We start from the raw sequence: 55,549 nt of genomic DNA on the forward strand, positions 1-55,549 counted from the left end.
GAGTCTGAAAAATAGCGGTTATAGGTCTCCCAATAGGCTTGTGACGCCAGTTCAGCGTTGACACCCAGGCCGGGCAGCTCAACCATTTCTGACAGTTGGAATCGACCGGGCACATAGCCGTGAAAACTCCATGCGGCGTCCGCCACACCATCTTCCACCATTGAAAAATAGGTGCTTTGATCTCCCAGATTATACTCTAGCTTTACCTTGACCCGGCCTTCCGTTGCCTCCTCCACCCAACTGGCCCATGTCGGCAGAACTACACTGTTCTGAACATGGCCAGGAGGACCCGCGGTTGCAAAGTGAAGTGTGACCGGCTCTGCCATGACCGGCAGGCAGATGGAACAGGCAAGCAGTGCAATCTTGGTGCGTTTGAATGTCAGCATAGGTGCATCCTTTTTATTGTTATCTCGTGATGAAATTGCTGGAATCAGGCGATACATTGGCTCAATGGAATGTTGATATCCTCCGCTTTTGGGATGTCGATTTGGGTTTCTGTCATGATCATTTTCTTGGCTTGCAAAAAGTCCGCCGGTCGATTGATTGCATCGCATGCAACCAGTCGGCCCTGTTTGAGATAAAGCCAGCTGCGCGCCTGAGTATCTTGACCACGCGCGATCAGCTGGTCGTAATCCGGATTCAGACCTGCAATTTGTAGGCGTGCTTCGTACTGCGTTGACCAGAACCAGGGCACAGCTGGCTCGGGTATTGGTTGCCCGGTCAGCTGTGCCAGGATGGTCTGAGCGTGGGCGCTGGTGTTTTGAACCGACTCCAACCGCAGGTTACGGTTGTAAAGGGGGCTGAACTGAACAGCACAGTCACCGCCAGCATGGATGGCGGGGTCAGAGGTGCGACAGCATTGATCGATCACAATGCCGTTGTCACATTCAAGGCCTGCCTGCTGCGCAAGTGAAACCTCCGGGACTACCCCGATTCCCACTACAACCTGATCCGCGGCCAACACTTCCCCATTTGTCAGACGTACCGCCTCAATCGCTTGCTGGCCCATAAAGTTCTCCACACCGACACCCGTGCGGATATCAACGCCATGATTCTGATGCAGCTGCATGAAACACTCGGACACCTCAGGAGCTACCACGCGTCCAAGAATTCGCTCGCCGGCTTCCAGAACCGTCACGGCCATGCTGTTTTGACGTGCGGCAGCCGCTATCTCCAACCCGATAAAGCCGCCACCGATCACGGCCAGGCGTTTGCCGGGCTGCAGTGCACCGCGCAACTGTCTGGCGTCAAACAATGTCTTGAGGTAATGAATACCTGCCAGCTCATGACCGGGGATATCCAGCCGACGCGGCGTTGTCCCTGTAGCCAGAACCAGTTGGTCGTATGGTACGAGATGGCCGTTGGCCACCACGGTTTTCTGCTGTCGATCAATTTCACTGACTCGGGTATTGAGTTGACAGGTGAAGCGCGGATCTTTCCAGACGTGTTGTGCAACCAGTGCCAGTCCCTCCTCTGTCAGTTCACCCTTGAGGTATTCCTTGGACAGGACCGGGCGATTGCAGGGCAACGAGTCTTCTGCACTGAGCAGTGTCACTCGACCGTCAAAACCCTGCCTGTACAGTCCCGTAATCAAGGCGGCAGCCAGATGCCCACCGCCCACAATAACCAGATGTTGCATGCCGACTCTCCCGAAAGTTAAGGCTCAACATTCAGCCGGCACAATGCGCAGGCTAAGGCCATCCATCTCTTGGCTCAGCCGCAGTTGGCAGCTCAGGCGTGAGCCTGATGTACGCTCATCCAGTGCGTCCAGCAGTGCTTCTTCTTCCGGCTGGGCTGTACCCAACAAGGGTTGCCAGTCGCTCTCCAGTACGATGTGACAGGTACCGCAGGCACAGCAGCCGCCACAGACGCCTTCAACTCCCGAGGATTGATCCCGCAGCAGTTCCATCAGGCTGCTGCCGGGATCGGCCTGCAACCGCTGCTGATGGCCGTTGGCATCGATTACATGGATTTGGATGCTCATGTTTACACCTCTACTGCTGTATTGATGGCAGGCTGTGACTGAACTGCCCCTGGTGCGGAGTGCTGACTGCGTTCAGCCTCGGCACGGCGCTTGAGGTAACGACGCATGGCTACGCTGGCAATATCGGACTTTACTGAAATTTCAAAGAACTCATCTTCACGTGACATATTGCTGAGCAGTTCTTCCATCGCTTCCAGCCCCACAATGTCTTCATGGAAGGCAGCCATGAGTTGTTGGTGCATGAAGTCGGTGATGCTGTCGTCCTCGGGGGCAAAATTGCGCCCATGAACAACGAAGTAATGGGTAGAAGTCGCGGTCTCGGGCGTGGGAATATGGGCCGTCTTGATACGGGTATCGGGTCGCTCAGACTCAGGCAGGGCGATGTCATAAAACTGAGCATGCACGATATGCAGTGCCGGTGACACGAAATCTGATGTGGTGATCCGTGCCGCATCCCGTCCTTCAAGGCCGGTGGGCTTGGCCCAAACCGGTGGCAACCGTGTGGGTACCACGTAGCGCTTGAGGATAAAACGATCTTCGCTGATTTCGGTATCAAACTCGGCGGCGGCATAGTCGGGTGTACCGAAGGTGTTGGCATGCAGGAAGCTCAGATGGGTCAGATCAAGCAGGTTTTCATGCAGGTACACGTAGCTGGCCTTAAGAGGCATGTAGTCGCAGGAGGTGATCCAACCCTGGTCCAGCATCGGCATGGCGGGAATCTGTTTCGGATCAGCTTGATCAGGCTCACCCATCCAGATCCAGACAACGGGTCCCTGCTCGACAAGTGGATAGCTGCGGATCGAGATACCGGCGCAGTTGCACTGTGATGGCACCTCGACACAGCTGCCGCTGGCATCATAGCGCAGACCATGATATCCACAGACAATGGTGTCACCTTCAAGACTGCTGCGTGATAGAGGGAAGGAGCGATGGCCGCAACGGTTATCCAGCGCCACGGGTTCGCCGTTTTCCTGACGGTACAAAACCAGCTGACGACCCAGAATGGTGCGAGCCTTAAGTTCCCGCCCAATCTCATGACCAAGGGCGGCCACATACCACTCGTTGAAGATGAACGGGGTTTGTCGATTGGCCAGTGTCTTGCCAGCGGCCTGAGCTGCTCGCTGTACTTTGGTAAGAGCCATAAGGCATCCCTCCGAGTTTTTATTCTTGTTTAAACGTGGTTTCAGGCTACTCGGGCGGGGAGGGCCCGGCACTCACAGGATCTTGTGAGCTGTACTCGAAATTGTGGCAACTGCATGTAATACTCGGATCAAGGTGTCCGCCAGAGATACCATGCATAACAAGAACAGGGCCCTGGAGGTCTGACAATGAACCCGACAACCGTACAACACAGCCTGGCTAGCCTTGTGGGTGAGATTGGCCGTCAGGGATTTGAACACCGCCTGATGCAGTGCATGCATGAACTGACCGGTGCCGACCATTGTGTTCTGATCAGTTATGATGCCAGCCGTACAGCGCCCATAACGCTGTTTTCATCTGGAGCCATCGATCAGCCACTGGCACAGGAATGCCGCCGCCTGTACGACGAGGTCTATTACGAGCGCGACCCGAACCGGGCCTTATTGGATGCCGGTGCACATGAACCCTCAACACAACTTCTCACGCTACGCCCGGAAGAGTTGAGTGACCCGGAGTATCGTCGTACCCTGATTGAGCGCTGTGGCATCCGTGAAAAACTGGCGTTTATAGGCCATGGCCGCGAGCAAGCTTATTGCCTGAACCTGTACCGGCTCAAATCGCGCCAGCGTAAAGGTCTACTGATGGGAGCTCTACAGGACAACACGGCACTGATAGCCGCCACACTGGAGCGTCATATCAGTCTTTCGACGGAGGCCCAGGTCAGATTTGATCTGCCGTGGGTTAGAGCACGGCTGTCGCGCAGCTGCGGTGATCGCTTAACCCAGAGAGAGATGGATGTGGCCTGCAGAATAGTGTTGGGCTATAGCTCTGAAGCCATTGGACTGGATTTGGGCGTGAGCGTAAATACAGTGCTCTCACACCGCAAGAACCTCTATGAAAAGCTGGGTATTGGAACGCAGAATCAACTGTTTGCCATTGTGACCGAAGGGCGCTGTGCTTGGGTATGAGCTTGCCTGGTACACGATGTAATCACAGTCTGTTTTAGCTGGGTTTACACGCCTGATGTGTGTTTGAAGTGTAGGCGTATTTTGGCTCACTTATACTCAACCGCGACGACCTCCAGCCAGAGTTCATCCTGATCAACCCGCTCGATGGTCACGTCATCGCCCACCTGTTTCTTGAGCAGCTGCCGTGCCAGTGGTGCATCAATGCTGATATAACCTTTGGCCGGGTCGATTTCATCTGCGCCGACAATACGGTAGCGACGCGTGTTGTCATCCTCATCGGCCAACGTGACCCAGGCGCCGAAGAAAATTCGGCTGGTGTCGTCAGGGGCGCGATCCACCACCTTGATGTGTTCCAGCCGCTTCGACAGGTAGCGGACGCGACGGTCGATCTCGCGCAGCTGTTTCTTGCCGTAGATGTATTCAGCGTTTTCGGAACGGTCACCCTGGGCCGCAGCCTCTTTTACGGCCTGCGTAACCTCGGGGCGTTTGACCTTCCACAAGTATTTCAGCTCGTTATTGAGATGCTCGTAGCCCTCCAGCGTGATGTAGGGCGAGCTTTTGGGTTGTGCCGGACGCCAGCGTGACATGTTTTTTCCCTGATATTGAAGAAAAGGTAAAGGATTACAGTCGCTTGCCGATAATACCAGCTCAGGCGGAGGCATGATGCAGACAGATCCTATCCAGACACGAATTGAGAACTATACGGCCTCACTGCCACAGGCAGTGCAGTCGCCCAATGGTGCCCAGTTTGCGTTTCTGCTCAGTCTGATTGCATCCAACCAGGAAATCTATCGCCCGCAGGCATCGGCTCAGCCCGGCAGCGGCTTCGAGTTGCCTCCGGCAGCGCCGTTGAGCTATCCCGATCTGAATGAGCTGCACACGCCGGAAGTGGTGTCGCGGCTTAATCATTCCATCAATGATCATATTCCCGGCGACTACGCCTATCTGGTGAGCCGGCTGGACACCCAGGCCCGGACACCCCGTGCGCAGGCACTGCGGTCAGACCGTTTTGAGCAAGTCGCCCTGTATGCCGCCAGTGAACTGGCCGGTACCATCGAGACCGCACGCCATACCTTGACCGCAACGGCCTGACAGGCCAAGCGCAATATGTTTTCCTAGTCGGTTTGTGTCTGCAAGGATCATAACCCATGTCGGAAAAATCACAGTCGCGGGCCATGCTGCTTGGACTCAGTGCCGTTTTGCTCTGGTCCACGGTGGCGACGGCGTTCAAGCTCTCGTTACAGGTCATGACGCCGTTGCAGCTGCTGGCCTGGTCCGGCCTGTTCTCCACATTGGTACTGGCAGCCTGCGTAAGCTGGCAGAAGCGCTGGCCTGAGTTGCTGCAGCAGTGGCGCAAGCGTCCCGGTCTCTATCTGCTGCTGGGGACACTGAATCCGGCACTGTACTATCTGGTGCTGTTTAAGGCCTATGATCTATTGCCGGCGCAACAAGCTCAGGCCCTGAACTACACCTGGGCGCTGACCCTGTCACTGCTGGCTGTGCCGCTACTGAAGCAGAAGCTGCAGCGTTTAGATCTGCTGGCCATGACACTGGGATACTTTGGCGCACTGGTGATCGCGACCCGAGGGCAGCTGTTGGCACTTCAGTTTGACAGTACGCTCGGAGTGGCGCTGGCATTGGGCAGCACTCTGATCTGGGCACTGTACTGGATTCTCAATGCGCGGGCCGAGAGTTCTCCTGCGGTCAGCTTGTTGCTCTGCTTTCTCTGCGGAACGCCGCTGGTATGGGGCTTGATGCTGTGGCAAGGCGAAGTGCAGTGGCCCGGCACTCAGGGCATTCTCGGGGCGCTTTGGGTCGGGGTGTTCGAGATGGGGCTGACGTTCATGCTCTGGCTGGGCGCACTGCGTGCCGCGACTCATGTCAGCCGTGTGTCCAACCTGATATTCCTGTCGCCCTTTCTGTCGCTGGTGTTTATCTACTTGCTGTTACACGAGCCTATTGCCCCGGCAACCTTCATTGGCCTGGGGCTGATCGTTACGGCAGTGGTGGTGCAGCAGCGCGCCCGGCGTTCAGAGCCAGCGCCAACGCCGGAACAGGATTAACAGGCCGCCAACCAGCAGGCCCAGCAACAGCAGGAAAATCAGGAAGGCATAATCGTTATCGGCACCTGGAATACCGCCCACGTTGATCCCCAGCAACCCGGTGAGAAAGCCCAGAGGCAGGAAGACGGCTGAGATGATCGACAGTACGTACATGCGCTGGTTGAGCTGTTCGCCCTGCTGGCTGGCCAGCTCTTCTTGTGCCATGGCGGCACGCTCACGAATGATGTCCAGATCCTCGATGTGGCGCAGCAGCTGATCACTGATTTCACGCAGTTCCAGCTTCATTTCAGTGGTAAACCAGCTCAGGCGTTCGCTGAGCATCTGGTTGAAGGCGTCCCGCTGCGGGGCAAAGTAACGCCGCAGGGTAACGGTCTGGCGGCGCAGACTGCGCACGGCCTGGCGCATCTCGCTGCCGGGTTGGGTCAGCAGGTCCAGCTCAAGGTCTGACAGTTGCTCTTCAAGTTCTTCAACCGTCACTCCCATCCGCTCCACCAGCAGTTCGCTGAGGCGAATGACCAACTCGGCGCTGCTGCGAGGGCCCTCCCCCTGCTCGAACAGCGCCAGCAGCTTAGCGACGGACATCAAACGGCGTTTGCGGGTTGATACCACCAGTCGCGCCCCGACGCAGAGGCGAATCGAAACCATATCTTCGGGATCGGCCCCCGGGTTGGTATTTACACCGCGCAGCGCGAGCAGAAGGTGTTCATCCAGAATGGCGGCGCGGGGGCGGGTGTTTTCGGCCAGCAGGGCGTCGATGGCCAGCTCCGGCAGGCCACTGTCCTGTTCCAGCCACTGGCGCGTGGAGTCGAGGGTGTAGTCCAGATGCAACCAGAGAATGCCATCTTCCGGTTGCCAACGTTCCAGCTCCTCGAAGGAAAGAGAACGGGCACCGCCCTGTCCATCGAGGATCAGTGCGTGCAGTGTTTCGCGGGCGGGTGTCATGGCTGTTTTCCTGTCAGTCGGTGCGCCAGGTAATTTTGTCTATTTCGCCCCCTTCGATTTTCCACCATTCGTCCGGGTCGTCACCATCCTGCCATCCAGAAACGATGCAACGAACCTGGGTGTCCAGTGCGGCGGCGACTTCATGGGCACAGTCAACGTCACGTATCCAGGGGGTGGCATCGGAGCGGAACCAGACGCTGATCCAGGCTTTGCCAACCGCCTTTTCATGGATCATGACCGGAATGCGCTGACCGCTGAAAATGGCTGTGAGTGAGTGCGTGCCGCCGACACTGTTGTGTGATTCAACATTGTCGGCCCGATCGCGCAGCCACTGCAGTATCTGTTCCAGGGAACGGTTCTTGATATAGATCTCAATGTCAGGGTGGCGGATCTCGGTGCTGCTCATCGTCGTCGTCCAGAATGTGCCAGATGCGCAGAACGCTCAGGCTTAGGTAACCAATAAGGGCGAGTATGCTGCCAGCGATGGTTAGGATCAAGCCGGCCAGTGCCAGCAATTCTGCCTTGAGCCCGGGTGGCAGGCTGTATTGGGCCATGCTGATGCCACCGACGCCACAAAAGAACAGCCCGGCTCCACTGAGCAGCAGGCGTAGGTTGCCTCGGGGGTTCTGTGCCTGCTGGCGAAGCCAGTCCTTGAGTCGGCTCATCGCTTGCGTAACAGGCTCAGTCTGAAATCGGCCTGTTCGGTCAGGGCGGAGCAGGCGGCAATGCGCTCACGGGCGGCGCTGTTCAGGCGCTGGCCGTGTGGTGTCATCGCCAGCAGGTCCTGCACCGCCTCGGCGTTGTCGAGCCTGAACTCGAACGCCAGCCTTTCCAGTGCGACGGGCTCGAATTGTTGCGCCAGTGCCTGCTCAGGGCTGAAGCCCGAACTGTCACGAACTTGTTCATAGATCAAACCGCGCAGGGCACGCAGGTGCTCAGGGCCGGGGTAGACCACCAACATGAGACCACCCGGTTTGAGAACACGAGCGGTGGGTTCAGGCAGCAGGCGGCCGAAGATCAGACTGGCCATGTCGACCGATTCATCGGCCAGCGGGATATCCGCGCCAGTGGCGACCATCCAGAGAATATCGGGGTTGCGTCGGCTGGCGGTGCGTACCGCCGGTTTGGAAATATCCAGCCCGGCCACGTTCAGTTTCAACTGGCGCTGCAGCTGATCGGTGTACCAGCCCTCGCCACAACCAAGATCCAGAAGTTTTCCGGCCTGAGTTGTCTGCACATAAGGCTGCAGCAGATCAATAATGGCCTGTGCCAGCGGGGTATAGTGCCCCGCCTGCAGGAAGCGCTGTCGTGCCTGCACCATGTCGGCACTGTCGCCCGGCTCCTTGCTGCGTTTGCGCTGCGGCAGCAGTAAATTCCAGTACCCCTGACGGGCGCGGTCAAAGCTGTGGTTGTGTTCACAGCCAAGCCGTTGCTCCAGCTGTTGCAGGGGCGACTTGCATACCGGGCAGATCAGCGCAAATGTACTCATGCCTGAACCAGCAGCCGAGCCAGAATGTTTTCGTACAAGTGCGACAGATCATCCAGATCGCTGGCCCGTACACGCTCGTTGATCTTGTGGATGGTGGCGTTGCAGGGCCCCAACTCCAGTACCTGAGCCCCGGTGGGTGCAATAAAACGACCATCAGAGGTGCCACCGGAGGTGGACAGCTCGGTTTCGTAACCCATTACAGAGCGGATTGCCTCCCGTGCCGCATCCACCAGACTGCCGGCCGCCGTCAGGAAAGGATTGCCGGACAGAATCCAGTCGATATCCCACTCAAGGCCATGCTGGTCGAGGATCTCGCGCACACGCACCTTCAGTTCATCGGCGGTCACTTCAGTGGAGAAGCGGAAGTTGAAAGCAATATCCACATGGCCGGGAACCACGTTGGTGGCACCGGTGCCGGCATTGATATTTGAGATCTGGAAACTGGTGGGCGGGAAGAATTCATTGCCTTCGTCCCAAACGGTGGCCGCCAGTTCAGCCAGTGCCGGAGCGGCTTCGTGGATCGGATTACGCACAAGATGCGGGTAGGCCACATGGCCCTGAATGCCACGTACCTTCAACGTGCCGCTGAGTGAACCGCGGCGACCGTTTTTGATCACATCACCCACTTTTTCCGTGCTGGAAGGCTCGCCGACGATGCACCAGTCGATCTTCTCGTTGCGTGCTTCCAGATGATCGATCACGCGGGTGGTACCGTTAATGAAGGGGCCTTCTTCGTCGCTGGTGATCAGCAGGGCGATGGAGCCCTGATGGTCCGGGTGGTTGGCGACAAAGCGCTCCACGGCGGTAACAAAGGCGGCCAGGCTGCCTTTCATGTCCGCCGCGCCACGACCGCAGAGATAACCTTCCTCGATGCGTGGCTCGAAGGGCGGAAACTGCCACTGCTCTTCGGGGCCGGAGGGCACCACATCGGTATGCCCGGCAAAGCAGAACAGAGGGCCTGAATCACCACGGCGTGCCCAGAGGTTGGTCACCTCTTCAAACGGCAGGCGCTCGATACGAAAGCCGAGTTTTTCCAGCCGGCTGATCATCAGTTCCTGACAGCCATCATCCTCGGGGGTGACGGAGCGGCGGCTGATCAGCTCCATGGCCAGATCCAGCGTAGGGGAGGTCGAAGTCATGTTGAATCCTGCGGCTTGAAAACAATAAAACCCCGTACACCATCGGGTGAACGGGGTCGGTCAGCGCTGTTACGCTCAGTTGTGCTTGTGCAGCTCGGCGTTCAGCTCGATGGCGCTCTTGTTGGTTTTCACCTCGATGCGACCATTCTGCGAGTTGCGGCGGAACAGCAGGTCCGGGGTGCCGGCCAGTTCGCCAGCCTTGACTACGCCCACTTCCTGGTTGTGCTCGTCCAGCAGGGTGACCTTGGAACCACCGGTAACGTACAGTCCTGCTTCAATGGTGCAACGATCACCCAGCGGCAGGCCGAGACCGGCGTTGGCGCCCAGCAGGCAGTTCTCACCCACAGAGATCACCACGTTGTTGCCACCGGACAGCGTGCCCATGGTGGACGCGCCGCCACCGATATCGGAGCCGTTGCCCACGACAACACCAGCGGAGATGCGGCCTTCAACCATGCTCACGCCCAGGGTGCCGGCGTTGAAGTTGATGAAACCTTCATGCATCACGGTGGTGCCTTCGCCCACGTGGGCGCCCAGACGGATACGTGATGCGTCACCGATGCGAATGCCGGCCGGTACCGCGTAGTTGGCCATTTTCGGGAACTTGTCGACGGAGAATACGTCCAGCACCTTGCCCTGAGCACGAGCCGAGAGCTGACGGCGCGGCAGGTCGTCCAGTGCAACGGCGCCTTCATTGGTCCAGGCCACATTCGGCAGCAGCGGAAACATGCCGCTCAGGTCGATGCCGTGCGGCTTGACCAGACGGTGCGACAACAGCGACAGCTTCAGGTACACCTCGGCGGTGGTCTGCGGCGCAGCGTCGGTTTCCAGGATGCAGAGGACCAGCGGCTGCTGGGTGCCTTCCAGGATCTCAACCACTTCAGCCTGAGCTTCGGCGTCCACGGACAGGAAGGCCGCTTCCAGTGCCTTCAGCTGGGAGGCGTTCAGTTCGATGGTCTGGTTGCCGCCCTCGTAACCCACCTTGTCGGCCACGGCGGCAATCAGCGTGTCATCCGCGTTCAGCAGCGGTGCGTTGTAGTACACCTCCAGCCAGTCGCCGGCAGACGATTTTGTACCTACACCCAAACCAAATGCGAAATTCGCCATTGTTTACTCCGTTGTTCGATTCATCAAAAAGGGAGGCACTGTTCAGTCGAACAGGGCCGCGTAATCGGTGTCTTTAAAGCCGACTTCAACCCGACCGTCGTCCAGTTCCAGCACCGGGCGCTTGATCAGAGTCGGCTGTTCGACCATCAATGCCTGCAATGCGGTGGCATCAGTGGTGGTCTTGATCTCATCTGGCAGCTGGCGCCAGGTGGTGCCGCGCTTGTTCAGCACCTTGTCCAGTCCGACCCTGTTGCACCAATGCTCGACCTTGTCGGCTTCAAGGCCTTGTTTGCGGAAGTCGTGAAATTCAAATGCAACACCACGGGCTTCCAGCCATTTGCGCGCCTTGCGCACGGTGTCGCAGTTGCTGATGCCGTACAGCGTGGTCACGGGCAACTCCTTACAGGGATTCAATATAGCGGCGAATGCGTTCGGCCGCTTCAACACACTCGGATACCGTTGCCACCAGTGCCATGCGCACAAAACCGGACCCCGGCAGCACGTCGTCCACTTCGCGGGACAGGTAGCGGCCCGGCAGCACGGTCAGATTCTGCTGTGCGAATAGACCCTTGGCAAATTCATCATCCGCCATCGGGGTGGGTGCCCAGAGATAGAAGCTGGCATCGGACTGTTTCACATCCATCACCGGCTGCAGTACGCGCAGCACCGCATCGAACTTATGTCGATACTGGCAGCGGTTTTCGTATACGTGGCCTTCGTCATTCCAGGCGGCGATGGAGGCCAGCTGGTGCTGAACCGGCATGGAGCAGCCGTGGTAGGTACGATAGAGCAGGAAAGGTTCCAGCAGGCTGGCATCACCGGCGATAAAACCGGAGCGCATGCCGGGCAGGTTGGAGCGCTTGGAGAGGCTGTGGAACACGATGCAGCGGGCATAGTCGTTCCGGCCCAGCTCGGCACAGGCCTGCAGTAATCCGGCCGGCTTGTTGTTCTCGTCCGGGTACAGCTCGGAATAGCACTCATCCGAGCAGATGATGAAGTCATGTTCATCGGCCAGGGCGATCAGCTTTTTCAGGGTCTCGACACTGTGCACGGCCCCGGTTGGGTTACCCGGTGAGCAGACAAACAGCAGCTGGGTTCGCTGCCAGATATCCGCTGGAACGGCATCATAATCGGGGATAAAGCCGTTTTCGGCCAGGCAGTTGAGGTAGTAAGGTTCGGCCCCGGACAGATAGGTGGCCCCTTCATAGATCTGATAGAAGGGGTTAGGGGACATGACCAGAGCACCGGGCTTGCGCTCGACCGCCGCCTGAGTGAAAGCAAAGATCGCTTCACGGGTACCGTTGACCGGCAGAATGTTGCGCTCAGGGTCCATGCTGTCGGTCTGCAGACCGAAGCGGCGTTCGCACCAGCTCGCCATCGCCTGACGCAGTTCCGGCATCCCCTTGGTGGTCGGGTAGGTGGAAACACCGCTGAGGTTTTCCGCCAGTACATCGGTTACGAAGGGCGGAGCCGGATGTTTGGGCTCTCCAATGCCGAGCGAGATGTGCTCAAGGCTTTTGGGGGGCTGAACACCGGCCTTGAGGACGGCCAGTTTCTCAAACGGGTAGGGCTGCAGTCGGTCGAGATCGCGGTTCATGCAAGTTTCCTGTCATACCCTGCAAAGTGCAGGGTTTTAGGCCAGATTTCAGGCGCAAAAGTATAGCGGAAGCGGCCTATTCGATGCCAGTTAAGCGCAGCGGATCGAGCAGACCTTCCACCTCTTCGCGCTCAAGGTCGGTCTGTTCCACGACCACGTCAACGATGGGTCGACCTTCGGTATAGGCCTGTTTGGCAAGGGTGGCCGCCTGCTCATAGCCCAGAACCGGGTTGAGTGCCGTGACCAGAACCGGGTTGCGCGACAGGGCCGCCTCGATATTGTTGCTGTTGACCGTAAAGCCTTCGATCGCCTTGTCGGCCAGTGTGACGGCAGCGTTGGCGACCAGCATCTCGCTCTGCAACAGGTTGTAGGCAATCAGCGGCAGCATGGTATTGAGCTGAAAGTTGCCGTGCTGGCCACAAATGCTGATGCTGACATCGTTGCCACACACCTGAGCGGCGGCCATCATGACTGCTTCGGAGATCACCGGGTTGACCTTGCCGGGCATGATGGAAGAGCCAGGTTGCAGGGCAGGCAGGGCGATTTCGCCAAGACCTGCCAGTGGGCCGGAGTTCATCCAGCGCAGATCATTGGCAATTTTCATCAATGCCGTGGCGCAGGTCTTGAGCTGGCCGGACAGCTCAACTGCCGTATCCTGACAGGCCTGAGCCGTAAAGTGGTTCTGTGCAGGCTGCAGGGTCAAGCCGGTACGAATGCTGAGCTGACGGCAGAACAGGCGTGAGAAGGCGCGCGGGGCATTGACCCCGGTACCCACCGCCGTTCCGCCTTGAGCCACCTGCAACAGTCGCGGGCGCACGCTTTCCAGTCGTGCGATGCAGTCCTGTATCTGTGTCAGCCAGCCTGATACCTCCTGATCCATGCGGATAGGCATGGCATCCATCAGATGGGTACGACCGGTCTTGACGATCTGGGACAGCTCAGAGCGCTTGCGCGTCAGAATGCCGACCAGATGGCGCAGTGCCGGGATCAGGCTGTTTTCCAGCTGCAGCAGTGCGCTGACATGAATGCAGGTGGGGATCACATCGTTCGAGCTTTGGCTCATGTTGATGTGATCATTCGGGTGCAGCTCAAGGCCAGTGCGCTGCTTGATCAGCGCACTGAGCACTTCGTTCATGTTCATGTTGCTGCTGGTGCCGGAGCCGGTCTGGAATACGTCCACCGGGAATTGGTCGAGATGTTCACCAGCGATCAGCTGGTCGGCTGCGTCAACAATGGCATCTGCCTGCTCTTTTTCCAGCAGGCCCAGCTCCGCATTGGCACGTGCGCAGGCTGCCTTGATCTGGGCCAGCGTTGTGATGAACGAAGCCGGCAGGCACAGATCACTGATTTGAAAGTTATCCACAGCCCGTTGGGTCTGTGCGGCGTACAGGGCATCACGGGGTACCTGTACCTCACCCATGCTGTCATGCTCGGTGCGAAATTCCGGATTCATGCTTGGCTCCCTGTGCGTTTTTAAATGGTCCCGAACCGGGTGTTGTACAATCAGTTTATACACAATCCGGGGCGGATGCGCATAGCGTCAAATACCGTTTGATGGGTGCAGGATCACCCCGGAGTGCAAAGTATCGGTGTTTGGATAATATGGGGTAGACTCTCGTTCCGTTCATCTGTTCCCTGCTTCAAGAGTGATCACCCATGAGTTTGCTTACTCGCTGGCCGCGCGACCAGCTCTGCCTCAGTGTTGAAGAACGTCGTCATGCCGTGCAGGCGGTGGAGCAGGCGTTCGCTGCCACCCTGGAATCATTGAAGGTGGATATCGGCCTGAAGGAGATGTTCGAGGAGATCTATGTGCCGCTGGCTGCCTGGATTCTGGCGCGCAAGCGACAGCAGGAAGGACCGCTGGTGCTGGGCATCAACGGTGCGCAGGGTGCCGGCAAGTCGACCCTGTTCAATCTGTTGGAAGTGATTCTGGGAGAAGGGTTTGATCTGCGAGTGGTGGGTTTCTCCATCGATGATATCTACAAGACCCGTGCCGACCGCGAGGCGATGGCGCGCAGCATTCATCCTCTGTTTGTCACCCGAGGCGTACCCGGTACACATGATGTAGAGCTGGGCATGGAGATTATCGACAGCCTGTGCGCCGATGATCCCGAACGGGTGACCAAAATTCCGGTGTTCGACAAGTCGATCGATGATCGCTGCCCCGACTCGGTGTGGCAGGAATGGATCGGTGGCGCGGATCTGATCGTGCTCGAGGGCTGGTGCGTCGGCGCGCAGCCGCAGCAGGAGGAAACGCTGGTTGAGCCGGTGAATATTCTTGAGCGCAACGAAGACCCGCATGGAATTTGGCGGCGGCATGTCAATGAACAGCTGAAAGGGCCCTATCGAGAGCTGTTTTCACGTTTGGATGTATTGCTGATGCTCTGCGTACCGAGTATGGATGCGGTGTATGAGTGGCGTTCGCTGCAGGAGAAAAAACTGGCCGAGCGGATCCAGTATATCTATGACACTCAGCAGCCGACTGACCATCTGCGAATCATGGATGGTAACGAAATCAAACGTTTCATTCAGCACTATGAACGCCTGACCCGGGCCATGCTGGACGAAATGCCTGATCAGGCTGATGTCACCCTGTTTCTGAACGAAAACCACAAAATCGCGGATATTCGCGTGCTTAAGCCGTTGTGTAGCAGCTAGATCGGCAGCAAGGTGGTTGATGCGATGCCATGCACCACGGTATTGATCGCCCGGTTGGATGAGTCAGAGACAATTTTTGCCATCATGTCCTGATGGGCGATCAACTTGGACATAATGCGCTCGTAGCTTAGATTGGTTGGGCTGTTGGCGTACAGGAAAGGCTCACCGTTTTCCTGCCGGTAGGTATTGAGTCGCCAGGCCACGGCTTCCAGATTACGGGCGCAGTTGTACAGTTTTTGCTGATCCATCTCATTGAGCATGTAAAACTCGTCACGATAACTGTACGAAGCGTGCAGCATCCCGGTAATGCCGACCATCAGTGCAAATACCCGGTCGCCCTGAAACGCGGGATCAAACGCCAGTGGCACGGCTTTCTCTGCATACAGGTTGTTCAGTTCTGGGTGGGTGATTAGTCGAGGGGAGTTCAGCAGCAATTCCAGGCGTCTTTCAATGGTCATACCGGGTACTTTCGCCAGTTCCCGCGGGTTGCGCTTGTACAGCTTGATAGCCAGCTCTCGCGCCAGATGAGTAACTGTTTCAACATGCAGATCGGCGACCATATCGATCTCGGACTTGCCCAGGTTTTTAAACTGGAACGGACGCTCATTGCCACTGGCTGCGCAGCCGCCAAGCAGCAAGCCTGTCAGCAATAACCCAAGTATCCGTCTTGTCTGTTTTGGTCCATGCATCGATTTCAATCTCCTTGATCTGAACTGCACCCCGCGTGATCCCGGGCAGTATAACCCTGATTGTTTCGGTTATAGTAACCGCTTGAGCCCATTCGACTGGAGAAATCTATGAGTGATACCCCCGAAATCAGTGCCCTGCGCCGCGAATATGTGGCGGCGGGACTGAGTCGTGCCGAGCTGGCGGCTGACCCGCTGGAGCAGTTTGGTCACTGGATGCAGCAGGCGCTGGAGGCCTATCCCGACGATGCAACCTCAATGACTCTTGCCACGGCCGGTGCGGATGGCTGGCCAGCCGCACGTATTGTGCTGCTCAAGCGTTTCGATGCGGATGGTTTCTGTTGGTTCACTGATTTTCGCTCCGAGAAGGGGGAGCAGTTGCAGCAGAACCCGAAAGCCGAGTTGCTGTTTTACTGGCGCGGACTTGAGCGTCAGGTGCGGATCCGTGGACGTGTCGAGCAGCTTGATCACGCAATGGGCGAGACCTACTTTCACGAACGGCCGCGCGGCAGTCAGCTGAGTGCGGCAGCTTCGCATCAAAGCTTCCCGATTGATCATCGTATCACGCTGGAACAGCGCGTAGCCGAGCTGGATCAAACCTTTGAGGGAGCCGTCATTCCCTGTCCGTTAACCTGGGGTGGTTATCGGCTGATACCCGAGCTGTACGAATTTTGGCAGGGACGGGAGAACCGCCTGCATGATCGCTTCCGCTACCAGTACAATGACACCGGCTGGCAGATAGAACGTCTGCAACCCTGATTAAACCGCTACACGGGAGTTGGCTGGTTGTTGACCTGCCGACTCCTCCTCAAGACACCTTTTCACGCCACTGCAAGTCGCCAATCTGCACGTTGAGCCAGTCGAACCCGATTCGACGGGCAACCGCTGCTGCACCATCCAGGCTTTTGAATTCCCGTTCCCCTTTTGAGCGCTGCAGGTTGAGTGTCACCACCTCCTGATCACGCGTGATGAATTTCAGGGTCCAACCGCGTGACATCGAGACCGGAATCGCCTGGCAGGAATCAAACACCCCCGCCTTGAAAAGCAATTTTATTTCCTTCTCTTGCATCGTCTTAATCCTTTTGTGATTCATCATTTATCTATTAATGATAATTATAAATGCAATACTGATGAATGGCAAAAAAACAGGCCTGTTATTTCATATATAACCAATTGAAAATAAAGGATTTTTTAGATTTTATTCTGGATTTTTCGCAGCTGGATATGATTTTGCATAACCTATTGTTTATAAAGGAAAATATTTCATTTTTTACTTAGATCTTTTTGTTATTTATTAATATTTTGATTGATCGAAATGATATTTATGATTAATCATTAAGCAGTTTTTGATTTTTCATTGCTGGGTATGGTCGATAGCTGCCTGGGAGGATGTAAAAGCAGATTATGAGTCAGCTCAGGTTCTGGCAGTGGGAGGGGGGCTAAGGGGCAAGATTAAGCGGGGGAGACGGGAAAAGCAGGCAGCCTGAACGGCTGCCCGGTGAGCGGATCAGTTTGAGCGCTTGGTCTCGAGCCTGGTCTGCAGGATTTGCTCAACTGCATCGAGCTGCTTACGCATCTGCTCAACAGCGCTGTTGTCATCGTTGGAGGGTGAAAAACGGAACATGTCCAGCATCTCGATCAGGAATTTCTCTTCGTTCATCTTGCTGATCTGTTCCGGCGTCCAGTTCTTGTGTGAGTACATGGTGATCTCCTTTTTGAATGTGCTGATTTAGATATGCGCCAGATGTGAGCGTTTTTCAAGTTGGATTGTACTGATGAGCTATGCTGAAAAGTCGAGAGGAGGACTCGTTGAGCTGAGTCAATATGTGCTCCAGGCTTAAGAGGTAATCTGTTCCCAACTAGGGTAACGAACGTAAAGGTGATTGTGATGTTCGGGATTGATCTGTACAGCTTCGAGGTATTGGCGCCGAGCCTGCTGGGTATTGTGGGTATGGCTGCAGTGATGGTGTGGGCCTTTATCAAGGTTCGCAAGCTGATGAATGAAGACGGCAAAAAACAGAAATAATCTTTCTGGCCGCCAACAGGACATGAAAACAAACCCGCCGAACTTGGCGGGTTTGTTTTTTCAGCCGTTGTGGTAAATCCATTCCAGCAGCTCACGTTCAAATGCCGTGATCGGGCTGGGGCCGTGGAATTTTTCCGGCAGGCTGATACTGCTCAGCAGCAGTACAAATACATAGCGTTCACCTGAGGCCGTATCGATGTATCCGGCCAGATTGCGGCTTCCGTTGACGGTGCCCGTTTTCGCCTTGATCGCTCCCTGCAACGGGGGTTGTCGTGTGCTGGCACGGTATTTCAGGGTACCGCTGGCACCCGAAACCGGCAGTGACTGGTAGCTGTGAAGTTCGGAGTGGGCAGCCAGCCAGCGCAGCAGGTTGGCCAGCTGGCGGGCCTGAATCAAATTGTCCCGTGACAGGCCTGAGCCGTCACTGAGAGCCGCCAGGTGCAGGTCAACACCGGTATGCTGTTGGATAATCGTTTTCATGGCGCGGACGCCGCTTGCAAAACTGCCGGCTTCACCGGAGTGGATCGGCAGGGTTTTAAGCAACAAGTCTGCAATCAGGTTGTCGGAACGCTGCAGGGTCTGTTGCAACAGTTCAGCCAACGGCGCTGACTGTACCTGCGCCAGCAGTTGCCAACCCGAACCCAGTGCCCCCGGCACAATATCGCCTCTTAGTACGATACCCTGTCGGCTGAGTTCCTGACGAATACGTGCCTTGCCGTGTGCAACAGGGTCGTTGATGGCAAACTTGAGCGGCAGTACATCACGCTGATCACTGATGCAGCCGCTGAGATGGTAACGGTTGCCAGGACCCAAGCGCGCTTCCAGTTCGCACAGCTGTTGTTCGATCTGTTCTTCTGGCAGCACCATTACGCTGGACGTGACTTCGATCGGCTGGTGGGCCGGCACAAAGAAGCGGGCGGGCTTACCGCTGCCGCGGCTATTCAGGCTGGCCTGAATACAGTTGCCTTCGAGGGTCAATGCCGCCACGGGTGCGCTGTAACATACGCCCAGATTATTCCAGGGCCAGCCGTGGGCACGGTCGTAACCGCTGAAACGGCTGGTATCGAGCAGAATGTTTCCTTCTATTTCGCGTACACCTTGTTGGCGCAGTTGTGTCAGTAATTCACCCAGCTGGGCCACGCTCAGGTCAGGTGCGCCGGTGAATTCAAACAGCAGGTCACCCTGCCAGCGACCACCCTGCTGTTGGCCGCGTTGCCAAAGGCGAGTGGGAAAGCGGTAGTCCGGCCCCAGGGTCAGCTCGGCGGCTGTGGCGGTAAACAGTTTCAACGTGCTGGCCGGAGGCAGCAGAGTGTCGCCGCGATAATCGATCTCCAGGGCACCCGTTGTACTCAAGGGTGCCACCACAAGTGCCATCTGACTGCCTTCAGGTGCCAGATCAAGAATTTTTTTCCACTCCTGAGCATGGACAACAGGCGCCAGTAACAGCAGGATAAAAAGTCGCAACAGCATGGTGAGTCTGCCTTTTGTTTGAGCTGGGGAGTTGAATCGAATAATAGGTGCATTGTGCCAGACCGCCACTGAACAAATACAGCGCTGAACGGAGTCGAAATGAGCCCTGACATAGCTTCAAACCCCCTGATCCCTGAACTGCTGGCCCTGCTGAGGGCCCATCCGGACGGGATCAGCGAGTTCAGGCTGATGAAAGGGCTGGAAGCGCATCCTGCCTTTGCCGAACTGGCCGATGACTATCAGCTACGCCTGTTTCAGAAACACTTCATGATCATGCACGGTCTTTATACTTTGCAGACCCGCCTCTGGTACGAAGAACAACTGAGACTTGAAATTTCTCCGCTTAGTGTACGCTGCCATGCTGAACCGGTAGACAGTATCACCGAGCAGGCATCTGTCCCCGGAGCAGCCGATCCTCTGCGTGACTACTATCTTGACTGGACGCAGCTGCAACACACCAGTGCACGAGATGTACAGCGCCTGCTGGCCGGTTTCATGGAGCAACTCGATCATCCCGGTGCGCGGCACAAGGCTCTGGAAACACTGGAGCTTGACGCCGGTGCCAGCCAGGAAAAAATTCGCAGTCGTTACCGCCAACTGGCCGCTCAGCTTCACCCTGACAAAGGGGGAGACAGTGAGGCGTTCATTGAAGTTCGCCGTGCCTACGAACTGCTCCGCTCCGGCGGCTGAGCATGTAAAGATCTGTAAAAGCCGCTGCCGCTAAAGGAACAATCCTCTAATATAAGGCTCTCACGGGACTGGCTGGCGCACTCTATGATGCGCGCTGCCGGTTTGTATCCGTACGAAACAGGGAACCGATGTGCGAATCCTACTCCTTTTACCCATGCTGCTGGTGCTGAGCGCCTGCAGCAGCCCGCCAAAATTGATGTCGCCGCAACCCGAACTGCCCGACAACTGGACCAGCGCTGAAGGGAGCGACACGGAACCGGTCTCGGAAGAGCTGCGTGGCTGGCTGGTGCAACTGAATGATCCACGTTTGCAGGAACTGGCGACGGAAGCCCTGGCGGCCAATCACGGACTGCAGGCCGCTCGGTACAATGTGAGTCGCAGCCGTGAAGCTGTGGATATAAGCCGTGCAGATCGGTTGCCTTCGCTGGCGCTTAATCTGGGCAGTACCCGCAGGGAAGACAGTGATCGGGTAGACTCCCTCGATTTCAGTATCAGCCTGGATCTGGATCTGTGGGGCCGACTCAGTGCGCGTCAGCGTCAGGCCCGACTTGATCTGGCTGCGGCTGAAGCCGGGTTGCGACAACAGGAACAATCGCTGGTGGTCAAGCTTGGCACTCAGTGGTTTGCTCTGCAGGAAGCCCAGCTGCTGCTCGACCTGTACCGTCAGCGTCGTGACAATCTGGCACAGAATGTCGAGGTGATTGCATCCGGCTATCGCCAGGGGCTGAATGAGGCGTTGGACCTGTATCTGGCGCGTAACAACCTGCATGCCGAAAACGCCCGTGTTGAACAGCAAACTCAGCAATTGGCTGAAATTCGTCGTGAGCTGGAGTTGCTGCTCGGGCGCTATCCGTCCGCCCGGTTGATCGCAGAAGCCGCGTTGCCCTGGCTGGAGACTGACATACCGGCAGGTTTGCCGGCCGATGTGTTGACCCGTCGCCCCGATCTGCAGCAGCAGTGGCTGGAACTATTATCAGCCGATGCGGCTCTGGCCGCTGCCCACCGTGATCGCTTTCCCAGCCTTGGTCTGACCAGTACGGGCCTTGGGGGCAGCAGTGATGCCCTCAGTGATCTGTTGTCACTGGGCAACCTGAGCTGGAGCATAGGTGCGAGGCTGACGCAAACACTGTTCGATGCCGGTCGCAAGGCATCGTTGCAGGATCAGGCGCTGGCGCGTCGGCAGGAGCTGGAACAACGCTGGCTGGAAGCAGTGTATGCCGCATTGGCCGAGGTGGAAAATGCATTGTCGCTTCGACAGAGTTTGCTCGAACGCCATGCGCAGTACCTTGAGGCTCAGCGCAATGCCGTGCATGCCGAAAACCTGGCCTTTGAGCAGTATCAGAAGGGCTTGACCAGCTACACCACCGTTCTGGAAGCCCAGAGACGCTCCTTTGATGCCCAGACCAGTGTATTGGGGCTGCGCCGCCAGCTGCTCCAGAACCGGATCGAGCTGTATCGTGCGCTGGGCGGCACTTTTCAAACCGACCTTCCAACAACAGAGCCTGAGCAGGAGCCTGCCGGACAATGATCAAACGTATTCTTCCCCTGATCGTCATTCTGGTAATGGCCACACTCGGTTGGCTTATATACAGCAATCCACCTGAAGTGCACCGTGGTAAGCCGCCGCAACCGGCCAGAATCAATGTAGATACCCAAACCATTGCTGCTGCTCCCTACCGGGTGATGATCGAAAGCTACGGTCGCATTCGGCCACGTACCCAAAGCACTCTGCAACCGCAGGTTAGCGGTGAGGTTGTCTGGCTGGCCGCTGATTTCCGTGCTGGAGGCTTTTTCGAGAAGGGTGAAGAGCTGATCCGGCTAGATAGCCGTGACTATGCGGCCGAAGTGGCGCAGGCTGAAGCCAGCGTGATCAGTGCCCGACAGCAACTGGCCGAAGAACAGGCACGGGCTGACCAGGCCGCTGCAGACTGGGAGCGTCTGGGGAACTCCGGGCAAGCACCGGCACTGGTGTTGCGCAAGCCTCAACTGGCCAGTGCCCGTGCCAGTCTGGCGTCGGCCGAGGCGGTGTTGGCCAAAGCGCGGCTTAATCTGGAACGGACCCGCATCCGTGCCCCCTATGCCGGCCGTGTACTGGAAAAAAGTGTTGATTTGGGGCAGGTGGTGTCCAGCAATACCACCCTTGCCGAGATCTACGCAGTGGACTATCTCGAAGTGCGTCTGCCGTTGCAGAGTCGTGATCTTGGCTTTGTGGATCTGCCCGAAGAATATCGCTTTGACCAGACCGGTGGCACACAGCCACGGGTGGAGCTGATCTCTGATCTGGTCCAGCGTGAAGTTTGGAGCGGCCGTATTGTGCAGACGGAAGGCGCTATCGATGCCACCAGCCGTCAGTTACATGTGCTGGCGCAGCTGGATGACCCCTATGGCGAGAAAGCAGTTGATCGGGTTCCGCTGAAAGTGGGTCAGTACGTCACTGCGCGCATCGAGGGGCGGGAAATTCCGGATGCAATCGTGATTCCCAACCGTGCCATCTATCAGGGCAGTTATGTCTACCGTGTTGAGAACGGTGTACTGCAGCGTCAGCCGATCCGCATTGACTGGCAGAATGAGACCGAGGCCTTGATTGGCGAGGGGCTTGAGCCCGGTGACGAACTGGTGCTGACGTCGCTCGGTCAGGTGATTTCAGGTACTCCGGTCAAAATCCGTGGTGCGGCCAAGCCTGAATCGGAACAACCCTCCGAAGGGCCTGCAGTACAAGGTCAGCGCCGTGCAGCAGGAGAACAGCCATGATCGCCTGGTTCGCACGCAACCATGTGGCCGCCAACCTGCTGATGGTCACCATTCTCTTCACCGGTTTGATGTCACTCAAATACAATATTCCGCTGGAGGTTTTTCCCAGTTTCGAGACCGACACCATCAGTGTCAATGTCAGTCTGCGCGGCGCAACTCCTGAAGATGCCGAGCTGAGTCTTGCAACCCGGGTCGAGGAGGCGGTCAGTGATCTGGAAGGGGTGAAACAGATCAACAGCCGTTCAGTGGAAGGGGGGGCGACGATCACGATCGAAGTCGACAGCGGCTACGATGCCCGTGAGTTGTTGGCGGATGTGAAGTCACGCGTGGATGAAATTGGCACTTTCCCCAGTGAGGCGGATCAACCGGTCATCTCACTGGCCACTTTCAAGCGTGACGTGATTACGGTCGCCGTCGCCGGAGAGCTGAGTGAACAGGAGCTGCGCGGCTATGCCGAGCGGGTGCGTGATGATCTGTTGCGCACGCCGGGGATCACTCAGGTCGAGCTGGACGGGGTACGCAACTACGAGATCGCTATCGAGCTTTCACAGGATCAGCTGCGCGCCTACGATCTGACGCTGTCGGAAGTGGCCGAGCGGATCGGCAACAGCTCACTGGATCTCTCAGCCGGCAACATCCGCACCGATGGCGGCGATATTCTGATCCGGTCCAAGGGGCAGGCGTACTATCGTGACCAGTTTGAGCCGTTGGTCATCAAGGCCAACACCGATGGCAGTTTGCTGCGACTGAGGGATATCGCCAACGTGACCGATGGCTTTGAAGAGTCGGCGTTGCGTACCCGGTTTAACGGCAAACCTGCAGCAATGCTGGATGTCTATCGTGTCGGTGATCAAAGTGCCATCGAAGTGGCCGACAAGGTCAAGGCCTATGTTCATAAGCAGCAGGCCAACCTGCCGCAGGGGCTGGAGCTGAGTTACTGGGGCGACGGTTCACTGCTGGTCAAAAGCCGCATCAAAACGCTGACCACAAACGCACTGCAGGGCGGCATCCTGGTGTTGCTGCTGCTGACTTTGTTCCTGCGCCCCTCCATCGCGTTCTGGGTGTTTATCGGTATACCGGTGAGTTTTATGGGCGCCTTTCTGGTTATGCCACTGTTCGGCGTTACCCTGAACGTGCTGTCACTGTTCGGCTTTATTCTGGTACTGGGGATTGTGGTGGATGATGCCATCGTCACTGGTGAGAACATCTACAGTCACCTGCGCAATGCCGAGTCCGGTCTGCAGGCATCCATTCGTGGCACACAGGAAGTAGCGGTACCGGTGACCTTCGGTGTGCTGACCACGGTTGCAGCATTCTTGCCAATTGGCTTTATCGAGGGTGCCCGTGGTGCGCTGTTCGCCCAGATACCGGTCGTTGTTATTCCGGTGCTACTGTTTTCGCTGATCGAATCCAAGTTCGTATTGCCGGCCCACTTGAAGCACCTCAAGCTGCGTCAGAACGAAGTTGAACAGCAGGGAAGGCTGTCGCAGATGCAGCAGCGTTTTGCCGATGGTTTTGAGCGCATGATTCTCAAGTATTATCAGCCGTTGCTGGCGCTGAGCCTGAAACATCGACTGACTACACTGGCGCTGTTCAGCGGCGTGTTCATTCTGATACTGGCCTTTATTCTGTCGGGCTGGACACGCTTCGTGTTTTTCCCGCGGGTTGAAGCGGATACGGCGCGCGCTTCACTGACGATGCCCAGCGGTACCCCCTTTGAAGTGACCGACCGCCATATCGTGCGGATGGTCGAAGCGGCTCGGGCACTGCAGGAGGACTACCGGGATCCGAATACCGGTGAAAGTGTGATCATGAATATATTTTCCACTACCGGTGCCGGTGGCAGTGCCGAAACGGGCCGAATTCGCTTTGAGCTGCAGCCGGCTGAAGAGCGGGAGCAGGAGGTGAGCGCTTCGACACTCATTAACGAATGGCGTGAGCGAATCGGGCCGATCCCCGGAGCCGAGACGCTGACTTTCAGAGCGGAAATAGGGCGAGCCAGTGACCCGGTCAGCATCGAGTTGCGCTCGGGAGATGTGGATGATCTGCGTGCCATGGCGCAGCAGGTAAAGGCGCGACTGGAAACCTATCCCACCCTGTTTGATATCGCCGATAACCTGTCAGACGGCAAGGAAGAGCTGCAGCTGGAGCTGACACCACAGGCTCATCTGCTTGGCCTGACTCGCAGTGACATCATTCGTCAGGTGCGGCAGAACTTTTTCGGTATCGAGGTGCAGCGGGTACAGCGTGGCCGAGACGATGTAAGGGTGATGGTACGTTTGCCGCTGGAAGAGCGTCAGGCGATTGCCGGCCTCAAGGGGATTCTGATCAACACCCCGGGTGCCGGGCAGGTACCGTTGGATGAAGTGGCGCAGCTGGTGCCGGGCAAAAGCCCTTCGGCCATCTACCGTGTTGACCAGTATCGTACCGCCAATGTGGTCGCCGATATGGACAAGGTCAACACCAATACCACGGTGCTGAATCGCGATCTAAACGAATTTTTGACTGAGCTGGTGCTGCAATATCCCGGTGCAGAATTTAGCCTTGAAGGGGAGGCCGAAGAGCAGCGGGAGTCCTTTGCCTCGCTGGCACTGGGGCTGGCATTCGTGTTTTTCGTGATCTACAGCCTGTTGGCAATCCCGTTCCGCTCCTACCTGCAACCGCTGATTGTGATGTCGGTGATTCCTTTTGGCGCCATTGGAGCGATTGTTGGTCACTGGATCATGGGGATGGACCTGACCATCATGAGCCTGCTGGGGTTGATGGCTCTGATTGGCGTAGTGGTGAACGACAGCCTGGTACTGGTGGACTTCACCAACCAGCGGCGCAAGGAGCTGCAGGCGGGAGGAGAGCACTCACACTTCGAGGCAACGCGACAGGCGGTGCTGGTTGCGGGGGTTGCACGCTTCCGACCTGTGATGCTGACTTCGCTCACTACTTTTATCGGCTTAATGCCACTGTTGTTTGAAAAGGCGGTGCAGGCCCAGTTCCTGATCCCGATGGCAGTTTCGTTGGGCTTCGGCATCATCTTTGCGACGGTCGTCACATTGATCATGGTGCCGGTCAACTTCATGCTGTTGGAAGATCTGCGCAGACTCGGGCGTCGACTGGCGAAGCGCCCCGAGCCTGTCAGCACTCACTGACCCTTCACGAGCCCGCTCCGGTCCGAGGGGCAGGCTCATGCGGCAGGTCTTCTGCCGGCGTTAGCCGTTGATGCAGCCATGCCAACGCCAGCAGTCCCAACCCTAGCCCCATGAAGGAGGCTACCCGCCAGAGCCCTGTCAGGTCTGACATGTCGATCAGGAATAGCTTGGCGACCACAACCAGCAGCAATGCCATTCCACTGCGGTAGAGTGTCCGACTGTGGAGCCAACTTCCCCCCAGCAGTGCTGCCGAGGCCAATAGCAGCCAGATGGCGGAGTAGGTGTACAGCTCGCCATCCGGAGTCGGTCTGGCCAGACTCAGTTCACCCTGCCACAGGTGGCGGATTTCCATGGAGATGAACAGCAGCAGGCTCAGCCCGGCGGCCAGTCCTGCCCAGCGACCTATTGCTGCAGGTAGCTGTCGCCATAGCAGTACCAGCAACAACGAGGGGGCACCGTAACTGATCAGCAGCAGGTTCCACAGCGGGGTGCCACTGATCTCGGTACCGCTCCAGAGCGGGTTGAAAATTAGTAAAACCCATATCAGGTGATTGGCGGCTGCAGCGAGCAAATGGAGTGTTGCGATCACCTGATAGAAACGTGTCAGATGCTGGCTGAGTCGCGCACGCCATAGGTAGATGCAACCGGCACTGCCCCAGATCAGGGTGTTTAGGCTGGCTTCCAGAAAACTGTATTCCTGCCGGAAAATATCGCCATCATACAGCCACCAGCGGACTTCGGCTGCCAGCGTGAGTATCAGCAGGTGGGCTGCACCGCCCTGTAGCCAGGCAGTCATTTTTACATCACTTCGCAGAATCCAGGCAGCGGCGGCAGCACAGGCGCTGGCGCCACCGTAGGTCCAGAGTGACCAGTGGCTGTCGTTGGCATAGCTCAACAGCCAGGGGTTGAAGGTCAATCGGCATACTACGATGGCGAGCACCAGCCGAATAACCCAGGGCAACCACTGCAGCTGGTATCGACGTTGCAGCAACGACAGGCTGATTAACTGAACGGCCAGTGCCAGTGTCAGTGTCGCATCCACCAGCCAGATAACGGCTGCCAGCGACAGTCCCAGGTGGGCACTGCTGATCAGCAGTACTCGCACCAGGTCGCTGCCGGGCTGCTGCAGGGCGATTCGTGACAGAGCCAGGTAGATCAGCCCCAGTATTAATGCGGCACCGCCCCAGGCCCAGTCACTGCTGAAAGCGGTAAACAGGTAATAGCTCAGTGCCAGCATCAGCAACGGCGTAAAACAGCCGAGGCCGATCCAGAAGGCGGCATGTTGCACCCGCCTGAACACCAGCCATGCAGGGCCTGCCGTGAACAGAATGGTCAGCATTACAAAGCGGGAGACCAGTGCGGCCTGAGTGGTTGCATCGGGAGCTGTAAACAGTAGCTGATCGCCGAAATAACTCAGCATCGGCATCACCACAGCCAGCGCGGTTGTTGCCAGTATCAGTGCCGGCAGCGGGTTGAAAAGTGAGCGCCGGCTTGCGGCCAGCAATAACAGTGCAGGCAGTAGCAGCAGAGTGAGGTAACTGCTGGCATGGACGGTTTCAAGTGCCAGTGTGTAACCCTGAGCCAATACGATCAGAATCAGGGTTGGCAATACCGGCCAATGGCGTTGGCTACGAACCTGATGCAACAGATCGAGCCAGCGGTTGGCAGCGGGCCCTGTCTGTTGCAGCAGCCAGTCCTGAGCGGGTACGGCAAGAAACAGATACGCCAACCCCAGCAGATAAAGCGAGCGCACCCCGTCAGCAGGTGTAGTGGCAAGACTTAAACCCCACCAACCGAGACTGCCGATGATGACACCTGCCCAGAGCCAAAGGCGTTCCACATAGGCCAGTAACCAGAGCGAAAACAGTGTCAGGATGCTGATGTAGACCAGTGCCAGTTCGATCTGCCCAGAACCCGTGCTGACCAGAATGGGTACCAGATAGCCGCCCAACATGCCCAGTGCTGCCAGCACGGGCCCGTGCCTCAGGGCAAGTGCCAGTGTGGCAAAGGACACCAGCGCCATGCCCGCGAAGATCAATCCGGGTGAAATACTCTCCAGCAGCTTGAAAGCGGCAAAGAGTGCGGCATACAGGATGATACTGGCTCCACCGGCAAGCGCTGCGAATACATCGTTCTGGCCGCGTTTGCGCCTGAGCCACTCGGCCAGACCATGCAATCCCATACCTGCGATCATTGATAGAATGACCCGCGTTTCAGGCCCCATCAGCCCCTGCTCGATGGAGTAGTGCACCATGAACACTCCGGCAAGGCCGACACAGATGCCACCCAGCCAGATCATCCAGTTTTCTTTAAGGCTGTCAGTTAAGCGTCTAACCAGCCCTGCCTGCGATTGAGATGGCGGTTTGTCAGGCGTTGGGCGCGATGAAGATGGTGCGGCTGAAGCTGCAGAAGTTGAGGTGATGATGCCCCAGTTGGCATCTGCCGGGGGCTCATGTACAGGTGGTATGGGTGCTGCTGTTTGAGCGGCTGAAGCTGGCCGTTTTTCCTGATCAGGTTGTGAAGTGCTTGTTGACGGATGGGAGTCCTGTTGCGTCAGCGCCTTCAGCTGGTGTTGCAGCTGACTTACCTGTTCACGCAGTTGGCGGGTCACCACCCAGGCTCGAATGCCAAGGCCTGCGCCGACCAGCAAAAACAGGGGGAGGGCCAGAAAAAGCAGCCAGAGTTCATCCATACTTGACCTCGCACATATCCTTTGTCTGCCGTATTGCCGGCGCTGGAATCTCATTGACTATAATGCAACAGGTCCTATACAGAAAGACAGGTGCAGAAGGTGTCGCATGATCAATCCTATCCTGCCGCAGGTGCTCAATGAACTGCGACAACACCCAGAAGGGGTCAGTGAGTATCATTTGATGCGTACGCTGGAACAGCAGCACGCATTCGATGAACTGAACGCGGACGGTGCATTGGCGCTTTACCGCAAACACTTCATCATCATGAATGCGTTGTATGATTTGCAACAAGTGCTTTGGGAAGAGGAACAGCGTGTACTGGTTATTTCACCGATGCATATCGAGTTGCACAAGGCGCATGATGAATCGGATCAGGTGCAGGCCAACCCATTGTTGAGCGAGTATTACCTTGATTGGCACAATTTTGAACAGACCAGTGCTGAAGACGTACAGCAACTAATGGATTCGGTGACCGGCCCTCGTTATTGAGGGCGGTCACCGACCGCTTGAGGGTCAGTCCTCTATTTTTCCACTTTTGATCCGTTTCTCATACAGTGCTTCCAGCTTGTACATGTCCTGCTGCAGCTCGAAGAAACCGTGCCAATGAGCGTAGTCCGGGCCTGCCATCATGGCTCCATGACGGGCGCGACGGCCTTCGTGATGCCAGAGGTGGTAAAAAGTAATCTGGAACTCATCGGTCCATGGATTCTCTTTAAGCAGTCCCTTGGCTCTCAGATCCTCCAGCATCTTCTTGGCAGGGTCATAATATTCCACGTTGTAGAGCATGACGGCCTTGTCACCCTGAGCGAAGAAGCCCTTGGTGTGTGACTCACCGTGACAGGAGCTGCAGACCTGCATCATCAGCTTGCGACCGCGATCCCCATCTCCCAGCAACGGACTCATCACGTCAGTGGAGTTGCGCTTCTCGGAACGCTCATCCCAGAGGTTCCAGTACAAGCGTTCGGTAATGTTGTGGGTGGAGCCGAGTTTGCCAATACCGCTCATGTGGCAGGTGGCACAGGTGGGGGCGCGATAGTCACCGGGCTCCCAGCCATCGGCGGGGCTGTCCCAGGTCCACTCATGGCCTTCTGTCGCGTATATCTGGCCGTGCTTGCTGTTCTCGAATACTTCAATATCGGGATGGTCAGGCCCCATGTGGCAACTGGCGCAGGCGGCTGGCTTGCGCGCTTCAGCCAGCGAGAAACGGTGGCGGGTGTGGCAGGCACCGCAGTTGCCGGTTGCCCCGTCCGGATAGATGTTGCCCATACCTGAGTTGGGCCAGGTTGACGGGTCAGGCTTGCCATCGGCCATCAGTTTGATCTCGGTGCCGTGGCACTGCATACAACCGGTTTCATCCGGTGCATTGCCAAGTTCGGGGTTATCACGACCTTCATGGAACTTAACCAGCGCGTGCAGACTGTTCTTTGGAATGATCTGACGATAGGCGCGGAAGTGACCGCTGTGGTTAAACTCATCCTGCTCCTGGGCATGGCAGCGACCGCAGGTGTCGGGCGAGACCAGCGGTGTGATATAGACGTTGCTGAGACCTTCCTCGGCATGCAGCTGGGCATCCACATCTCCCCTGTTGGCAGCGTGGCAGTCATTACAGCCCACACCGACATGGCTATGGCGACTCTTCTTCCAGTCGGCCACAACACCGGGGTGCTCATCCTGGTGGCAGCTGACACACTTCTGGTCCAGCTCGGTCAGGCTTTTGCTGAATACGATGCTGCGTACCGGATTCATGTCGATGCCACCGCCCTCTTCAGCAAGCAGGGGGGCAGGACCGAGTATCAGGCTCAGCAGCAGTAACCAGCGTATTCTGATCAGTCTCATGACAGTTTCCTCATCCTTCAGTCGCGGGCATGGGCGAGAGTTGCGGGGGCGGGGGCAGGAAGCGTTCCAGGTCGGTATGACCGACGCGGTGGCAATCGACACACTGGTCCTGAATAGTGCCGAGAAAGTAAGGTTTGTGAGCGACGAATTGGGCGTTGTCGAGCTCAGAGCCGGACTGCAGGTTGTTGTGGCATTTCAGGCAGCCGGAATCGTAGACATATTCGTTGGCGCGTAACCGTTTGGCGTGCCAGTCCACGTCCTCGGCACCGATGACAAACTCCATCCATACATCCCAGGCACCGCTGCGGGCTTTTTGAAACAGGTAGCTCACATAGTTGTCATGGGGCAGGTGGCAGTCGGAGCAGTATGCCTGCACGCCAGTGGTGGAGCGGCCACCATGGGGATCGCGCAGGAAGGAGGCTTGCATCGGTTTCATGCTGTGACAGCTGCCACAGAACTGCTGGTCAGATGTCATGTTGAGCGCGGTATCCGTCACCGCCCAGCTGACCACGATGCCAAGCCCGGCCAGTGTCAGTATCAGCAGTACCTTGATCCAGAACATGGCGCTAATATCCCTGCAGAATGCATGTTTTATTGTTATGCCCTGCAGCCTAGTTGATAACATCAGGGTTGTCAGATTTATGCGGCTTGCCTGACCTGTTGCCAGCGTTCAAACTGGTGTCAAACATTTAAGCAAGGATTACACCCGTGACATTGAAATTGCCTTCGGCGCTGCTAACCCTCCTGATGCTGATACCGACTACAGCTCATGCTGAAGAGCGCGCCCTGTTTCTGCAGAAAGTGTACATGTCGTTCTGCCTGAAGCATTTTGATGACTATGGTGCGTTGAGGGCGAATCTGATAGAGCAGGGGCTGCCCAAACTGTCTGTGCAACAGGCAGCCCCTTTTTTGCAGGGGCGTGAAGGTGATGCCTGGCCGGTGCCCTATGAAGGTCAGTTCGGCCAGTTTGTGCTCACACTTCCGGCCGGCGACAATCTCTGTGCGGTGATGGCGCGCAGAGCTGATCCGGACAGTACCGGCCGCTGGTTTGCCACTTTGGCCAAAACGGCACCGGAGCCGCTGGAAGTACAGCAGGTGCTGGATGAATCGACATATACTCCACTCAACGGAGAGGCATACACGCGAGCCTGGCGTTGGGCGGCTCCAGCAGCGCTGCAGCAACTGCAATTGACTCTGACGACGGCCCGTGAATCTGACGCGGCCATTCAGGCCATTGTCTCGCTGGCGGTAATTCGTACTGAACAGCAGGAGCGTTAAGTGTTACAGATATCCAATGCCGTCAGTATTGCCGACAGTGAAGTCGAGCTCAATGCGATTCGATCTCAGGGGGCTGGCGGTCAGAATGTGAACAAGGTCGCCAGTGCGATCCATCTGCGTTTTGATATCCATACCTCGTCTCTGCCCGAGTTCTACAAGGAGAGGCTGCTGGCATCCAACGACAGCCGCATCACTCAGGATGGGGTGGTCGTGATCAAGGCGCAGCAGTACCGAACTCAGGAACAGAATCGTGAAGATGCGCTGCAACGGCTGGTCGAGCTGGTTCGCAGTGTGACGCGGGTGGAGAAAGCGCGACGCCCGACACGACCCACTCGAAGTTCACAGCGCAAGCGGATCGAGAAGAAAAAGCAGCGCGGCAATATCAAGTCGATGCGTGGGAAGGTTGATTCCTGATCATCAACAAAACTGATCTTTAATCGCTGTTTTTTACTATTCCTTATCTGCATGGTAGATACAATAATGGGGTCATTCCATTCATATCAGCGTTGCCCCGTGCACGAGGAGTCTTGAGATGACCGACCGTACCATTAAGCGCCGTATCACAGCCCACCCCAGCCGTGACGGTGCCGGTGTAAGTCTGCTGCGCAGTGTAGGCCAGTCTCCCGGCCAGCGTATCGATCCTTTTCTGATGCTGGACTGTTTTTTCTCCGATAACCCGGACGACTACATTGCCGGCTTCCCGGCTCACCCTCATCGCGGTTTCGAGACCGTCACCTACATGCTTGATGGGCAGATGCGCCATCGAGACCATCTGGGTAATGAGGCTGTACTGGGCAGCGGAGGCGTGCAATGGATGACCGCTGGACGTGGCGTTATCCATGAAGAGATGCCGGAGCAGCAGGAGGGCCTGATGCGCGGTTTTCAGCTCTGGATCAATCTGCCGGCAGCCGAAAAAATGATTCCGGCGCGATACCAGGAATTTGCAGCCGAGGAGATCACCAATATTGAGGACTCGCAGACAGGGGTGCGTGTGAAACTGATCGCGGGCGATATTACGCTGAACGGACAGATCTATTCGGGTCCCGTCAGCGGCATCAGTCGAGCTCCTTTGATGCTGGATTTGAGGTTGCCGGCCAATACCACGTTCAGTGTGCCCCTGCAGGATGACAGAGCCGGATTCGTGTATCTGTTTGAAGGTAGCGCACAGCTGTACGATGCAGGGTTGAATCTGCATGAGGCGGCCGAGCTGGGTGAAGGTGAGCTGATCCAGCTGCAGACGGGTCCGGAAGGGGCAGCGCTGTTACTGCTGGCGGCGCAACCGATTAACGAGCCGATTGCACAATACGGCCCCTTCGTCATGAATACGCCGGAAGAGATTGATCAGGCGATCAATGACTATCGCAACGGGACGCTGGTCTAGCGCCCGTTGACAAAACGGGTGTTACTGCCACGGACGGAACATTTGACGCTGCAGCTGCCACATCTGCTGGCGCTGCTCTTCGGTCAGCACTTTATTCATCTCGTCCTGTGCCTTGAGGCGTGCTTCAAACAGTTTCAGCTGACGTTCCTGCATCTGCTTGTGTGCCTGCAGCAACTGTTTGCTGTCTGGCTGACCGTCCTGGTAAAGCTTCATCATTTCCTGCTGGTGGGCCTGCATCTCCTGCATGTGGGATTGTTGCTGTTGCCAGAGCTGCTCCTGTATTTTGCTCATCTGTTTCTGTTGCGCTTCGTTCAGCTCGACGGCATATCCGGCACCTCCCTGAAGGCCCCCCATCATCGGACAGGGCATCATGCCCATACCGCCCATCATCGGGCCACCATGCATCATGCTCATTCCCATGCCATATCCCATCATGGGACCATAACCGCCCATCATGCCCGGTCCCTGCCCCTGCATGTGTGGACCAGCGCCCATCCCCATGTAACCCTGAGCTGAAACCGATGCACTGAGGCCCAGACCCAATGCCAGGCCCAGCAGTGAGCGGGCCATCGTATGCGTGCTCATGACGATCTCCTTGCGTAGTTTGTTCAGCGTTGAATATCGCGTGTTCCAAGCATGGCACAGGCTGGGTCATGCGCAAGCAGGAGGAGCTGCAGAAATCTACTAAAACCGATCAAGATTGTGCAATACAGAGAGAGCGTATCAAGGGTAAATTTGCCATGACTATAACTATAAGATCTGGTGAATGTATGAAAATCATTATATTTTCAGATGTGCCTGCGATGGCTATTTGCGATCAGATCGAAACTGATTTTTGCGTCCGGCCTGAGTGTGTAATAACGGGTAAGGTTGATAGTATCCTGTTGAAAAAATATCAGGCGCTTTTGGATACCCGAGAAAGCCTTGTTATTCTGATATCTTCTGCAGGTTATAAGGATAGTATGGAATCTGTTCTTGGAATACGTTCATGTTCCAGTGTGCCAATTATACTTGCAGCCAATAATCTGAGCAGGGCTGATGAATATATATTGCGTAATGCAGGAGTGGATGATTTTCACGAAGGTCTGGAATACGATACCTTTTTCTGCTTGCAGATTCGATCGGCAAAGCGCTGGATAGATCGCTTTGGCAATCATGATGAAAAAAATAATATTCGATTTGGAAACTGGGTTTTCCAGAAGAATATGAGTGTTGTTGTATCACCCGATAGACGGTCTTTCAGAATTAGCCAGAAAGAGTACAGGTTTTTGGAGCTGTTGTTGAAAAGGCAGGGTGATATTATTACGCGAAGTGAGATCTCTAGATATGTTTTTAAAAGAGAGTGGGATCCAACTGATAAGTCAATCGATGTATTGGTTTCAAGGCTGAGATGCCGATTTAGAAAAGAAAAGCAATATCAGGGGCCTGCAATTGAAAATGTGAGAGGGGTTGGCTACACGCTGATACTTAACTAACTGCGCCTGATCTCCATCGGGGTCGCTCCGGTTTCCTGCTTGATATGTCGGGTCATGTGGCTCTGATCGGTAAAGCCACACAGATCAGCAATGGCGGACAGCGACAACCCACTTCTTCCCTGTGATCGAATCAGCTTTATGGCAGCGTTCACCCTGCGCCTGATAATGAAGCGGTGGGGGGTGACGCCCATATCGCGCTTGAATGCACGCGAGAAGTGATGAGGTGTGCAGTGACAGAGGGCTGCCAGTTCGTTCAATGTGATTTTCTGCCCCAGGTGGGCATCAATATATTCAGTCACCCTGGTGTAGCGGTGGGATGGGATGTCAGGGGTGTTGGTCAATGCCAGAGAGGTGTTCGTATAGTGCTGTATCAGGTGTGAAATCAGCGCCTTTTCCAGGCTTTCAACGTAGGTTGTACCGTGGTAATAACTCTGCTGCATTTCATGGTAAAGCAGTGTCGAAAGGCTTTTCAATACTTCGTCCTGTCGATTGAAGAAAAGATCCATCTCGATATTACCACCATTTATTTCAGCTTCCTCTTCTGCAAAAAGCTTCATTTCTGTTGTTGGAATTAGGAAGTGGATACAAGTTGAGTTCTTTTCATCGATTACCCATTCGTTTTCACTGAAAGCCGGAACGAGTGCAAAGTCATTATTCTGCCAGACGCCCCTGTAGCGCTCACCCGAGCAGTTATACAGCACTTCGCATGCAGGTGGCTGGTTATTTAAAATAAGAACATGATGGTCCATCTCGGGAATAGTAAGATCAACGCGAGGCAGGGGTGAGTATTCTTCAATCAGAATTTTTCCTGAAGAATGAGTGTAATTGGTTTTGGTAGGGCTGAAAGGAATAAGCTCAAGTCGCCCTTTGGGAGATATTATACGATCTTTTGTCATGGCTTATTTTCATTGTTTTATTGATGCAATGCTATACCATGTTTCAGGCTTAATCAAATGTAAATACTTTGTTACATTGCGTTTCAAGTTGTTACAAACAGGTTGGAAACAGAATATTTAAGCGGCCTTAAGGACTCATTAATCTGCTTCAGTCAACATACTGGAGTGAAAGCATGACTCATTATAAGAAAACACTGTTGTCCGGCGCTGTTTTGGCCAGCTCGCTGTTCGTTTCCCAACAGGTTATGGCCATCGCTGAGACGGTTCATCCTCGTGATTATATCCCTGCGCCTTCAGGGGTTAATCTGTCAGTGACCTATCTGGACCACCGCAGTGCCGATAAGGTAAATGCGGATGGCAACACTGTAGCCAATAACGCGGGCTTTGAGGCCAACGCCCTGATTCAGCGTTTCATCCATTATACCGAGCTGCTGGGCATGCCAGCTGATCCTCAGATCATCGTACCCGTAGTCGATGTTGATGTGGGTATGGCAGGACAGGACAGTCAGGGTGTGGGCGATATCTTTTTCGGCTCAACCTTCTGGCCGTTGGCAGATAACGAGAACAAGCAGTGGTTCGGCATAACCCCGTTCATCTATATGCCGACCGGTGAATATGACTCCAACAAGGCCGTGAATGTGGGCGCCAACCGCTGGAGCTACGTTTTGGAGGCCGGTTATACCAAGGGTCTCACTGATAAGCTGTATCTGGACGTGGTCGGTGAGGTGGAGTGGTACGGTGATAACGATGACTATCTTGGCAACTCCACTCTCTCCAAGGATGAAGTCTACCGCTTCAACACCATGTTGTCCTACGATGTGGGGCCGGGGCGCTATGTCTGGGGCCGCTATGTAAAGCAGATTGGTGGCGAAGAGTCTGTTGACGGTGTGTCACTGGATAATGAGATGGATACCGACACCATGAGCATTGGCTACACCCATTGGGTGGGTCAGGACTTCCAGTTGCAGGCTGAATATACCCGTGACCTTAGTGTGGAAAACGGTTTTGAAACAGATGGCGTGACCCTGCGCCTGGCGATCCCGTTCTGAGGAGGTGACTATGCGCAGTATTCATTCTGTATTACATGCACTGCCCTTGGTTGCGGTATTGGCAGGGGCTTCATTTCAGCCTGTGTTTGCTGCACCGGTTACCGCCGATCGCTTGGTTAAAGCCGCCTCGGAAACGGGCAGCTGGCTGACCCATGGGCGTGATTACCGTGAGCAGCGTTTCAGTCCTTTGCAGCAGATCAATACTGAAACCGTCGACCAGCTTGGGTTGAGCTGGTACCACGAGTTCGAATCTACCCGTGGACTGGAAGCGACGCCTCTGGTGATTGATGGCGTACTTTACACTACCGGCAACTGGAACCATGTGTATGCGTTCGATGCAGTCAGTGGTGAGTTGTTGTGGGACTTTGATCCGGAAGTGGATCGAGCGGTCGGGATCAAACTGTGCTGTGATGCCGTCAACCGAGGCCTGGCTGCTTGGGGCAACAACCTCTATATGGGGACGCTGGATGGTCGCCTGATTGCAATGGATCGCGATACCGGCAAACCGGTCTGGACCGTCCAGACCACCGATCCGGACAAGTATTACTCCATCACCGGCGCGCCGCGCGTGGTGAAAGGAAAGGTGCTGATCGGTAACGGCGGTGGCGAGTTCGGTGTGCGCGGCTACTTCTCCGCCTACGATGCCGAGACCGGTGATCAGGTCTGGCGTTTTTACACGGTTCCGGACGATCCTGCCAAAGAGACCAGTCCGATCCTTAAGGAAGTATCCTCTACCTGGAGCGGAGAGTGGTGGAAACTGGGCGGCGGCGGTACCGCCTGGGACTCCATGGCCTATGACCCGGAACTGGATCTTCTGTATGTGGGGGTTGGCAACGGCTCGCCCTGGAACCGTGAAATTCGCAGCAATGGCGAGGGTGACAACCTGTTCCTGTCTTCCATCGTCGCGGTGCGCCCGGATACGGGTGAATACGTTTGGCATTATCAGACAACACCCGGCGAAGAGTGGGATTACACCGCCACCCAGCACATGATCCTGGCGGATCTGGAGATTGATGGGCAGCTGCGCAAGGTACTGATGCAGGCGCCGAAAAACGGTAATTTCTACGTTCTGGACCGTGTGACGGGCAAGTTCATCTCTGCCAAAAACTACGTCAATGTGAACTGGATGACCGGCTTCGACGAAAACGGTCGCCCCCAGATCGTACCTGAAGCACGCTACGGCACCACCGGTAAGCCCTGGATCGCAGCACCTTCACCTTTCGGTGGCCACAACTGGCAGCCGATGAGCTTCAACCCCGAAACCGGACTGGTGTACTTCCCGACACGTGAAATGGGCTTCCCGTACGTGCCGGACACCAACTTTGATCCGGGCGAGAAGAAGGTCAACTTGGGTGCCGACCTGAATGCGGCTGCCATGCCGCAGGATCCGGCTATCAAGTCTGCCATCAAGGCCGCTACCAAGGGCCGTTTGGTTGCCTGGGACCCGATTGCGCAGAAAGAAGCCTGGGGTGTGGATCAGCCCGTTCCTTGGAACGGCGGTACGCTGAGCACCTCCGGCGGTCTGGTGTTCCAGGGCGACGGCAAGGGCAATTTCAAGGCGTTCGACGCTCAGACCGGTGAGGAAAAATGGTCCTGGTTCGCCCAGACCGGCATTGTGGCTGCCCCTGTGAGCTACAGCGTCAACGGCAAGCAGTATGTTGCCATCATGGCAGGCTGGGGTGGTGCCGTACCGCTGGTGGTCGGTGGTGAGCTTCTGTCCGAATCTCTGGCGACCAAAACCAACCGTCTGCTGGTGTTTGGTCTGGGTGGCAAGGCACAGCTGCCTGAGTTCAAACAGGTTAACAAGCCACTGACACCCCCACCGGCAACGGCTGATGCTGAAACCGTGCAATTCGGCCAGAAGCAGTACCAGACGTACTGCACTACCTGTCACGGTGACTCTGCCGTCAGTGGTGGTGTGATACCGGACCTGCGTTATGCATCGGACTGGACCTTCCAGAACTGGGAAGCCATCGTGCTGGATGGCCTTTATAAAAACAGGGGCATGGTGCCGTTTGATGATGTGATCGATGCGACGGATGCACAGGCGATCAAATCCTATGTGATTCATCGTGCACACCAAACTCTGCAAGAGCTTGAACAACGCAACAAGGGAGAAACCAAATGAAGTGGACCAAACCTGCCTACACTGATCTGCGCATCGGCTTCGAAGTCACCATGTACTTCGCCAACCGCTGAGCACACGGCGGCCCTTCGGGGCCGCTTTTGCTTACCGATCCTTTTTTACCCCAGCGGATACACACAATAATGAAAATACAGATACTGGGCTCCGCCGCCGGGGGCGGCTTTCCGCAATGGAACTGCAACTGCGACAACTGCAAAGGCCTGCGCAACGGCACCCTCAATGCCAAGGCCCGTACCCAATCCTCCATCGCGGCCAGTCTCAACGGACGTGACTGGATCCTGTTCAACGCCTCACCGGATATCCGCGCTCAGCTGGAAAGCTTCGAGCCCCTGCAGCCCAAGCAGGGCAAACGCGATACCGGCATTGCGGCGGTCGTACTGATGGACAGCCAGATCGACCACACCACCGGCCTGCTGATGCTGCGTGAAGGCTGCCCGCATCAGGTCTACTGCACCGACATGGTGAAGCAGGACCTGAGCACCGGCTTCCCGGTATTCAACATGCTGGAGCACTGGAACGGTGGCCTGAAGTGGAACCAGATCCCCAGCACCGACACCTACAACGAATTTACCATTGCCGAAGTGCCGGGCATTACTCTGACGGCCGTGCCGCTGCGCTCCAGCGCGCCGCCGTACTCGCCGCACCGCAACGACCCGCACCCCGGTGACAACATCGGTATGCTGCTGAAGGATGACGCCACCGGGCGTTCCCTGTTCTATGCACCGGGTCTTGGCCGGATCGAAGACCATCTGCGCCCGATTATGGAAGACGCCGACTGTCTGCTGGTGGATGGCACCCTCTGGCGCGAGGACGAGATGATCCACGCCGGCGTCGGTGACAAGCTGGGCGTGCACATGGGGCACCTGCCCCAATCAGGGGAAGAGGGCATGATCGCCTACCTGGATACGCTGGATAAACCGCGCAAGGTGCTGATCCACATTAACAACACCAACCCGATCCTGATCGAAGACTCCCCCGAGCGGGGCGTGCTGAACGAACACGGCATCGAGGTCGCCTTTGACGGCATGAGCATTGAACTCTGAGGAGATCCGACATGAGCAACCGTGAACCCATGAGCCGCAGCGAATTCGAACAGGCCCTGCGCGCCAAAGGCGATCTCTACCACATTCACCACCCCTACCATGTGGCCATGTATGCCGGTCACTCCACCCCGGAACAGATCCGCGGCTGGGTCGCCAACCGCTTCTACTATCAGGTCAACATCCCGCTCAAGGATGCCGCCATTCTGGCCAACTGCCCGCACCGCGACGTACGCCGCCAGTGGCTGCAGCGGATCATGGACCATGACGGGTACGACGGTGCCGTCGGTGGCATCGAAGCCTGGCTGCAGCTGGGCGAAGCCGTAGGCCTCACACGCGAAGAGATCCTGTCCCACGAGCATGTACTGCCCGGTGTGCGCTTTGCGGTGGATGCCTACGTCAACTTCGCCCGCCGCGCCACCTGGCAGGAAGCGGCCAGCTCCTCGCTGACCGAACTCTTTGCCCCGCACATCCACCAGTCCCGTCTCGACACCTGGCCCACGCACTATCCGTGGATCAAGGCCGAGGGCTACCAGTACTTCCGCAACCGCCTCACCGAAGCACGCCGCGATGTGGAACACGGCCTGCAGATCACCCTGGATCACTACACCACCCGCGAGCAGCAGGAGCGGATGCTGGAGGTCCTGCAGTTCAAGCTGGATGTGCTTTGGAGTATGCTCGATGCCATGACCATGGCGTACGAACTGGAACGCCCGCCATACCACACGGTCACACAAGAGAAGATCTACCACCGAGGCCTGTTCAATGACTAAACCGGCGCTGGACCAAATCCCAAAGCTGAACGCCATGTTCCGCTTCCAGTGGGAAGAGGCGCAGAACTGCCATGTGCTGCTGTACCCGGAAGGGATGATCAAACTCAACGACAGCGCCGGCGCCATCCTCAGTGAAGTGAATGGCGAGCAGGACTGCGCCGCCATCATCCAGGCACTGGAAACCCGCTTCCCCGACGCCGGTGAACTGGGGCCGGATGTACTGGAGTTCCTAGCCATCGCCCATGAGCAGAACTGGATCGGCTATGTCTGAGCTCAAGTCTGAACACGCGTCCACACAACAGCAGACACCCCAACACCAAAGCCAACCGCTCTGGCTGCTGGCGGAACTGACTTACAAATGCCCGCTGCAGTGCCCCTACTGCAGCAACCCGCTGGACTTTGCCGCCCATGGCGAAGAACTCACCACCGATCAGTGGATCGACGTGTTCCGTCAGGCCCGCAAGATGGGCGCGGCGCAGCTGGGCTTCTCCGGTGGCGAGCCGCTGGTACGGCGGGATCTGGAACAGCTGATCGCCGAGGCACGTTCGCTGGGCTACTACACCAACCTGATCACCTCCGGCATCGGCCTCAACGCGGACCGCATCGCCGCCTTCCGTGAAGCAGGGCTGGACCATATCCAGATCAGCTTCCAGGCCTCGGACGAAACCGTCAACAACATGCTGGCCGGCTCCAGCAAGGCGTTTGAGCAGAAGCTGAAAATGGCCCGTGAAGTGAAGGCCCAGGGCTATCCCATGGTGCTCAACTTCGTCACCCACAAGCACAACATCGACCGGATCGACCGCATCATTGAGTTGTGTGTGGAACTGGAAGCCGACTTTGTCGAACTGGCCACCTGCCAGTACTACGGCTGGGCCTACGAAAACAAGGAAGCCCTGCTGCCGACGCAAGCACAGCTGGAACGGGCCGAGCGCATCACCAACGAATACCGTGACAAGCTCGCCGCTGAAGGTAACCCGATCAAACTGATCTTCGTGACGCCGGATTACTACGAAGAGCGGCCGAAGAAGTGCATGAACGGCTGGGGCGAAATCTTCCTCACCGTGACGCCGGACGGCACTGCACTGCCATGTCACAGTGCTCGCATGCTGCCGATCGAGTTCCCCAATGTGAAGGACAATACCCTGCAGCATATCTGGCACGAGTCGTTCGGGTTTAACCACTTCCGCGGCGATGACTGGATGCAAGAGCCTTGCCGCTCCTGTAACGAAAAGGAAAACGATCTGGGCGGCTGTCGCTGCCAGGCCTATATGCTGGCCGGTGATATGAACGCAGCGGACCCGGTGTGCAGCAAATCACCGCATCACCAGACGATCCTCGATGCCCGTGCCGCCGCCGAGCAGAGCGGTGAGGATACGCCGATCACCTTCCGCAACGAGCGCAACTCACGGGTGTTTGCGCGTGGGTGAAAAGGCAACTGAATGACATCAGCCCAGCATCAGGGCTTTTTCTTATAGGCCGCTTTCAGCTGTTCGACCCACTCGGGATCAAAGGTGCTTTGATCGGTGTCGATACCCAGCGCTTCAAGTCGGGTTGCGTGTGCTCGGCTCTCTGGCAGCAGATCGGCCAAGGCGCTTTCGTGGTTTTCGAGCCGATACATCTGCTCCAGACCCTGGTGATAGAAACGCATCGCTTTCATTGCCACCGGATCTTGTGCCTCAACGCCCGCATTAAGCTGGTGCATGATGTTGGTCAGGCTCATCAGGCAACGCTTGAGTTGCCAGTTGTAGCGGGCTGATTCCATCCAGGGCTGTTGCAGATAAACCAGCCTGAAAATCGCACTGGTCACAACGACACCGGCAATCACGCCGGCCAGATTCCAGCGGAAGTTACCCCCTTCAGGGCTGCCAAAAATTTTCACGCTGAGCGTGGCGAGGATCATGGCGGTGACGGCAAAAGTGCCCATCACTATCAGGTTGCTCTTGCGGGTTTCCTGACGGAACTGCTCGGGGTTGCGGGGTTCAAGGGTAAAGGGGGCAGACATGGTAGGCTCGCGCAGAAATATCGTGCTGAGGGTAACAGGAATCGTTCGAGTGGCAAAGCGGCAGCAAAATGATAAAGGTACCTGGATCTGCGCCAGGATATTGGTGTGGGCAATACTGTGAACTGCACAACTCGATGGAACACGCTGTGATAATTAATGATGTTAAAGGTCCAGCCCGTAGCAGGGTGTATCGTGGTCCAGCTCAGTGATCAGCCGGCTCAGTAGCTCCTGAACCCTGAGCATTTCCGGGCGTCCCTCCTGCTCGGCTCGTGACCAGAGTGCCAGGTCGCGCCGGGGGCCGGGTTGGCCTTCTACCTTGATCATCTGTTCCGGTGCTACCTCACCGGTCATCAACGTCAGTCGTGCTGGCAGGCGCACCAGCAGATCGGTGGTGTTGAGCAGGTGCAGCAGCGAGCGGATACTTCCGGTCAGTGCCATTCTTGCGGCCTGTGGTTCTGTCAGTGCACGTTGGGTATCGAGAAAACCAGCACTTGCACCGGCGATCATCCAGCGGTGCTGTGCCATTTCTTCACGAGAGACCGGCAGTTGGCGTCCTATCAGCTTTGACAGCTTTCCGGCAAAGATGCCAGTACGGTCGCGAAACAGAATTTCGCGCTGTAGTGCGCTTTGTGCCACCGACAGGTGGGCGTGTGAAATCAGAAAGTCAAGCTTGCCCTCCTGTAACATCTCGATCTGAGCTGCTGCGGAAGCGGTGCGCAGATGAAACACAAACCGATTCTCACGCAGTAGCTCGGATGTCAGTCGACTGACCGCCGCGAACTCAAGCAAAGGATCGATGCCGATGACGAACTCGTGGTGGTAACCACTGTGCCACTGCCTGATTACCTCTTTACCATGTTCTGACTCCGCCAGTATGCGCTCGCCAATCTGAGCCAGCCGTGCACCTATCTCAGTGGGTTCGACGCCGTAGCGGGTGCGGATGAGTAAAGGGGCGCCCACTTTCATTTCCAGCTGTTTGATGCTGCGTGTCAGGGTAGGTTGGGTAATGTACAGCTGTTCGCAGGCGCGGCTGATAGAGCCCTGTTTGACGACTATCGCCAGTTGCTGCAGCAAATTGGGGTTCATATGCGTTTTCTTTTAGTCTGGTGTTAAAAACCTATTTTTGCTGATAGATGAATCTGTTTAAAGTGATTCGCACAATAAATAGAGGAGAACATCCAATGCAGTTTCATCTTAATGGTTTTCATCCAGGCGACCCTCGTTTCAATGATCCGCAGGATGCAGTCGTGGCGCCGCCGATCAAGCGCCCGCTGCCGGATCAGGTTGATGTCCTGATCGTGGGTTGTGGCCCTGCCGGTCTGAATCTGGCGGCTCAACTGTCCAGGTTCGGCCTCGATATTGCCATTATTGACCAGAAAGATGATCGTCTGCTGGTCGGTCAGGCTGATGGTATCGCCTGCCGTACCGTAGAGATGTTCCAGGCTTACGGGTTTGCCAATCAGATCATCCAGGAAGCCTATCAGGTCAATGAGGCCGCGTTCTGGAAACCGGATGCCGACAATCCGGATCAGATCGCTCGCAGCAGCAAGGTACAGGATGTGGCCGATGATCTGTCTGAAATGCCGCATCTGATCATCAACCAGGCACGCGTGCACGACATGTTCCTGGATGTGATGCGCCAGAGCCCGAGCAAGGTTGAGCCGCATTATCAGCGTCGCCTTTTGGATCTGGAGATTGATCACAACGGCGGTGAGTATCCGGTAACCGCGACAGTCGAGCGTCTGGTGAACTTCTCCCAGTACAGCCAAGTGGTGGAAACCGTCAAGGCCAAGTACGTGGTCGGCTGTGATGGTGCTCGCTCCAGCGTGCGTACCGCCATTGGCAAGGAACTGGTCGGCGATGCGCTTAACCAGGCCTGGGGCGTGATGGATGTACTGCTCAACACCGATTTCCCGGATATCCGTCTCAAGTCACTGATTCACTCCAACAACGAAGGCAACATGCTGATCATCCCGCGTGAGGGTGGTTACATGGTGCGTCTGTATATCGAGCTGGACAAGCTGAACGAAAACCAGCGTGTAGCCCGTGATCAGATGACAGCTGATGTGCTTATTGCCGCTGCCAACCGTGTGATGAAGCCCTACACCCTGGACGTGAAAGAAGTTGCCTGGTGGAGCGTGTACGAAATCGGTCAGCGCATCACCACCGCGTTTGACGATTCCGACGAAGGCCACATGCCGCGTGTGTTCCTGGCCGGCGATGCCTGCCACACCCACAGCCCGAAAGCGGGTCAGGGTCTGAACACCTCGGTAATGGATACCTGGAATCTGGGCTGGAAACTGGCGCACGTGCTGACCGGTCTGGCCAATGAAAATATCCTCAAAACCTATTCCGACGAGCGTCGCGAGTACGGTCAGGCATTGATCGATTTCGACCGCGAGTTTTCACGCATGTTTAGCGCCAAGCCGAAGTCGGCCGAGAACCCGGACGGTGTTGATCCGGCCGAGTTCCAGCGCTACTTCCAGCTGTTTGGTGAGTACACCGCCGGTGTTTCCATTCAGTACCGTCCGTCGATCATGGTCAGCGAAGGTGCGCATCAATCATTGGCAACCGGTCTGACTGTGGGCAAGCGTTTCCACTCTGCACCGGTGGTGCGTCAGGGTGACGCCAAGCCGATGCAACTGGGGCACTGCCATCTGGCCGATGGTGCCTACCGCGTGTACGCCTTTGCCGGCAATGCTGAACCGATGTCCGATCAGTGCGGCGTCAGGGCGCTGTGCGAGTTCCTGGCCAACGATGTCAATTCGCCGCTGAAGAAGTACACACCGGCCGGTGCCGACGCGGATTCCGTCATTGACGTACGTGCCGTATTCCAGCAACACCATCAGGCGGTTGAAACCGACACCTTGCACCCAGTGCTGTCACCGCGCAAGGGCAAGTACGGTCTGCGCGACTTCGAAAAGGTATTCTGTGTCGACAGCCGTCCGGAATCGTCCGGAGGTGGCAAGAACATCTACGATATGCGCGGTATCGACAAAAAGCAGGGGTGTGTAGTGATTGTACGCCCGGATCAATATGTGGCGGAGGTACTGCCACTGGATGATTACAAGGGGTTCTGTGATTTCTTCAGCAATGTGTTGCTGGAGGCCTGATTTCAGCAATAGGACCCTTGCCGGTAATTGAAAAAGGGGGGCAGGATAGCATTACTATCCTGCCCCCCTTTTTCATGAAAAATAAGTTCTGAAAGGCATGCTTTCAGATATGCGCTCGTTGTTATTAATACTCTTTCAGCTCTTCGTAGGGCAGGCCTACGTACTGTTCGGCAATAACCCTGCGACCGTTCTCGGAGTTCAGGTAGTAATCAAACTCGGATTCCATAAAGCGTGTGAACATCAGGCCATCAACACCGTTGTTGCTCACTTCGTCACCGAAGTTGTGCATCATGTTAGTCATCCACCAGCTGAAACGCTCCCCATGCCACACACGGCGCAGTGCTATTTCAGAGTACTGCTCGATGAAACGGCGGTCACCGGTCTCGTACACGCGTGTCAGAATTTTATAGAGTGTGGCTACATCGGATGCCGCCAGGTTCAGACCCTTGGCACCGGTGGGCGGGACGATGTGAGCAGCATCACCTACCAAAAACAGGTTGCCATACTGCATGGGTTCGCAGACGAAAGAGCGCAGAGGGGCGATGCTTTTCTCGATGCTGGGGCCGGTGACTACGTTGGCGGCAATTTCGTCTGGCAGGCGCTTCTTCAACTCATCCCAGAAAGCTTCGTCAGACCAGTCCTCGATTTTGTCGGTCAACGGTACCTGCAGGTAGTAGCGTGAACGGGTCTCGGAGCGTTGGCTGGCCAGTGCAAAACCTCGTTCGCTCTTGGCGTAGATCAATTCATCATGGCAAGGTGGGGTATCGGACAGCAATCCCAGCCAACCGAACGGGTATACACGTTCATGTTCGGTGCGCACATCTTCGGGAATGGTCTGACGTGACACGCCATGAAAGCCATCACAGCCAGCGATGAAGTCACAGTCCAGACGATATTCTTCACCGTCGTGGGTAAAGGTAATGAAAGGCTTGTCTCCCTTTACATCATGGGGCTGAACGTCGCTGGCTTCGTAGTAGGTGTCCAGTTTTGCAGCCTGCCGTGCGTCCATCAGGTCCTGCGTAATTTCGACCTGACCGTAGCAGACGACCACATCACCGCCGGTCAATTCTTTCAGATTTATACGGGTGCGTGCGCCGTTGACAACCAGTTCAACACCTTCATGCGCATGGCCTTCACTATCCATCCGTTCGGCTACACCTGCTTCACGTACCAGGTCGACAAATCCCTGTTCCAGAATGCCAGCACGAATACGGCCAAGGACGTAATCGCCAGTTACACGTTCTACGATGATATTGCTGATTCCCTTGCGCGCCAGAAGTTGTCCGAGCAGCAGGCCGGAAGGGCCCGCACCAATTATAGCTACCTGAGTCTGAAGTGTTTTCATGGCGTTCTCTTATAATATTTGATCATGTTGAAAGGGGTGTTCACCCAGTCACTATGATTCAATACAGAGCACTCTCGATGAATGGAGAAAGTCGACGCTTGCAGGTACATTTCAAACACTGAGTTAGCATCGCAATGTGTGGGCGGGTTCGCTTCAGCTTTGTTCGCGGTGCTCACGGAACACGGATGGAGTGGTGCCGATACGGCGTTTGAAAAAGCGCGAAAAGTAGGCTGGGTCAGAAAAGCCCAGCTCATAGGCTATCAATGACACAGGTGCCGATGAATAGATCAGCATGCGCTGGGCTTCAAGCGCTAAGCGATCCTGAATCAAGTCACCGGCGCTCTTGCCGGCAACCGCCTTGCATGCCCGGTTAAGACCAATAGTGGTTGTACATAAAGCCTCTGCATAAAACTGACAGGACTGGTGTTCCCGGTAGTGCTTTTCGATCAGTTCACACAGTTGCTGATAACGGGTTTCATATTGGCTAACACTGCGTTGACGACGGTTGGCATGTAAATGACGCCCCATCTTGATCAAGATCGAGAATAGCAGACACTCGAACAACTGCTGTTTGCCCGGCTGGTTATGACTGTATTCATACACGAGTTGTTCAAGTGTTTGGTCAATAAACAGTTGATCTGCCTGGTGATCGCATAACAGTATTGCGTGTGCAGAGCGCATCAGCTCTTCCTGAAGGTTTAAGCTTCGCCCCATACGGTCTTCGCTTATTAACAGACGCGATAATGTAATTACAAAGCCGGTTGTAACATCATGCTCAAACTCAAAGCCATGTGCGACCGATGGAGGAATGGTAAAGAGACAGGGGCCTTCAAAGGCATGCTCCTGGCCGTCAAGGTGAGCGCGAACAGCACCGCTGTGCACGTAAACCAGTTGGAACATGCGCGGGTGGCTGTGAATTCCGATGTTCCAGTTGAAAAGGCGCGCACGGGACTTGATATCCTCGATATGGAAAAACTCGGGATCTTTGAGAGAGGGCGCCTCGCTGTAGAGTGAATAGGTCGATATGCCCGATAGGCGAGACGAAGCCGTATGCATGACGTGAGGCCTCCGGTTGAAAGTACAAGAAGGGCTTGAGGCCGTTATTGGTAGCCTCAAGCCCAGGGTGCTCTGTTACACCAGCCCCAGAGCCAGCACAGGGAAGGCTATGATCAAGGCAAGGCGAACGAGATCTGACAGCACAAACGGCATTACCCCTTTGTATATGGATCCGATCGACACATCCTTGGCAAAGGCCTTGATTACGAACACATTCATCCCAACTGGGGGAGTGATTAACCCCAGCTCAACGGTGATGACAGCAACCACACCGAACCATACCGGATCAAAGCCAGCTGCCTGTATCAGCGGGAATACAACAGGAACGGTCAGCAGCAGCATGGCGATACTGTCCATAACACAACCGAGCAGCATGAACAGCACAAGAACGGCGAACAACACCATAAAGGGAGAAAGGTTCAGAGCATCTACATACTCCACCAACTCAAACGAGATGCGCGATACACTCAGGAAAAAGCCGAAAATTTCTGCGCCCAGAATCATGAAGAAGATCATGGCGGAGGTGACAAGTGTTTCTTTCAATGCATCGACAAAACCAGTCCAGCGCATGCCGCGCTGAATGGCAATCATCAGAGTACAGAACGCACCTATTGCAGCAGCCTCAGTGGGGGTGAAAAGGCCAAGATAGATCCCACCGATGATAATAACGAACACACTGGTAAATGGCAGTAGACCCTTGAGTCCTGCCAGCTTTTGCACCAGGGAGGTTGCTTCGCCCGGCTGAGCCAGTTTAGGTTTTAGACGCACCAAAACGGTAACGGTGACGCAGTACAGCACAAGCCCCAGAAGGCCTGGAATCAGGCCTGCCATAAACATGTCACCCACAGACTGCTCGGTAATCAACGCATACAGCAGCAGGGCGATAGAAGGAGGAATCATGATGCCCAGTGTGCCGCCGGCGGCCAGCGTGCCGGTTGCCAGCGAGTCGGCGTAACCGTGCTTACGCATTTCGGGCAGTGCCACACGAGACATACTGGCCGCCGTAGCGACAGAGGAGCCGGATATGGCCGAAAAGATACCGCAGGACATCAGTGCTGCCAGCGAAATACCGCCGCGCCATGCGCCAAACAGTGACCGGGCCCCCGAGAACAGCTGATTCGACATGTTCGAGCGGGAGGCCAGCACACCCATTAGAATGAACATTGGGATGGGGCTGAAGTTGTAATTGGTTAATGTTTCGAAAGGAGCGCTTTCGAGGATGGCCATGGCTGGGTCAAAGGCGATGATCCATGCGAAGCCTACAAATCCTGCAATAGCCATGGTCAAGGCAATAGGAATGCGGATCGCCAGCATGAACAGCATAAGGCCGATACAGATAAAACCTATAGTGGAGCTGCTCATGCTTTACACTCCATTACCTTACCGATTTGTGAGCCGGTCAGCATAAGTGAGCGCAATGCCAGCATGGCTGTGCCGATCAGGGTAGTAACAAAAATGTAGGACATCGGAAACATCAGATCCTGAGTGGTTTCGCCGCTTAGGTGCGATGATTCGACCGCATGCCAGAAGCGGATGCTCATGCCCAGTGCCAATAGTGTGTAGCCGGCAAAGCACAGAGTGTCGAGCACTGCCTTAGAACGATCGGAGAGGTTTTCTGTGAACAGGTCAACCACTACCTGTGAACGATCAACGCACCAGGGCAAGGCGTATAGAATGGCAAACAACAGCGCAAAGCGGACCAGTTCGATCCCACCATTGAAGGTGAGATCGAAACTGCCGTCAGTGAGCCTGAACAGTGCGCGGGTGATAACATCAGCCAGTACAACCAGCATCATTGCGGTCAGCATCATGGCACTGATCCACAGCATGCCTCGACAGATGGCATCAACCAGACGGGCAAATCCAGACATTACAAACTCCTACCTGAACGCAGGGTTTAGAGGCACTGCTCGGAAAGTTCGAGGGCACGCTTGTAAACATTGCGCGCCGGCATTCCTTTGTCTTCGAGCTCTTGCAGGTAGTTTTCAGTGGTAGCATCCAAAACCGGCTTCCATACTGGGTTTTCTGCACCGCCTTCAATAGTGATCATGGTGTGGCCCAACTCAACAGCTTCGGCACGGCCCAACTTGTCAACCTGATCAAAGATCTTGCCGGACTGCTTGGCCAGCTCCAGGCCGGAGTGCTTATCGATAACCTGTTTGAGGTCATCAGGCATGCTGTTGTAAACGGACTTGTTCATGGTCACCATAAACGACAGGCTATACAGTCCGATTTCGGTGTGAGAGTCTGCCAGTTCGTTGATGCGGAAAGAGTTCACGCCTTCCCAGGGCAGAGACACTCCGTTGATTACACCGCGTTGCATGGACTCATAGGAATTCGGTGCAGGCATGCCTACGGGCTGAGCTTCAAGCCCTTCCAGCATTGACCCGACTACCAAAGTGGGGCGACGGATACGCAAGCCCGCGAGATCAGCGGGTTCACGTACCTCCTTGCCTTTCAGGTGCAGATGCCCCTGACCATGGGTGAACAGAAACAGTGGACGGGTATCCTTGTACTCATCGGCAATCAGCCCTTCCTCATAGAGTGACTGAATGACACAGGACCCCTGCTCAGCGGTCTTGACGACCCCCGGCAGCTCGACAACCTGAGTCAGTGGAAAGCGGTTGGCGGTATAGCCCTGCACCGTAGCCGTCATATCGGCAATACGGTTTATGACAGCATCATACTGGGCAGGTGGCTTCGACAGAGTGGCGCCGGGATAGATTTCAACTTCAATGCGGCCATTGGAGTCAGCCTCTATGGCATCCGCCCAACCCTGGAATACTTCCTTGTGAATTGGCGAAACAGCTGGCCAGAAATGAGCAAAACGCAGTGTAACATCGGCGGCCTGTGCAGCTGATGTCATGGCAATGGATGCGGTTAAAGCAGCAACGGTTTTTTTGAGTGTTGTTTTCATTATTATGCTCTCTGCGATGTTGTTATTGATTGTGTAGAGGGTGTCGGAGGAGGCCTTGTCAGACAAACTCCTCGGTATCGATTTCGACCTGTTGTACAGCACTGTAGCGAGGGCCGTGAACGGTATTCTGGTTGATCAATTGATCCAGACGCGCGACCACATCTGCAGTCAGACTGACGCTATCGGCAGCCAGGTTTTCTTTCATGTGTGAAACAAAACGGGTGCCCGGAATCGGCACAATAAAGTCGCCCTTGGAGCGAACCCAGGCCAGTGCCAACTGTGCCGGTGAGCAGCCCACTTCGTTGGCGATTGCAACATATCCCTCCAGCAGGTTCAGGTTCTGCGGATAGTTCTCCTTGTAGAAGCGGGGCATGTTGTTGCGGATATCCTCTTCGACCAGCGTATCCACGTCCAGCAGGGTGTTGGTCAGGAACCCGCGCGCCAAAGGACTGAAAGCGACAAAGGCAGTGCCTGATTCGCGGCAGGCATCCAAAACCGCAATCTCGGAGTTGCGAGACCAGAGTGAGTACTCGGTTTGCAGGGCGGCAATCGGGTGCACGCGCTGGGCACGTTTAAGGGTAGCTGCGGAGACCTCAGACAGACCGATGGCGCCGATCTTTCCTTCGCGTACCAGGTCTGACAGGGCGCCGATACTGTCTTCGATCGGAGTATTGGGGTCGAGACGGTGCAGATAATAGAGATCGATGTGGTCGGTTTGCAGGCGACACAGACTGGCTTCGCACTGGGCACGCAGGGTATCGGGTCGGCCGTCAATCTCTTTCTTGCCGCTTTCCTGACCTATCGCCATGCCGCACTTGCTGGCAAGAAACAATGATTGACGCTGATCCTTCAGAGCCTTGCCGACCACTGTTTCGTTGCGCCCGCCACCATAAAGGGTGGCGGTATCGAAATGGCGATACCCCATGTCAAACGCCTGACATAATGCCTGAATCGCATCCGCTTCAGGCAATGGCGTGCCGTAAGCGTGTGACAGATTCATACAGCCAAGGCCGATGCCAGGCTGGTTGAAGTGGCTGTTAAGCGTTGTGCTCATGTGGTGACCCCTATCGATATCAGGATGATTAGCTCTCGGCCTGCAGGCACTGTTCCAGTTGATGCAAGGTTTCCATCGCAGGCAGACATTGAGCCACGCTGGAATTCGGCTCACGTCCTTCCCGAATGGCGGCGATGAACTCCCGATCCTGCAACTCGATACCGTTGTTGGAGACAGCCACGCCGGTCAGGTCGATCTTGTTTTCGTTGCCGTCGTACAGGTCGTCGTAACGAGCAATGTAGGTGCCGTTGTCACAGATATAGCGGAAGAAGGTGCCGAAAGGACCGTCGTTGTTGAATGACAAAGACAGAGTACAGAGCGCGCCGTTTTCGGCCTTCATACCGATGCTCATGTCCATGGCGATGCCCAGGTCCGGGTGGTGTGGACCTTCCATCGCCTGCACCTTGGTGGTTTTTTCACCGGTCTGGTATTGGAACAGGTCAACTGTGTGGCAGGCGTGGTGCCACAGCAAGTGGTCGGTCCAGGAACGGGCCTGACCCTTGGCATTAGTGTTGGTGCGACGGAAGAAGTAGGTTTGCACATCCATTTGCTGAATTTTCAGTTCACCGGCCTGGATCTTGTTGTGGATCCACTGGTGGCTCGGGTTGAAGCGACGGGTGTGGCCTGCCATGGCAACCAGACCGGTCTTCTTCTGCACTTCAACCAACTTGCGGGCATCTTCAATATTGTCAGCCATGGGGATTTCCACCATGACGTGCTTGCCGGCCTCAAGGCACTGGATCGCCTGAGACGCATGCAACTGAGTCGGAGTGGCCAGAATGACGCCGTCAACGTCATCACGCGCCAGAGCTTCGGCCAGGTCAGTGGTGTAGTGGGGAACGTTGCGTTCTTCAGCGAACTGGCGGATCACATCGACCTTGGTGCCTACAACCGAAGTAACAGTTGCGCCATCGATAGCAGCAATTGCGTCCATATGTTTCATGCCAAAGGCGCCGCTTGCGCCCGCTACACACAGTCTCATGCATGTATCTCCTGATACTGAAGCCAAAAATCAAATAAGGGAATGCTGCGCCGGTGCGTTGCATTTGTACCAAAATCTACCACCGGCCCACGCAGTTGAGTAATTGAATAACCTCTTGTGCTATTCAATTTTTGCAAAGCGATGAGTTTTTTAAATGTCGGAATAACGTGAGGCCGCTTCTTTCAGCATTTTGATAAAACGGCTTTGCGTCGGTGTGGGTTGCCAGTCACGGCGCAGTGTAAGCCCTATGGGCCGTCTTGTATGGCTTAGAGAATAGGGTATAACCCCGAGTATGCCCTGGCGCAATTCATGCTCTACCTGGTGGGTCGAAATCAGGGTCAGTCGGTCGCTGCCACTAAGTAGCTCTCGAATAAGTATTTGTGAACTGGTTTCAACAAGTCGTGTAGGTTGTTTGGCGCCTCGATCACTGAACAGGGTGTCGAAAAATGCACGTGTGGGTGTTCCGATTCGAGGCACAACCCAACCGTATTGACCAATATCCTCCAGTGTAAGCGTACGGTGTTGCCGAAGTGGATGATCTTTGCGGCCGATGATGGCAAGCGGTGGGGCCAATAACTCTTCCTGAATAATGTCATCGGCAGGGGGCGGAAAGCGCAGTGCACCGATCAGCAGGTCCAGATCACCATTGCGCAGGTGAAACAGCAGGTCGTCATAGGGTGCATCCACCACGTTAATGCCGATATCCGGGTGAGCCATGCTGAAGCGGTTGATGACATCCGGCAGGATAGAGGTACGGGCCAAGGGCATGCTGCCCATGGTGATCCTGCCGACTTCACGGAACTGCAGGGCGCTGATTTCGTAATGGCCCTGTTTGATTTCGGCAAATCCGAGCTTGGCGGCGCGAGCCAGCAGTTCGGCGGCGCGCGTGGGAGTAATGCCGGTTCTGGCCTTTTCGAATAATGTGATACCCAGTAGATGTTCCAGCTCGCGCCCGGCGCGATGCAAAGATGATTGCGACAGGTCCAGGTTGCGGCTGGCAACGCTGAAACTGTGGCTTTCGGTGATGGCGATCAAGGCTCTCAGCTGTGTCGTCGTCAGCAGTGTCAGCAGGCTTGATGGGCCACCATTCTGGGATTGGGTACTTTTTTGAGCGGCTCGGATACCATGCTCGAGATACCCCATGCAGCGGTTGACACGGTTATACAAGGCTTCGCCGGACGGAGTGGGAAACATGCCGTTGGAATGGCGCTCAAACAGGTCGGTTTCAAGCTGTGTTTCCAGTTTTCCTATCGCTTGGGTGATTGCGGGCTGAGACAGGAAAACCAGTGGTGCCGCTTTGCTGATACTTCGGCATCTGGCTACTTCCATGAATACCCGCAGGTGTCTCAAGTTGGGCATGGTGAACTGCATGGTCCCTCCTGGGAAGGGTGTGTCCTGATAGGGCGTTCTCAAAAATCAATAGTATTGTGGTCAAATTGAAATAGCCAGTCCTGTTACACAGGCGAATACTAGATGCACTTAAATTGAGCGTTAGAAGCGATTTATAAGGTGCCCGAGATGATTATCGATTGCCATGGTCACTACACCACCACGCCTCCGCAGGTGGGTGAGTACCGCGAAAAGCAGAAAGAAGCCGTTGCCAAGGACCCCAACTTCATCGGTGAAAAAGGCCAGATCATCATCAGTGATGACGAGATCCGTGAAACCATTGAGACGAACCAGCTGCGTCTGCAGCAGGAGCGTGGTACCGACCTGACCATCTTCTCTCCGCGTGCCAGCTGGATGGGTCATCACATCGGCAATGAACACACCAGCCAGTTCTGGACCGAGCACCAGAACGACCTGATCCGCCGCGTCTGCGATCTGTTCCCGAAAAACTTTGCCCCTGTTGCACAGCTGCCGCAGTCTCCGGGCGTTGATCCGGCCAAGTCCGTTCCGGAAATTATCCGTACCGTTGAGCAAATGGGCTTCATCGGCATCAACCTGAATCCGGACCCCAGCGGAGGGCACTGGAGTGGCTCTTCCTTGGCGGACCGCTCCTTCTACCCGATCTACGAAAAAATGGTCGAATACGATATCCCGGCGATGGTGCACGTCAGTGCCGCCTGCAACGATTGTTTCCACACCACCGGTTCCCACTATCTGGGCGCCGACACCACTGGTTTCCAGCAGTTGATGATGTCCGATGTGTTCAAGGACTTCCCGGATCTTAAAATCATCATTCCGCACGGCGGCGGTGCCGTTCCCTACCATTGGGGGCGTTTCCGCGGTCTGGCGCTGGATCAGGGCTTTGAACTGGAAAAGCGCGTACTGAATAACATCTACTTCGACACCTGTGTCTATCATCAGCGCGGTATCGACCTGCTGCTGGACATCGTGCCGACCAAGAACATCCTGTTCGCCTCTGAAATGATCGGCGCCGTGCGGGGTGTCGACCCGGAAACCGGTCATTTCTTCGATGACACCAAGCGTTACATCGATGGTAACAAGGCGCTGACCGTCGAGCAGAAGCAGGACATCTTCGAGCACAACAGCCGTCGTGTATTCAGCCGTCTGAAAATTCCGGCCTGACAGGAGTTTTTTGTCATGAGAGAAAATGTAGTCGTTCAACATATTGAACGCGCCGATCAGGCGGTTATTGATGGTCTGGCTGAATGTGGTGTGGCCACCATTCACGAGGCCCAGGGCCGTGTCGGTCT

58 protein-coding genes (2 of these 58 only partly in view) are annotated in these 55,549 nt (G+C 56.0%); 25 read left to right on the forward strand and 33 right to left on the reverse strand.

All coding sequences use genetic code 11. The annotated features are described in order from the left end of the window. The 4 genes in view from BLV48_RS13365 to BLV48_RS13380 are tightly spaced (at most 44 nt apart) and all read right to left on the reverse strand, a layout consistent with a single transcriptional unit that may run on beyond the window. Positions 1 to 386 carry the 5' end (the start) of a TRAP transporter substrate-binding protein gene (locus BLV48_RS13365; protein WP_091827293.1) on the reverse strand. 661 nt of this gene lie to the left of the window's left edge, so 386 of the gene's 1,047 nt are visible here — the first part of the coding sequence; its start codon is at positions 384 to 386; its stop codon lies beyond the left edge, outside the window. Between the two features lie 44 nt (positions 387 to 430). After that, the gene (locus tag BLV48_RS13370) at positions 431 to 1,639 is read right to left on the reverse strand and encodes an NAD(P)/FAD-dependent oxidoreductase (RefSeq protein ID WP_091827294.1); all 1,209 of its coding nucleotides are present in this window, start codon (positions 1,637 to 1,639) and stop codon (positions 431 to 433) included. Between the two features lie 24 nt (positions 1,640 to 1,663). Further along, positions 1,664 to 1,984 carry a 2Fe-2S iron-sulfur cluster-binding protein gene (locus BLV48_RS13375; RefSeq protein WP_091827295.1) on the reverse strand — a complete coding sequence of 107 codons (321 nt, stop codon included), beginning with the start codon at positions 1,982 to 1,984 and terminating at the stop codon, positions 1,664 to 1,666. Positions 1,985 to 1,986: 2 nt separating this feature from the next. Continuing rightward, positions 1,987 to 3,126, reverse strand: coding sequence for an aromatic ring-hydroxylating dioxygenase subunit alpha (locus BLV48_RS13380; RefSeq protein WP_091827296.1), 1,140 nt, complete (start codon positions 3,124 to 3,126; stop codon positions 1,987 to 1,989). Positions 3,127 to 3,312: 186 nt separating this feature from the next. On the opposite strand from BLV48_RS13380, the gene BLV48_RS13385 reads away from it, so the two are divergent. Beyond that, positions 3,313 to 4,092: a helix-turn-helix transcriptional regulator gene (locus BLV48_RS13385; RefSeq protein ID WP_091827297.1), complete on the forward strand. Its 780-nt coding sequence runs from the start codon at positions 3,313 to 3,315 to the stop codon at positions 4,090 to 4,092. 86 nt (positions 4,093 to 4,178) lie between these two features. On the opposite strand, the gene greB is transcribed toward BLV48_RS13385, so the two are convergent. Next, complete coding sequence (greB, locus tag BLV48_RS13390; protein WP_091827298.1) at positions 4,179 to 4,679, reverse strand: transcription elongation factor GreB; 501 nt, start codon at positions 4,677 to 4,679, stop codon at positions 4,179 to 4,181. Positions 4,680 to 4,752: 73 nt separating this feature from the next. Between greB and BLV48_RS13395 the strand changes: the two genes are divergently transcribed. Both BLV48_RS13395 and BLV48_RS13400 read left to right on the forward strand, forming a co-directional pair. Further along, a complete protein-coding gene (locus BLV48_RS13395) occupies positions 4,753 to 5,184 on the forward strand; it encodes a hypothetical protein (RefSeq protein WP_091827299.1) in 432 nt (143 codons plus the stop codon). A 56-nt stretch (positions 5,185 to 5,240) separates the two neighbouring features. Then, positions 5,241 to 6,155, forward strand: coding sequence for a DMT family transporter (locus BLV48_RS13400; RefSeq protein ID WP_091827300.1), 915 nt, complete (start codon positions 5,241 to 5,243; stop codon positions 6,153 to 6,155). Here the strand turns inward: BLV48_RS13400 and BLV48_RS13405 are convergent. The 9 genes from BLV48_RS13405 to BLV48_RS13445 form a co-directional block, all read right to left on the reverse strand. After that, positions 6,123 to 7,097 (reverse strand): zinc transporter ZntB, encoded by a 975-nt coding sequence (locus BLV48_RS13405; RefSeq protein WP_091827301.1) that lies wholly within the window; start codon positions 7,095 to 7,097, stop codon positions 6,123 to 6,125. The two genes, BLV48_RS13400 and BLV48_RS13405, sit on opposite strands and share 33 nt — an antisense overlap. Before the next feature lie 13 nt (positions 7,098 to 7,110). Beyond that, the gene (locus BLV48_RS13410) at positions 7,111 to 7,503 is read right to left on the reverse strand and encodes a hypothetical protein (RefSeq protein ID WP_091827302.1); all 393 of its coding nucleotides are present in this window, start codon (positions 7,501 to 7,503) and stop codon (positions 7,111 to 7,113) included. Continuing rightward, positions 7,475 to 7,762 (reverse strand): hypothetical protein, encoded by a 288-nt coding sequence (locus BLV48_RS13415; RefSeq protein ID WP_091827303.1) that lies wholly within the window; start codon positions 7,760 to 7,762, stop codon positions 7,475 to 7,477. The genes BLV48_RS13410 and BLV48_RS13415 overlap by 29 nt, the downstream gene beginning before the upstream one ends. Then, complete coding sequence (locus BLV48_RS13420) at positions 7,759 to 8,586, reverse strand: putative RNA methyltransferase (protein WP_091827304.1); 828 nt, start codon at positions 8,584 to 8,586, stop codon at positions 7,759 to 7,761. Before BLV48_RS13420 ends, BLV48_RS13415 begins: the two co-directional genes overlap by 4 nt. Beyond that, positions 8,583 to 9,725, reverse strand: coding sequence for a succinyl-diaminopimelate desuccinylase (dapE, locus tag BLV48_RS13425; protein WP_091827305.1), 1,143 nt, complete (start codon positions 9,723 to 9,725; stop codon positions 8,583 to 8,585). Before dapE ends, BLV48_RS13420 begins: the two co-directional genes overlap by 4 nt. A gap of 75 nt (positions 9,726 to 9,800) precedes the next feature. Then, complete coding sequence (dapD, locus tag BLV48_RS13430; protein WP_091827306.1) at positions 9,801 to 10,832, reverse strand: 2,3,4,5-tetrahydropyridine-2,6-dicarboxylate N-succinyltransferase; 1,032 nt, start codon at positions 10,830 to 10,832, stop codon at positions 9,801 to 9,803. A gap of 42 nt (positions 10,833 to 10,874) precedes the next feature. Beyond that, on the reverse strand, positions 10,875 to 11,222 hold the full coding sequence (locus BLV48_RS13435) for an ArsC family reductase (protein ID WP_091827307.1): 348 nt from the start codon (positions 11,220 to 11,222) through the stop codon (positions 10,875 to 10,877). A 10-nt stretch (positions 11,223 to 11,232) separates the two neighbouring features. After that, on the reverse strand, positions 11,233 to 12,429 hold the full coding sequence (dapC, locus tag BLV48_RS13440) for a succinyldiaminopimelate transaminase (protein ID WP_091827308.1): 1,197 nt from the start codon (positions 12,427 to 12,429) through the stop codon (positions 11,233 to 11,235). A gap of 76 nt (positions 12,430 to 12,505) precedes the next feature. Further along, positions 12,506 to 13,882 carry a class II fumarate hydratase gene (locus tag BLV48_RS13445; protein WP_091827309.1) on the reverse strand — a complete coding sequence of 459 codons (1,377 nt, stop codon included), beginning with the start codon at positions 13,880 to 13,882 and terminating at the stop codon, positions 12,506 to 12,508. 203 nt (positions 13,883 to 14,085) lie between these two features. On the opposite strand from BLV48_RS13445, the gene BLV48_RS13450 reads away from it, so the two are divergent. Next, entirely contained in the window at positions 14,086 to 15,087 is a 1,002-nt protein-coding gene (locus BLV48_RS13450) for a hypothetical protein (RefSeq protein WP_091827310.1), read from the forward strand. Here the strand turns inward: BLV48_RS13450 and BLV48_RS13455 are convergent. Further along, positions 15,084 to 15,776, reverse strand: coding sequence for a hypothetical protein (locus tag BLV48_RS13455; protein WP_091827311.1), 693 nt, complete (start codon positions 15,774 to 15,776; stop codon positions 15,084 to 15,086). The genes BLV48_RS13450 and BLV48_RS13455 overlap by 4 nt on opposite strands. Before the next feature lie 108 nt (positions 15,777 to 15,884). On the opposite strand from BLV48_RS13455, the gene pdxH reads away from it, so the two are divergent. Next, the gene (gene pdxH / locus BLV48_RS13460; protein WP_091827312.1) at positions 15,885 to 16,532 is read left to right on the forward strand and encodes a pyridoxamine 5'-phosphate oxidase; all 648 of its coding nucleotides are present in this window, start codon (positions 15,885 to 15,887) and stop codon (positions 16,530 to 16,532) included. 49 nt (positions 16,533 to 16,581) lie between these two features. Here pdxH and BLV48_RS13465 read toward each other — a convergent pair whose 3' ends face one another. Both BLV48_RS13465 and BLV48_RS13470 read right to left on the reverse strand, forming a co-directional pair. After that, on the reverse strand, positions 16,582 to 16,842 hold the full coding sequence (locus BLV48_RS13465) for a hypothetical protein (protein WP_091827313.1): 261 nt from the start codon (positions 16,840 to 16,842) through the stop codon (positions 16,582 to 16,584). 438 nt (positions 16,843 to 17,280) lie between these two features. After that, positions 17,281 to 17,475 (reverse strand): hypothetical protein, encoded by a 195-nt coding sequence (locus BLV48_RS13470; protein ID WP_091827314.1) that lies wholly within the window; start codon positions 17,473 to 17,475, stop codon positions 17,281 to 17,283. 186 nt (positions 17,476 to 17,661) lie between these two features. Between BLV48_RS13470 and BLV48_RS18995 the strand changes: the two genes are divergently transcribed. After that, on the forward strand, positions 17,662 to 17,799 hold the full coding sequence (locus BLV48_RS18995; protein WP_175527677.1) for a hypothetical protein: 138 nt from the start codon (positions 17,662 to 17,664) through the stop codon (positions 17,797 to 17,799). 60 nt (positions 17,800 to 17,859) lie between these two features. Here the strand turns inward: BLV48_RS18995 and dacB are convergent, their stop codons facing one another. Continuing rightward, the gene (gene dacB, locus BLV48_RS13475; RefSeq protein ID WP_091827315.1) at positions 17,860 to 19,269 is read right to left on the reverse strand and encodes a D-alanyl-D-alanine carboxypeptidase/D-alanyl-D-alanine endopeptidase; all 1,410 of its coding nucleotides are present in this window, start codon (positions 19,267 to 19,269) and stop codon (positions 17,860 to 17,862) included. A 99-nt stretch (positions 19,270 to 19,368) separates the two neighbouring features. Between dacB and BLV48_RS13480 the strand changes: the two genes are divergently transcribed. The 4 genes from BLV48_RS13480 to BLV48_RS13495 all read left to right on the forward strand — a co-directional run bounded on the left by BLV48_RS13480 (position 19,369) and on the right by BLV48_RS13495 (position 25,853). Continuing rightward, positions 19,369 to 19,959 (forward strand): DNA-J related domain-containing protein, encoded by a 591-nt coding sequence (locus tag BLV48_RS13480; protein ID WP_091827316.1) that lies wholly within the window; start codon positions 19,369 to 19,371, stop codon positions 19,957 to 19,959. Between the two features lie 130 nt (positions 19,960 to 20,089). Next, positions 20,090 to 21,487, forward strand: coding sequence for an efflux transporter outer membrane subunit (locus BLV48_RS13485; RefSeq protein WP_139253926.1), 1,398 nt, complete (start codon positions 20,090 to 20,092; stop codon positions 21,485 to 21,487). Then, entirely contained in the window at positions 21,484 to 22,710 is a 1,227-nt protein-coding gene (locus BLV48_RS13490) for an efflux RND transporter periplasmic adaptor subunit (RefSeq protein WP_091827318.1), read from the forward strand. The genes BLV48_RS13485 and BLV48_RS13490 overlap by 4 nt, the downstream gene beginning before the upstream one ends. Next, the gene (locus BLV48_RS13495) at positions 22,707 to 25,853 is read left to right on the forward strand and encodes an efflux RND transporter permease subunit (protein WP_091827319.1); all 3,147 of its coding nucleotides are present in this window, start codon (positions 22,707 to 22,709) and stop codon (positions 25,851 to 25,853) included. The genes BLV48_RS13490 and BLV48_RS13495 overlap by 4 nt, the downstream gene beginning before the upstream one ends. Before the next feature lie 4 nt (positions 25,854 to 25,857). Here BLV48_RS13495 and BLV48_RS13500 read toward each other — a convergent pair whose 3' ends face one another. After that, positions 25,858 to 28,545 (reverse strand): DUF2339 domain-containing protein, encoded by a 2,688-nt coding sequence (locus tag BLV48_RS13500; protein WP_175527678.1) that lies wholly within the window; start codon positions 28,543 to 28,545, stop codon positions 25,858 to 25,860. A 106-nt stretch (positions 28,546 to 28,651) separates the two neighbouring features. Here BLV48_RS13500 and BLV48_RS13505 point away from each other — a divergent pair, with 106 nt between their 5' ends. Further along, complete coding sequence (locus BLV48_RS13505; RefSeq protein ID WP_175527679.1) at positions 28,652 to 29,035, forward strand: DNA-J related domain-containing protein; 384 nt, start codon at positions 28,652 to 28,654, stop codon at positions 29,033 to 29,035. A 24-nt stretch (positions 29,036 to 29,059) separates the two neighbouring features. Here the strand turns inward: BLV48_RS13505 and BLV48_RS13510 are convergent, their stop codons facing one another. Further along, positions 29,060 to 30,382 (reverse strand): multiheme c-type cytochrome, encoded by a 1,323-nt coding sequence (locus BLV48_RS13510; protein WP_091827321.1) that lies wholly within the window; start codon positions 30,380 to 30,382, stop codon positions 29,060 to 29,062. Between the two features lie 10 nt (positions 30,383 to 30,392). Next, positions 30,393 to 30,944 carry a cytochrome c3 family protein gene (locus tag BLV48_RS13515; RefSeq protein WP_091827322.1) on the reverse strand — a complete coding sequence of 184 codons (552 nt, stop codon included), beginning with the start codon at positions 30,942 to 30,944 and terminating at the stop codon, positions 30,393 to 30,395. A 146-nt stretch (positions 30,945 to 31,090) separates the two neighbouring features. Between BLV48_RS13515 and BLV48_RS13520 the strand changes: the two genes are divergently transcribed. The 3 genes from BLV48_RS13520 (at position 31,091) to BLV48_RS13530 (ending at position 33,041) form a co-directional block, all read left to right on the forward strand. Beyond that, positions 31,091 to 31,660, forward strand: coding sequence for an NMCC_0638 family (lipo)protein (locus tag BLV48_RS13520; protein WP_091827323.1), 570 nt, complete (start codon positions 31,091 to 31,093; stop codon positions 31,658 to 31,660). Further along, on the forward strand, positions 31,661 to 32,074 hold the full coding sequence (arfB, locus tag BLV48_RS13525; protein ID WP_091827324.1) for an alternative ribosome rescue aminoacyl-tRNA hydrolase ArfB: 414 nt from the start codon (positions 31,661 to 31,663) through the stop codon (positions 32,072 to 32,074). 118 nt (positions 32,075 to 32,192) lie between these two features. After that, on the forward strand, positions 32,193 to 33,041 hold the full coding sequence (locus BLV48_RS13530) for a pirin family protein (protein WP_091827325.1): 849 nt from the start codon (positions 32,193 to 32,195) through the stop codon (positions 33,039 to 33,041). Between the two features lie 21 nt (positions 33,042 to 33,062). Here BLV48_RS13530 and BLV48_RS13535 read toward each other — a convergent pair whose 3' ends face one another. Continuing rightward, positions 33,063 to 33,626: a Spy/CpxP family protein refolding chaperone gene (locus BLV48_RS13535; RefSeq protein ID WP_091827326.1), complete on the reverse strand. Its 564-nt coding sequence runs from the start codon at positions 33,624 to 33,626 to the stop codon at positions 33,063 to 33,065. Positions 33,627 to 33,694: 68 nt separating this feature from the next. Here BLV48_RS13535 and BLV48_RS13540 point away from each other — a divergent pair, with 68 nt between their 5' ends. Then, positions 33,695 to 34,516, forward strand: a complete 822-nt coding sequence (locus BLV48_RS13540) for a winged helix-turn-helix domain-containing protein (protein WP_091827327.1) — start codon at positions 33,695 to 33,697, stop codon at positions 34,514 to 34,516. Here the strand turns inward: BLV48_RS13540 and BLV48_RS19000 are convergent. Continuing rightward, positions 34,513 to 35,073 carry a helix-turn-helix domain-containing protein gene (locus BLV48_RS19000; RefSeq protein WP_175527680.1) on the reverse strand — a complete coding sequence of 187 codons (561 nt, stop codon included), beginning with the start codon at positions 35,071 to 35,073 and terminating at the stop codon, positions 34,513 to 34,515. The genes BLV48_RS13540 and BLV48_RS19000 overlap by 4 nt on opposite strands. A 512-nt stretch (positions 35,074 to 35,585) precedes the next feature. Here BLV48_RS19000 and BLV48_RS13550 point away from each other — a divergent pair. The 7 genes from BLV48_RS13550 to pqqE all read left to right on the forward strand — a co-directional run bounded on the left by BLV48_RS13550 (position 35,586) and on the right by pqqE (position 41,847). Further along, entirely contained in the window at positions 35,586 to 36,461 is an 876-nt protein-coding gene (locus BLV48_RS13550) for a transporter (RefSeq protein ID WP_091827329.1), read from the forward strand. A gap of 10 nt (positions 36,462 to 36,471) precedes the next feature. After that, positions 36,472 to 38,589, forward strand: a complete 2,118-nt coding sequence (locus BLV48_RS13555) for a PQQ-dependent dehydrogenase, methanol/ethanol family (RefSeq protein ID WP_091827330.1) — start codon at positions 36,472 to 36,474, stop codon at positions 38,587 to 38,589. After that, positions 38,586 to 38,660, forward strand: coding sequence for a pyrroloquinoline quinone precursor peptide PqqA (pqqA, locus tag BLV48_RS13560; protein ID WP_091827356.1), 75 nt, complete (start codon positions 38,586 to 38,588; stop codon positions 38,658 to 38,660). The genes BLV48_RS13555 and pqqA overlap by 4 nt, the downstream gene beginning before the upstream one ends. Positions 38,661 to 38,729: 69 nt before the next feature. Then, on the forward strand, positions 38,730 to 39,650 hold the full coding sequence (gene pqqB, locus BLV48_RS13565) for a pyrroloquinoline quinone biosynthesis protein PqqB (RefSeq protein WP_091827331.1): 921 nt from the start codon (positions 38,730 to 38,732) through the stop codon (positions 39,648 to 39,650). Between the two features lie 11 nt (positions 39,651 to 39,661). Further along, a complete protein-coding gene (gene pqqC / locus BLV48_RS13570; protein ID WP_091827332.1) occupies positions 39,662 to 40,420 on the forward strand; it encodes a pyrroloquinoline-quinone synthase PqqC in 759 nt (252 codons plus the stop codon). After that, entirely contained in the window at positions 40,413 to 40,691 is a 279-nt protein-coding gene (gene pqqD, locus BLV48_RS13575; RefSeq protein ID WP_091827333.1) for a pyrroloquinoline quinone biosynthesis peptide chaperone PqqD, read from the forward strand. The genes pqqC and pqqD overlap by 8 nt, the downstream gene beginning before the upstream one ends. After that, positions 40,684 to 41,847 (forward strand): pyrroloquinoline quinone biosynthesis protein PqqE, encoded by a 1,164-nt coding sequence (gene pqqE, locus BLV48_RS13580; protein WP_217633021.1) that lies wholly within the window; start codon positions 40,684 to 40,686, stop codon positions 41,845 to 41,847. Before pqqD ends, pqqE begins: the two co-directional genes overlap by 8 nt. A 29-nt stretch (positions 41,848 to 41,876) precedes the next feature. Here the strand turns inward: pqqE and BLV48_RS13585 are convergent, their stop codons facing one another. Continuing rightward, complete coding sequence (locus tag BLV48_RS13585; protein WP_091827335.1) at positions 41,877 to 42,422, reverse strand: DUF3087 family protein; 546 nt, start codon at positions 42,420 to 42,422, stop codon at positions 41,877 to 41,879. Positions 42,423 to 42,584: 162 nt separating this feature from the next. Beyond that, entirely contained in the window at positions 42,585 to 43,508 is a 924-nt protein-coding gene (locus tag BLV48_RS13590) for a LysR family transcriptional regulator (RefSeq protein ID WP_091827336.1), read from the reverse strand. Between the two features lie 95 nt (positions 43,509 to 43,603). Here BLV48_RS13590 and BLV48_RS13595 point away from each other — a divergent pair, with 95 nt between their 5' ends. After that, on the forward strand, positions 43,604 to 45,535 hold the full coding sequence (locus BLV48_RS13595) for an FAD-dependent monooxygenase (protein WP_091827337.1): 1,932 nt from the start codon (positions 43,604 to 43,606) through the stop codon (positions 45,533 to 45,535). A gap of 124 nt (positions 45,536 to 45,659) precedes the next feature. Here the strand turns inward: BLV48_RS13595 and pobA are convergent, their stop codons facing one another. The 8 genes from pobA to BLV48_RS13635 form a co-directional block, all read right to left on the reverse strand. Beyond that, positions 45,660 to 46,880: a 4-hydroxybenzoate 3-monooxygenase gene (pobA, locus tag BLV48_RS13600; protein ID WP_091827338.1), complete on the reverse strand. Its 1,221-nt coding sequence runs from the start codon at positions 46,878 to 46,880 to the stop codon at positions 45,660 to 45,662. 153 nt (positions 46,881 to 47,033) lie between these two features. Then, on the reverse strand, positions 47,034 to 47,936 hold the full coding sequence (locus BLV48_RS13605) for a helix-turn-helix domain-containing protein (protein WP_091827339.1): 903 nt from the start codon (positions 47,934 to 47,936) through the stop codon (positions 47,034 to 47,036). Positions 47,937 to 48,011: 75 nt separating this feature from the next. Next, a complete protein-coding gene (locus BLV48_RS13610) occupies positions 48,012 to 49,298 on the reverse strand; it encodes a TRAP transporter large permease (protein WP_091827340.1) in 1,287 nt (428 codons plus the stop codon). Then, the gene (locus BLV48_RS13615; protein WP_091827341.1) at positions 49,295 to 49,807 is read right to left on the reverse strand and encodes a TRAP transporter small permease; all 513 of its coding nucleotides are present in this window, start codon (positions 49,805 to 49,807) and stop codon (positions 49,295 to 49,297) included. The genes BLV48_RS13610 and BLV48_RS13615 overlap by 4 nt, the downstream gene beginning before the upstream one ends. 26 nt (positions 49,808 to 49,833) lie before the next feature. Continuing rightward, positions 49,834 to 50,853, reverse strand: coding sequence for a TRAP transporter substrate-binding protein (locus BLV48_RS13620; protein WP_091827342.1), 1,020 nt, complete (start codon positions 50,851 to 50,853; stop codon positions 49,834 to 49,836). Positions 50,854 to 50,911: 58 nt separating this feature from the next. Further along, positions 50,912 to 51,907: an aldo/keto reductase gene (locus BLV48_RS13625; RefSeq protein ID WP_254775044.1), complete on the reverse strand. Its 996-nt coding sequence runs from the start codon at positions 51,905 to 51,907 to the stop codon at positions 50,912 to 50,914. A gap of 28 nt (positions 51,908 to 51,935) precedes the next feature. After that, positions 51,936 to 52,889 carry a Gfo/Idh/MocA family oxidoreductase gene (locus BLV48_RS13630; RefSeq protein ID WP_091827343.1) on the reverse strand — a complete coding sequence of 318 codons (954 nt, stop codon included), beginning with the start codon at positions 52,887 to 52,889 and terminating at the stop codon, positions 51,936 to 51,938. 150 nt (positions 52,890 to 53,039) lie between these two features. Beyond that, the gene (locus BLV48_RS13635; RefSeq protein WP_091827344.1) at positions 53,040 to 54,260 is read right to left on the reverse strand and encodes a LysR family transcriptional regulator; all 1,221 of its coding nucleotides are present in this window, start codon (positions 54,258 to 54,260) and stop codon (positions 53,040 to 53,042) included. A gap of 147 nt (positions 54,261 to 54,407) precedes the next feature. Here BLV48_RS13635 and BLV48_RS13640 point away from each other — a divergent pair, with 147 nt between their 5' ends. Together BLV48_RS13640 and BLV48_RS13645 are read left to right on the forward strand one after the other, a co-directional pair. Continuing rightward, entirely contained in the window at positions 54,408 to 55,421 is a 1,014-nt protein-coding gene (locus tag BLV48_RS13640; RefSeq protein ID WP_091827345.1) for an amidohydrolase family protein, read from the forward strand. Between the two features lie 15 nt (positions 55,422 to 55,436). Beyond that, positions 55,437 to 55,549: the 5' portion of a 4-carboxy-4-hydroxy-2-oxoadipate aldolase/oxaloacetate decarboxylase gene (locus tag BLV48_RS13645; protein ID WP_091827346.1), read on the forward strand. It continues 565 nt past the right edge of the window; 113 of the gene's 678 nt are visible here — the first part of the coding sequence; the start codon lies at positions 55,437 to 55,439; its stop codon lies off the right edge, out of view.

Origin of the sequence: Marinobacterium iners DSM 11526 (assembly GCF_900107855.1) — a bacterium.
Lineage (GTDB): Bacteria > Pseudomonadota > Gammaproteobacteria > Pseudomonadales > Balneatricaceae > Marinobacterium > Marinobacterium iners.

Bases quoted from the DNA above. Each gene is read 5' to 3' on its own strand.
- BLV48_RS13590 (WP_091827336.1), bottom strand. From the start codon at position 43,508: ATGAACCCCAATTTGCTGCAGCAACTGGCGATAGTCGTCAAACAGGGC.
- BLV48_RS13395 (WP_091827299.1), top strand. From the start codon at position 4,753: ATGATGCAGACAGATCCTATCCAGACACGAATTGAGAACTATACGGCC.
- BLV48_RS13585 (WP_091827335.1), bottom strand. From the start codon at position 42,422: ATGTCTGCCCCCTTTACCCTTGAACCCCGCAACCCCGAGCAGTTCCGT.
- pqqB (WP_091827331.1), top strand. From the start codon at position 38,730: ATGAAAATACAGATACTGGGCTCCGCCGCCGGGGGCGGCTTTCCGCAA.
- pobA (WP_091827338.1), bottom strand. From the start codon at position 46,880: ATGAAAACACTTCAGACTCAGGTAGCTATAATTGGTGCGGGCCCTTCC.
- BLV48_RS13445 (WP_091827309.1), bottom strand. From the start codon at position 13,882: ATGAATCCGGAATTTCGCACCGAGCATGACAGCATGGGTGAGGTACAG.
- dapE (WP_091827305.1), bottom strand. From the start codon at position 9,725: ATGACTTCGACCTCCCCTACGCTGGATCTGGCCATGGAGCTGATCAGC.
- BLV48_RS13625 (WP_254775044.1), bottom strand. From the start codon at position 51,907: ATGAGCACAACGCTTAACAGCCACTTCAACCAGCCTGGCATCGGCCTT.
- BLV48_RS13495 (WP_091827319.1), top strand. From the start codon at position 22,707: ATGATCGCCTGGTTCGCACGCAACCATGTGGCCGCCAACCTGCTGATG.
- BLV48_RS13550 (WP_091827329.1), top strand. From the start codon at position 35,586: ATGACTCATTATAAGAAAACACTGTTGTCCGGCGCTGTTTTGGCCAGC.
- BLV48_RS13605 (WP_091827339.1), bottom strand. From the start codon at position 47,936: ATGCATACGGCTTCGTCTCGCCTATCGGGCATATCGACCTATTCACTC.
- BLV48_RS13620 (WP_091827342.1), bottom strand. From the start codon at position 50,853: ATGAAAACAACACTCAAAAAAACCGTTGCTGCTTTAACCGCATCCATT.
- BLV48_RS13480 (WP_091827316.1), top strand. From the start codon at position 19,369: ATGAGCCCTGACATAGCTTCAAACCCCCTGATCCCTGAACTGCTGGCC.
- pqqD (WP_091827333.1), top strand. From the start codon at position 40,413: ATGACTAAACCGGCGCTGGACCAAATCCCAAAGCTGAACGCCATGTTC.
- BLV48_RS13635 (WP_091827344.1), bottom strand. From the start codon at position 54,260: ATGCAGTTCACCATGCCCAACTTGAGACACCTGCGGGTATTCATGGAA.
- BLV48_RS13410 (WP_091827302.1), bottom strand. From the start codon at position 7,503: ATGAGCAGCACCGAGATCCGCCACCCTGACATTGAGATCTATATCAAG.
- BLV48_RS13405 (WP_091827301.1), bottom strand. From the start codon at position 7,097: ATGACACCCGCCCGCGAAACACTGCACGCACTGATCCTCGATGGACAG.
- pdxH (WP_091827312.1), top strand. From the start codon at position 15,885: ATGAGTGATACCCCCGAAATCAGTGCCCTGCGCCGCGAATATGTGGCG.
- BLV48_RS13610 (WP_091827340.1), bottom strand. From the start codon at position 49,298: ATGAGCAGCTCCACTATAGGTTTTATCTGTATCGGCCTTATGCTGTTC.
- BLV48_RS13385 (WP_091827297.1), top strand. From the start codon at position 3,313: ATGAACCCGACAACCGTACAACACAGCCTGGCTAGCCTTGTGGGTGAG.
- dapD (WP_091827306.1), bottom strand. From the start codon at position 10,832: ATGGCGAATTTCGCATTTGGTTTGGGTGTAGGTACAAAATCGTCTGCC.
- BLV48_RS13420 (WP_091827304.1), bottom strand. From the start codon at position 8,586: ATGAGTACATTTGCGCTGATCTGCCCGGTATGCAAGTCGCCCCTGCAA.
- BLV48_RS13455 (WP_091827311.1), bottom strand. From the start codon at position 15,776: ATGCATGGACCAAAACAGACAAGACGGATACTTGGGTTATTGCTGACA.
- BLV48_RS13415 (WP_091827303.1), bottom strand. From the start codon at position 7,762: ATGAGCCGACTCAAGGACTGGCTTCGCCAGCAGGCACAGAACCCCCGA.
- BLV48_RS13595 (WP_091827337.1), top strand. From the start codon at position 43,604: ATGCAGTTTCATCTTAATGGTTTTCATCCAGGCGACCCTCGTTTCAAT.
- greB (WP_091827298.1), bottom strand. From the start codon at position 4,679: ATGTCACGCTGGCGTCCGGCACAACCCAAAAGCTCGCCCTACATCACG.
- BLV48_RS13615 (WP_091827341.1), bottom strand. From the start codon at position 49,807: ATGTCTGGATTTGCCCGTCTGGTTGATGCCATCTGTCGAGGCATGCTG.
- BLV48_RS13510 (WP_091827321.1), bottom strand. From the start codon at position 30,382: ATGAGACTGATCAGAATACGCTGGTTACTGCTGCTGAGCCTGATACTC.
- BLV48_RS13640 (WP_091827345.1), top strand. From the start codon at position 54,408: ATGATTATCGATTGCCATGGTCACTACACCACCACGCCTCCGCAGGTG.
- BLV48_RS13540 (WP_091827327.1), top strand. From the start codon at position 33,695: ATGCGCAAGCAGGAGGAGCTGCAGAAATCTACTAAAACCGATCAAGAT.
- BLV48_RS13530 (WP_091827325.1), top strand. From the start codon at position 32,193: ATGACCGACCGTACCATTAAGCGCCGTATCACAGCCCACCCCAGCCGT.
- dacB (WP_091827315.1), bottom strand. From the start codon at position 19,269: ATGCTGTTGCGACTTTTTATCCTGCTGTTACTGGCGCCTGTTGTCCAT.
- pqqC (WP_091827332.1), top strand. From the start codon at position 39,662: ATGAGCAACCGTGAACCCATGAGCCGCAGCGAATTCGAACAGGCCCTG.
- BLV48_RS13370 (WP_091827294.1), bottom strand. From the start codon at position 1,639: ATGCAACATCTGGTTATTGTGGGCGGTGGGCATCTGGCTGCCGCCTTG.
- BLV48_RS13505 (WP_175527679.1), top strand. From the start codon at position 28,652: ATGATCAATCCTATCCTGCCGCAGGTGCTCAATGAACTGCGACAACAC.
- BLV48_RS13380 (WP_091827296.1), bottom strand. From the start codon at position 3,126: ATGGCTCTTACCAAAGTACAGCGAGCAGCTCAGGCCGCTGGCAAGACA.
- BLV48_RS13465 (WP_091827313.1), bottom strand. From the start codon at position 16,842: ATGCAAGAGAAGGAAATAAAATTGCTTTTCAAGGCGGGGGTGTTTGAT.
- BLV48_RS13450 (WP_091827310.1), top strand. From the start codon at position 14,086: ATGAGTTTGCTTACTCGCTGGCCGCGCGACCAGCTCTGCCTCAGTGTT.
- BLV48_RS13535 (WP_091827326.1), bottom strand. From the start codon at position 33,626: ATGAGCACGCATACGATGGCCCGCTCACTGCTGGGCCTGGCATTGGGT.
- BLV48_RS18995 (WP_175527677.1), top strand. From the start codon at position 17,662: ATGTTCGGGATTGATCTGTACAGCTTCGAGGTATTGGCGCCGAGCCTG.
- BLV48_RS13500 (WP_175527678.1), bottom strand. From the start codon at position 28,545: ATGGATGAACTCTGGCTGCTTTTTCTGGCCCTCCCCCTGTTTTTGCTG.
- dapC (WP_091827308.1), bottom strand. From the start codon at position 12,429: ATGAACCGCGATCTCGACCGACTGCAGCCCTACCCGTTTGAGAAACTG.
- pqqE (WP_217633021.1), top strand. From the start codon at position 40,684: ATGTCTGAGCTCAAGTCTGAACACGCGTCCACACAACAGCAGACACCC.
- BLV48_RS13630 (WP_091827343.1), bottom strand. From the start codon at position 52,889: ATGAGACTGTGTGTAGCGGGCGCAAGCGGCGCCTTTGGCATGAAACAT.
- BLV48_RS19000 (WP_175527680.1), bottom strand. From the start codon at position 35,073: ATGAAGCTTTTTGCAGAAGAGGAAGCTGAAATAAATGGTGGTAATATC.
- BLV48_RS13375 (WP_091827295.1), bottom strand. From the start codon at position 1,984: ATGAGCATCCAAATCCATGTAATCGATGCCAACGGCCATCAGCAGCGG.
- BLV48_RS13515 (WP_091827322.1), bottom strand. From the start codon at position 30,944: ATGTTCTGGATCAAGGTACTGCTGATACTGACACTGGCCGGGCTTGGC.
- BLV48_RS13400 (WP_091827300.1), top strand. From the start codon at position 5,241: ATGTCGGAAAAATCACAGTCGCGGGCCATGCTGCTTGGACTCAGTGCC.
- BLV48_RS13490 (WP_091827318.1), top strand. From the start codon at position 21,484: ATGATCAAACGTATTCTTCCCCTGATCGTCATTCTGGTAATGGCCACA.
- BLV48_RS13470 (WP_091827314.1), bottom strand. From the start codon at position 17,475: ATGTACTCACACAAGAACTGGACGCCGGAACAGATCAGCAAGATGAAC.
- BLV48_RS13555 (WP_091827330.1), top strand. From the start codon at position 36,472: ATGCGCAGTATTCATTCTGTATTACATGCACTGCCCTTGGTTGCGGTA.